Source organism: Myroides odoratimimus (genome assembly GCF_030326305.1).
In the GTDB taxonomy this organism is placed as follows: Bacteria; Bacteroidota; Bacteroidia; order Flavobacteriales; family Flavobacteriaceae; genus Flavobacterium; species Flavobacterium odoratimimum_A.
The window spans coordinates 1-49973 of the sequence record NZ_JACAKB010000008.1; the positions used below are offsets into that span (position 1 = coordinate 1).

Consider the following 49973-nt stretch of genomic DNA (forward strand, 5'->3'; position numbering starts at 1 on the left):
ACTGCTAACCAGTGGGAGAGTATGTCGCCGCCTTTCTTTATAGAATCCCCAATCTCATTAGAGGTTGGGGATTTTTTTTGTATAGGGTAGATGTTAAATGTTTAAAAGAAAGAAGTATCAATTGTTTGTAGTAATTTTGAAACGTCTTATAAGGCTATAAAAAAGAGCTTTAATAGGCTCTTATTCTTTTTGAAGATCATTTACTTTATCAAGTATATATTCCATTTCATATCCTTTTCTGTGTAAGTATCCTATTAACTTTTGTGTTTTTTTATTTAAGTCTTTATCTGTTATAGAGTGCCAACGTTGTTCTGCTAGTTTATTTAAAGTTTCGAAATACATTGTGTCTTCTATTTCAGTCATCGCTATTTTTATTAGATTAGCTGATATTTTTTTGAGTTTAAGTTCTCCAATTATTCTGTTTTTTCCCCATCCACTAATACGATGTTTACCTCTTGCAAAACTACGGGCAAAGCGCTCTTCGTTTAGAAATTTATTATTTATTAGATAGACGAGTATTTCATCGTGTAGATCAGAGGAGACCTTTAAATTGTATAGTTTAGATATAACTTCAGCATGACATCTGTCTTGATAAGCACAAAAATGTTCTAATTTATTTTTTGCTTGTTCTAGTGTTAGGTACATGTTTTTATTCTTCTTTAAGTTATTTTATACCTAGTCTTTTATGAGTAGTGATTATAGCTTTTTTGTTTTTGTAATCAATCCAATTTTGTCCTTTTAACTTTCTCATAAAACTATCGAAATATCTCATTATAGTAACATTATAGATCGCTTTTGCTAGGTTACTATATTTAGATGGAAATGCTCTTAGACTCATTGATATACTAGGTGTCAGGTATTTCATATAGTGCCAATAACCCTCAGGCATATAAAGCATTTCTCCATGTTTTAGGTTACAGATATATCCTTCTACATTTTTTAAAGCAGGCCATTTATCAAAATCAGGATTGTCAAAATCAATGTCTTCTCTGGATATTAATGCATGTGGTATTTTATACATGTATTTCGTTTGTTTTGGTGAAAATAGCATACATTGCTTTTCTCCATTAAAATTAAAATGTAATATATTAGAATAATCAATATCAAAATGCATGAAAACCTTTGAATTTGTTCCTCCAAAAAATAACATCGGAAGTTGTTTTACTAAGCGTAATCCTAGTTTAGGCCATCTGAAATCATTTCTAAGACTCGGTACTTCTTTCATGATATTGTAAAGAAATATTCTATAATCAGTAGGTTCCTTTTCAAGTAGATCAATATAATCAGCCATTTTCATTGTTGCATGTGCTTCATTAAATCCATCTTTATGGGAAACAGGTCTGTCATCATAAAGAGGCACTATTTTTTCACCAGCGATTTCTTTTATATAGTTTAAACGCCATTTTTTGTAAGCAGGCCAGTCTTCGGTTAAGTTTTCTATTACAACAGGAATCTGTTTTTTAAAATATTTTTCAATAAAGTCTTTTTCAGATATAGATTTTACTCTTTCTATTTCTTGAAGTTGTAATTTTTTCATGTTATTTTACATTTATACCTCTTTGAACTCTGTAGTATTAAATTTATGTAACCTCAAATTTAATAAATCATTATTGGTTTTTGTTATAAGTTATTCGTAAAATAAGTTTAGTGACCGTAAAAGTTATTGGTCTACATTTTGAGAACTAGTTTAATCTATTTGTAATAGTTGTATCTTTAAAACAAAAACATGAGTATAAGTAATAGTTATTTGTTAGAATTTGGACATGAATTGAATAGTACAAAGAAAATAATTTCTTGTGTGCCTAATGACAGATGGGGTTGGAAACCTCATGAAAAGTCTATGAGCTTAGGAGATTTGGCTAAGCATATTGTAGAATTGACTATTTGGACTGAGAATATCCTAACAAAGGATAGTTTGGATTTTCAAGTAGATTACAAGCCTTTAGAAGCACAAACTACAGAAGAACTATTGGTTCTTTTAGATAAGTATGAAAAGGCTGTTGTATCTGCTTTAAATATGTTTGATGAAGAAAAGTGGATGTCTGAATGGAAATTAAAATCAGGTGATCATATAATTGTTGCTATGTCAAAGGTTGGAGCTAATCGATTTATTGTAAATAATCATATCTACCATCATAGGGGACAGTTATCTGTTTATTTGCGTTTGTTAGATGTGCCTATACCTGGTATGTATGGACCTTCTGCAGATGATGCTAAATAAAAGTATATATATTAAAAAAGCCTAACTCATTGAGTTAGGCTTTTTTGGTGCCCGGAGTGGGGGCACATGGTATGTGTCTTAAACAATTCTTTATTGTTTGTTATTTGCTTTAACTAATTGATTATATGTTAATTGGTTTGTTTTTCATTCTGTCTAAATATTGTATAGTATAGTATGATGTTGTATGTTGTTGTGTGAATCTATACAAATTCTATACATTTGTATAAACTTGTATAGTATGGCAACGATATCTTTTTTATATAGATCAACTAGAGAAAAAGCACCTCTTAAAGTACGTTTTTTTTACATGAACAAAGGTAGGGAATCTTTCATTGAGGTGTCAACTAAAAGTGAAGTTACTAAGGAGTATTGGCAAAAGTATCATAAAGCAAAAAGGATAGCTGATATTTCGATTAAGAATTTTCAAGCTGAGTTGTTGACTGAATTGAATAGTTTAGAGAATCACATTCATGATGCGTCAATGATTGTAGATGTAGATCGTTATAATAAAGAATGGTTGGTTGGTGTTGTGGATGGTTATTATAATCCTGTTGTTGCTACTGATGTTCCAGTATCTTTTTTGGATTGGTGTGATGTGACGGCAGAAGACAAGAAAGCAGATTTGACTTATAATACTAAGAAGAAAAATAAGGTATCGCTTAGAGTTGTGACTGAGTTTATAGTTAGCTCTAAGAAGGAGTGGTTGGTTAAGGATATCGGTATTCAGTTTAAAAGAGAGTTTGAAGCTTATTGTTTGAGTAAGGGATATTCTAATAACACTATCTCTGTGTTTTGCATTTATGTGAAGTCTGTGTGTAATTATGCAGCTATGAATGGAGTGGAGGTTAGTACTACGTTGAATCTAGTTAGAGTAAAAGAAGAGCCTGTTGATAATATTTATCTGACAGAAGAGGAGATTGAGAAAATCAAGAATGTAGAGTTGCCTTCTGATTATTTAGATAACGCTCGTGATTGGTTATTGATATCTTGTTATACAGGGCAAAGGATAGGTGATTTTATGCGATTTGATAAGTCTATGATACGATGTGAGGAAAATAGAAAAGGAGAGCTTAAATCGCTATTAGAATTCGTTCAAGAGAAAACAGGTAAAAGGATGAGTATTCCTTTGTCTAAGAAAGCGCTTGAAGTATTGAGTAAAAGAGATGGTGAGTTTCCTCGTGCCACATCTGATCAGAAGTATAATAAGTATATCAAAGAGGTATGTGAAGCAGCTGAGATAACTGAGATGGTTCCTGGCTCCATTAAGTCTAAGACAAAGAATAATGGATATCGCATGGTGGCGAAAGATTACCCTAAATGTAAGTTAGTGACTTCACATATAGGTAGAAGGAGTTTTGCTACTAATAATTACGGGAAGATACCTACTATGTATTTAAAAGAGATTACAGGGCACAGTACTGAGCAAATGTTCTTAAAGTATATAGGTAAGGGAAGTAAAGATATCGCAATGGAGATGTTTGATTATTTTGATTAAATACGAAAAGCACCTTTAGAGGTGCTTTTACTTTATTTGGTTATTAAAAATATATTCTTTCTTTAAGACAGTTCGTCTATACCTAATTTCGTAAAAGCTCTCATAATTTCCATGTTTATTTAAATTAACTAATGTTTTGATACCACAAATTAATGAAATCTTTTTGGAATAGAAAGCGTTTAGGTAGTTATTTTTTATTTAATTCTTTCAAAACTAAGTCCAAAGCCTTGGTGTGGTAGGATTATGTTGTTTTTTAATACTTTGCAAATGTGATTTTTAAAGTTGTCACCAATTGGTACGAAAGCATCACTTTTTAATCCAATATTAAAGAATGAAACTCTTACGTGTTCAGGGAATTGGATATTTACTATCATATTGCTAGTAATGTAATTCATTCTAAACAATTTATAGTTTTCATTTTTAAGGGGATATGTTCTTTTATATTGTGATTCAATCTCGTATTTCACTCCAGGCGTAGAGTTTTCTAAAGGGATTTTGTATAATGTCTTTTTGTTGTCATCAATAGTAGAAGGATCTTCTTTTAGATCTACATCATCTCCATCTATCTTAAAGTATAGTAATTCATTTGTAATACTTCCTTGAGGGTCATCATCATCACTAATTTGACTAGATACCTCAATTATAGTTTTTTTGCAGTCTATATCCATTATTACTTGATAACTACAAGTTTGTGTGTATGTTATATTAAAGTCTTCATCAATATCGTCTATTAATATTGATACATTATAGTTGTCATAATATATATCTGCATTAATAGGGAGGTATGTGCTTAATATATGTTCTTCTAATGAATTACTGATTTCTGGAAATTTTCTTTTATATAAGCTTTTTGTTATTTCTCTCCATAATAATGGTAAATCGTTTCTGTTATTTAAAAACTCAGAAGTGGTAAGTATGTCTTTTAATTCATTCTTAAAAATACCAGTGAATTGTATTGATTTTAATACTGCTGTAAATACTCCAGAAGATAGTATAGCCGTAGCAACTTGTGTAAGTGTTGAATATATTTCAGGTGAATTTTCTTTAAAGAATCTGTATGAAATAATATATAATAATAAAGAAATTATTACAAGTATTACTGTTAAGTATTTAAATATGTATTCTAAAATTTTTTGTTTATCGCTTTTAGGTGAATTACTAGTGTAATTCATTTCATATTGCTTTAATTGTTTCTTTAGGTTTTTTAATTCTTTTTCTTGTTCTTTGATTTTCTCGTTATTGTGCTGTGCAGTATTTAATGCTTTGGTAATTTTATCATTACTCATGGTTAGTAAGGTGTTATTTTAGTATTCTAAACGATGAATTGTTAGGTTTAAATCAGTATTGTTTTGGTTATAGAAATCACTCATTATTTTGTCTATTAATAAGAATTCTTCTTCTGAATTATTTATTAAGATGCCTTTTATTTCTGTTGATAGCGATATGTTTCCAACTAGAGGTAGGTATGGTATTTCGAATTGTTGTAAGGTGGTATTTTCTTTATTTATAATTGACAGTAAGACAGTATTTGTTCTGTATGGGATTTGTTGTATTCTAAAGTGTTCGTTGTTGATATGAAAATCAAAATTATGTTTATTTCTTACTTCTTTGAAGGCATTTATTAAGATAGAGTAGTCTTCTTTTTTTATTAAAATTTCAGATGAATTATTTTTGATAGAGAAGTAATCTTTATCTAATTCTAGTGTTAATAAATTCTCAAAAATCCCATTTGTGTTTATTGTTAATCTCATGGTTGCATGTTGTAATTTTAGTTGTTATTATAGGTTTTTATAATGATAAGATATTTTTAATAGGGAATCTTTTATTTTTTCATTATATTTAGTGTTGTTACTAACAATATCATTAAGCTGGGTGATCAACAACTCCATGTTTTCATTTGAAATTTCTCCTTTTTTTATATTCTTGATGAAATGATTAGTTGATTTATCAATGAACTCATTGTATTCTTTAATTGAGAATCTACTTTTTGCTTTAGAATTCTTATTTATAAAATCTTGAATGTATGGTTTATCTGTACATGATTCTAATTCTTGAATGTAGCTATTAGCATTTCGAAAAAATTTCACATGTTGAAAAAGTATTTGTACAAAATTCTCATTTGATAATAATATGTTTTTATTACTTGTAGTGATTTCTAAATGATTTGTGTGAAAGATAAATTGTTTGTCTGTTAGAATTTTCTCTTGAAATTCATTGTATCTTTTATTTGAAGCTATGTTTACATCATCTAATTTTTTAGAAGTCCCTTCTATTTTAGCTGTTTCAGCTTTTAAAACTTTAATGTCTTCATCTATTTTTTTGAATGAGATAAATCCTGCTAAAGCAATTATAACAGTGAAAAAGGTAATAATTATAGTTGTAGATGTATTGAAACCGCTTAATACTAAATCATCTTTAAAGTGAGATTCAAAAACTAGTTTATACACATCAGCTAGTTTTTCATCATTTTTTAGTTTTAGATTTTCAATAGAGTTGTTTATGTTATCTATTCTTAGGAATAATTGATATTGGATATAAAAAACAATCCCAAATACTGCTGAAATTAAAAAGTAAAATATGCGTGTTATATTCATTGTTGTATTTCGTTAAGTTTATCAGCCGTCATTTGAAGCGTTTTTTTAACTATTGTTTGCATATGATTGTCAATAGTGTAGTCTGTAAAACTGTTGTTATCGGTAACTCTTATTTTTTTTAGAATCTTATTTTTAAAACTATCTAATTCTTCATTTGACATACTATATCCTACAACTATTGCTGTGTCACAAACAGATTTTGTAATTTGTTTTAATATAGATTTTTGTCCATCTTCAAATAATAAGAATAGTTCTTGTTTATAAAAGCATCTTGGTTTGTTTGATATCATACTAATCATTATTGCAATTTGTGGTGTGCTATCGATTTTTTTCTCAATAGCAAGTCCTAAAAATACTTTATCTCCTTTTTTATCGTCTGAGATATTGTCTTCTAATGAAAGGTCTTTGTTTTTACGTGCCTCAATATTGAATATATGTGTATCTGTAAAATCATCTTTTTTATCAGACGTAATTACTTGTGCAAATGATGCCGATGTGATTAATAAAGTAATGATAAGTATTAGTTTTTTCATAATGAATTATTTCTAGATTTTACTTATAAAAATAAGATGTCTTATTTATACTTGTTTACGGAAAACCGTAAAAGTTATTACCTTCTTCTGTCTCGCATGATTTTAACTACGTTAAAAAGTTTGTCTACACGTGATAAGTTAAGCTTTTTATCATCAAACATTGGATTAAGAGAGTGTATAACAATCTCTCCATTATTAGGGTTGTGATCAATAATTCTTTTAACTATTACACCTTCTTCCTGGTCAACTATTACAAAATCCCATTTATTTATATGTAGTTTACTACTCCAGTAATCTTTATGAACATTACGACAAACTAGGATATCTCCATCAAACAAACTTTCTTCAGGATTTTCTTCTGATATCATACTATCTCCTGATACTTCAAAACAAACGTATTCGCCTTTTGGTTCCTGTTCTTGAGTTAGGATAACTGGTATAGTAGGTAGTGTCTCCATGTAATGTGTATCTGCAAAACCTGCAAGATAACCTGCTTTCGCATATTGAGAAACAAGGGGAATATATTTAACAATTCCAGCTGTAATTGGTTTGGCTTCGTGTTTTGGTTCTTCAGTTTTTATCATTTCACCTTCTCCAGTTAAAAGCCATTTCTCGCTTATGTTAGGATAAGATTTGAGTATTTGCTCTAATTTAGAAGCTCCTATGTCTTTTACTTTATCTAAAAAACCATTTGAAAGACCTGTTTTTCTATAAAATTCACTCTTTGATATTTTATTTAACTCAATGATTTTCAATATTCTATCTATTAACATATATATATTTTTAGATTATTTACTATTTTAATGTTGTTTCTTAGAGTATTTACTCTATATTTGTCATGTCAGGTCACGTTAATGATTTATGATTTTAAACGTAAAACCTTGACATGTCACAAATTGGTCAAAAGTATGAAAAAAGTTATTGAGATACACGCTGCTGATGAAGAAATAGCAATTAGAGCAAAATCTCTAAAAATACTTAGTGATTTTAGAGTATTAGGATTTGTTACTAGAAAATCATTCTTAACAGTAGTAATGGAACATTATCCTGAATTGAATAGTCATGATGGTGGTAATAGGTTGGTTAATTTTTGGGCTGGCCGTGAATTTAGGTTGAATAACCAATTAGAGAATGTATTAGAAAAACTTAAAAACTCTTAGTTATGAGTCTAGAAGGTCAATTAATAGTTAGTGGTATGACAGCGACTGACTTCTTAGAAGCTGTAAAGAACATGGTTCGCGCGGAATTGAGAAACAGCGAACCTGAAGAATTACTTACTCGTGAAGAGGCAGCTGAATTTCTAAAAGCAAATCCTTCTACTGTAACTACCTGGACAAGTCAAGGGAGGTTGACTTGCTATGGTATGGGAGGTAGGAGATACTATAAGAAGTCAGAAATAATGGCGGCCCTTGAAATTTTGAAGGTATGAGGACATTTGAACAAGATTGGAAAAGGTTTAGTGATAAAATAGTTAACTATCTGAATAGTGATGAAACATATAAAAGAGATCCTGCAGGAGATACCAGTGGTGTCAATGCTAAATCAAAACAGTAAAGTAGGTAAAACTACTGTTAATTCTAAGAAGTGTGCAGCTAAGAAGTTCGCTTGTCATCCTCAAGGTTGGTTCGATGGAATTGAAGAGTGTAAAGCTTGTAAGAAAAAGTTTTAATGAAAAGTAACAGAGAGTAAGTCAACTGGGTTGTAAAAGTGTATACAAACAAATAAACACAAAATCTATTAGGCATAAATTTCTTTTCTCCCTAAGGGTTCGAATCCCTTCTCTCTGACAAATCAAAATTTAATAATATGGAGGATCAAAAATTAAAAGTTAAGGCTAAAATCCGCGCTCTTCTGAATAAAACAGTTGAGAATGGGGCCTCTGAACAAGAGGCTATGTTAGCACTGAAGAAGGCTAACGAATTGATGTTAGAGAACTTTATCAGTGAACATGATTTAGAAGGTGTTGCGCCTGAAAAAATTATTGAAGTCAGAGAACCAATTGTGGTTACTAGTTATGATTTTACATGGTTTTATGGTGATCTAGCTAGGTTGTTTGACTGTGAGTGTTTTTGGACAACTGGACGTAAAGGAGATATTGTGTTCTTTGGTTTTGAATCAGATGCTAAGCTAGCAATGTATTTCTATAGATTGATTATGAAGGCAGCTTTTAACTCTATTGAAGAGTATAAGAAAAGCTTTGAGTATATCCATTCTAAAGCGTTTTATGGAATGCATGGTAAGACTTTGGTGTCTTCCTTTGTAAAAGGCTTTACAATAAGATTAGGACAAAGGTTGATGGAAATGTATGAACAAAGAAAGGCTTCTATTCCTTATGGAATGGGGTTAATGGTTATTCAAAAGGATGAACAAGTTAAAACTGAGTTCGATAAACAGAATCCAAACCTTAAGTCTCATAAAGTAAACTTAGATAATTTGGAATTTACAGCTTTTGAAGCAGGTAAGATAGATGGAGATAAGATTGATTTAGTACAGCCATTGAATGGTGGTGTGAAAGATAATGTGGCTCAGTTAACTATGTAGAGAGATGATGGAAAAGCAATTTGTTACTAAGCAATTTGAATTGATAGAAGAACTTGTGATGGTTGATGGTAAAAAGGTAGGGTATCAGTATACTCTAAAGATTATAGGTCCTAATATGAATATAGAGAACTATACGTTGGATGCTTTAATTAAGCAAAAATGTTGTAGTGATAAAAGAAAATTAAATGATATATCATTACCAGTATTACTGTTAATGATAGGTTATCTTTTATTGCTCATCATAGCTATAATACCTAGTATAATCGTAACTATTGAGCCTAGTGCAATAATTAGTCGCTCGATGGATGTGAGTTTTGGTATTATACGCATTATTCTAGCAGGGTACTTAGTTTGGTTTTCTTTGTTTTTTAAGTCAGTTGCGTAATCTGATGATTTACTATTGATCATTTGGTCAATGGCTTGTTGGTTAACAATAGAAACTTGATAGTTTTCTATATGTACTATTTGTTTGTTTTTGAGTTCTAATATGAATTCATAAACATCATCTTCTATATCCTTAGTAAATGGGTAGAAGTTGTCTGATTTAAGTTCTTTTAGGAACTGTAATTTACTATTTGAAAGCATAATAAGGTATTTATATGCAATGTACTTAAAAAAGTTAATAAAATGAATGAAGGTTTTTGGTCTATCCTTACTGCAGAGGTAAGATATGATAAGCGATTAAAGCCTAATGCTAAGCTATTGTATAGTGAGATTAGTGCTTTAACTAGTCGTGATGGTTATTGCTGGGCTAAGAATGAATACTTCGCAGAGTTGTATGATGTGAGTCCTGAAACTATTTCAAGGTGGATTTCGCAATTAAAAAAATATGGCTATTTGTTAGTTGAAATAGAAAATAAATCAGGTGGCTTTGAGCGTAAAATCCGCCTTGACATTTCAGGCAAAGCGCCTTGTCATTTTGAGCAATCCGCCTTGACAAAAAAGACAAACCGCCTTGACGAAAATGTCAATATAATAATACATACTAATAATACAATTAATAAGAAAGGGGCTCTCGAATTTTTAAAAGAAAATAGTTTTAGTCTTTATGAAAGTTTTGAGATGAGATTTAAAAAACAAATCTCTGATTTTGATAAGTTCTGTGAGTTGTTTGATTTGAAGTTTGATGAAGAAGATTTAGAGTACGCAGTTAAAAAAATAAATAGTCGTTTGACAAGATTTGCGATTAACTATTGCGAGAATGAAAGAAAGGGATATGGAGGAAGTCAGCAACAAGTAATGCAGCCAGTTGTTCAATCATATTCAAAAAATACATTTTAAGTATTGTTTGGGCTGTTTTTTATTGTTTTACTAGGGTTTGTTTATTTAGTGTTAGTAAATGTTTTAAAATGGCTTTAAAATAGATTTAGTTATGAAACAAGAAATTAAAGGATTGGTTCCTCCTCATTCAAAAGATATCGAAGAAGCTGTATTAGGTTCGATGATCAACGATAAGAAGTCTTTAGATGAAGCAATGCAAGTGATTAAAGACTCTTCAGTATTTTATGTGCAGGATAATGTAGAAGTGTTCGAAGCTATACAGACGTTATATGCAAATAGTCTTCCTGTTGATTTACTAAGTGTGTGTCAGCAGCTAAGATCTAATGGAAAGAATCATGACGCATTCGTGGTTGGTTTGGCTCAACAGTATGTAAGTTCTGCGCACATTGATTACCACTGTAGATTATTGTTGCAAAAGAAGCTTAGACGAATGATTGTGTCTTTCAATTCAAGAATGAATGCCGCTGCTATGGATGAGACAAATGATGTTTTTGATTTGTTATCTAGGTGGAATAAAGAGTTTGATACAGTTACTGAGCTTATTACTGCAGGTAAATCTAGTGTGACTCTAGCTGAATCTCTTCAAGACTTAAGTAAGCGCTTAGAGTTTATTTCTAAGAGTACAGGTGAAAGTAAGATTACTGGAGTTCTTACAGGGTTTAAGCGTATTGATGCTTATACAAGTGGGTATCAAGAAGGAGATCTAGTAATATTAGCTGCACGCCCTGGTATGGGTAAGACAGCTAAGGCATTAAAGACTGTTGTGGAGAATGCAAGGGCAGGTAATGCAGTAGGAGTTATAAGTCTTGAGATGCCTATACAGCAACTTGCTTCTAGGATTGTGTCTATTGATACTAACTTTCACTTAGGACAGTTAATGAAGACAGGGTTTGATAAGCCTGAGTATTGGGATACTTTTAATTATCACGTTGGTAGAATGGAGAAGTATCCAGTGTTTATGAAAGATTCGGGTGTTAATGATATATCTGATATAGTGATTGAAGCTAGAAGTTGGAAACGTAAGCATGATATAAAATTATTAGTAGTTGATTACTTGCAATTGGTTAGTGATAGGACTAAAGGGAATAATCGTGAACAAGAGATTAGTTCTGTTAGTAGAAGGATGAAGCTTTTAGCAAAAGAGTTAGGTATACCAATTATACTTCTTTCGCAGTTATCTCGTAAGGTGGAAGATAGAGGAGGATTGAAACGTCCATTGCTTTCTGACTTAAGAGAATCAGGAAGTATAGAACAAGATGCTGATATCGTTGAGTTTATTTATCGTCCAGAGTATTATAACATTGATTTAAGTAATCCTGAGTTTGAGAAGATGACAGAGCAAGGTGGTGATACAGAGATAATCTTTGCTAAGTATAGAGCAGGTTCTATTGGAACTACCTTCTTAAAATGGATTGGAGATAAAACAAAGTTTGTTGACCCTACTGATTCGAATGAGAGTGTTGCTAAGTTACCTGAGGTGAGTGTATTTAATAATCCTAATCAGTTGGTAGGTAATTTGCCTAATGCATCTGATGTGTTTGGAGATGATAATCCTTTTTAAAAACAAAAAAGCTACCATTAAGTATGGTAGCTAAAAAAATATTGTTGTTGAGAGTTTTATTAGCAATCTCCTATTACATAAAATGATACATCATCTTGATTGTATTTTCCGCCAAATTCTTGAATTCTATCATGAATCGTTTCAAATGTATAACACCCTGTTTCTTGATGTATTATAGCTCCTGTAGTACCAGAGTAAACAGTAATCTCCCATTTTTGATAAGTATCTACAGTAGTAGTTTCGGCGGTCTTATCTATAGTGTTTGCGCTAATTGAGCTAGCTCCTAAAACAAACAGAGAAGCAAATAATAATAAACTTTTTTTCATAATTAAAATTGATTTTGGTTATGAAATAAAAATAGTAAATAAAAATTAAGTAAAAAATAAAACTTCCCACTTGAATTTGTAAGTGGTTAATGTTATGACAGTGCAAGAGTTAATTAATGAGTTAGAGAGAATGCCTAGAGATATGCCTGTGTGTTTATTCGATTGGCGTAAGAATTTAGGGTTAGGATTTGGTGATAATAGTTCTGAAGGAGTCTATGATAAGTATGATGTCTCTATTCAAGAGATTGCTACTGAGGATGAAATGAATTACTATGTCGAGCAATATGGGGAAGAGTTTAAGCCTTGGGTGTCTATTACTTTTGAGAATAGTGATTATAATGATGATGGTGAATTAATTGAATTATTAGAGTGATATGGCTAAGAGAATAGATAGTGTTAAGAGGCCTTGGGTGCAGGAGCGTAAGGCATTTGAAAGGAATGTACATGATAACAGTAAGTTCTACAATAGTAGGACATGGAGGAAGTTTAGACGTGCTTTCTTGGATAAGAATCCTTTGTGCGTTATGTGTGAATCTATAGGTGAAGTAGTTGTTGCAACTGTAGCGGATCATATCATACCAATCAATAAAGGTGGTGCGGAGTTAGATGAATCTAATCTGCAAGGCTTGTGTGCTTCTCACCACAACGCTAAGTCTGCTAAGGATAAATAAAATTTATTGAAATTTTGTGAAAAAATAGATTTTTTCTATTTTTTTAGGGGGTATGGGGGTAAAAAAGTTTTGGTTAAGACCTAGTGTACATCGCATGATAGTCAGAATTTTACTCGGAGTGAATTTTAGGTAGGGGGGGTCTAAATGTTTAATGTTTAGAAATGTAGGATAAAAAAGAAGGATAAATGAAAGAGGATAACAAAGTTGTTAATATGGCAGGGGAGATCCTTTCTTGGGATGATGCAGGAGGGGGAAAAAAGAATAAGAATTTATATGATGTGCTGGATAAGTTGCCTGCTCCATTGGCGAAATTTAATTTATCTAAGGATCAGAAATATTGGTACAAGTATTTCGGGGAGCAGTTGGTTAGTAGTGGTCGATTAACTAAACCTGATTTAGTTCACTTGCATAGGCTAGCGACTACAATAGATTATTACATTCAAGCAGAAGCTGAGATTAATAGTCGTGGTTTTCAAGGTGGGTTAATTCAAACTTTCAAAGGTGGAGCGACTAATGTCAGTGGGTATGTAACTGTGCGAGAAAAGATGATTAAAGATTTAGATGATTTGTCTAAGCACTTTGGGTTCTCGTTTAAAGATAGAAGTAAGTTAACAGAAGTGAGAACTTCTGATCCAGGACAAGGAGATTTGTTCTCAGGATTCCTGAATCAGAAGTATTCTAATGGTTAATTTTTTTCATCATCATCTTTTGGGTTGTCAACAGGGTCTTTGTCTTTATCGCTCCAATGTGTATCATCATATCCCCAAGTGTCTCTATAAAAGATTTCAAGGGAAAAATTTGGGTTTTGTAATTTCATATTATAATACTTATTAAGTGTGATATAAAAATAATGATAATTATGTCTTTAACAAAAGAAATGCTTTCTTCTCCGGCGTTTGAGTATGCGGAGGCTGTCCGAAATGGGACAATAAAAACAGGTAAGCGGATAAAGCTTGCAGTGGATAGGTTCTATAAGTTTATTGAGGAGGCGGATGACAAGGGGTTTTATATTGATCATGATAAAGGGATGCGTGCAGTTAACTTCTTTCCTAATTTTTTAAATCATACAACGGGTAAGATGGCAGGGCAAAGGTTTTATTTAGCTCCTTTTCAAGCGTTCACGATCTATAATATTTTCGGTTGGATGGATTCGGATGGTAAACGAAGATTTAATACTGTGTATGATAAGCGTGCTAAGAAGAATGGTAAGACCGCTGAGATGGCAGGACTTGCATTGTATTGCATGAGTTTTGATTTAGAGATGGGAGCACAGGTATATGTTGGAGCGACTAAAGAGGACCAGGCAAAATTATGCTGGAGTCAGGCGGTACAGTTTATAGAGTCTCCTGTATCTAATCCTAATCTTAGAACTATGGGGTTTAAGTGTTATCAGAGGGAGGTTAAGTTTAGTCGCACACAAAGTAAGATGATGCCTTTAGGTGGAGATAGTAAGACTCAGGATGGTATTAACTCTCATGTCAGTATAATTGATGAGTATCACGCACACAAGGATGATACAGTCAAGGAAAACTTAGAGAGTAGTTCTGTTAGTAGAAGACAACCAATCACTTACCATATTACTACAGCAGGTACCAACTTACAGAGTGTATGTAAGAATTATGAAGCAGCAGTAATCGAAGTATTAGAAGGGAGGAATGAAGATGATCACCTTTGGATCATGATACATGACTTAGACGAGGGGGATGATTGGGAAGATGAAGAGAACTGGATTAAGGCTAATCCGTTGGTAGGATATGGACTTGATTTGGATAATATCAGAAAGGAATATATCAAGGCAAAAAACCAACCAAGTAAGATTCCAAACTTTAAAACAAAGCACTTAAATATGTGGGTGGATGCTCCTACGATATGGATACCGAATGAGGTATGGATGAAGAATAAAGTGGATGAGATACCGATGTACAAGTTTGAGCAGTTTGGAGCTTATGGAGCGTTAGACTTATCTACTACAACAGATATAACAGCCTTTATTGCTTTGAGTGAACCTGATGAGATCGGGGATAGATATATAAAGCCTTACTTCTTTTGTCCAGCGGATACTATAGAGCATAGAAGTAAAGAGGATAGGGTACCATATAAGTATTGGGTTGATGCAGGATGGTTGATAGCTACTCCTGGTAATGTGGTCGATTATGAGTATGTGAAGGATACTATACGTTCGAATTACAAGCCTTTGAATTTAGAACGTATCGAAGCGGATAAATGGAACTGTGAACAAATGGCTCAGGAACTTATAGAGGAGGGAATGGAGGTGTCTTACTTTAGTCAGGCAATAGGAGTGATATCATTTCCTACTAAGCAGTTTGAGAAGTTGGCGTATGAAGGAAAAATGAAACACGATGGTAATCCTATACTGCAATGGATGCTTAGTGGGTGTATTATCTATCGAGATGCAAATGATAATATAAAGGTCCACAAAGGGCAGTCTAATAAAGGAGGTAAGCGTATTGATGGGATTATAGGAATAATAATGGCATTGGGTGGCAGTATGTCTGTAGAGGAAGATACAGGAGGGAAATATAGTAAGCCAATGAGTGAGGATGATATTTATATATAGTTATGGGTAAGAATAAAATAGCTAAGGTTATTACTAGTTGTAATGACTGTGAGTACAAAATGAATTTAGTAGAGCAAAATAGTAATATGTATTATGCTGTTATTTGTGCTTTTGCTAGGAGTGAGCAAAATCAATCTAAAAATGTAGAGCCTTTTATTCTTGAGTTTATGAGTGATAATCCTAAGCATTATTCAATAGATATACCTGATAATTGTCCATTAGAAGATTATAATGATAATATGTAATTATGGCAAAAAAGAAAGTAGATATATTATTGCCTGATCATGTGATTATAGAGGTAGTAATGAAAAAGGAAATGACTGTGGGTGCGTATCGAAAGTTATTAGATAATGATAAGGGGAAAGGATGGAGGATGCAGGCATATCAATTAGGAGTGTATTCTCCAGGATTAAGAGAAGAAGTTAAGTAATCAAAAAAGTAAGTTATGACAATATCACAACATCATATAGCAGTTCAGGTAGAGAATGAAAGATTGCGCAAAGAGAATGAATTAATGAGACAGATAGCTAGTACTGATGGATTCTATGAGTACTACTTTAAACAGATTACTAAGTATCCATCGAGGATAGACGCTTTTAATCATGTGAATGAGTTGTATGAGAAGTATTTCGGGAGTAAAAGGTATAAGAATTACTGGAGTTTTAAGAATGTGGTAAATAGAAAATTTTCAGAATAATGAGAAGGTTTATTGAGTTTGTGTTGTTGGTTGTTGTGGGATTGAGTGTAATGATGTTTACTACTTTGTTTTTGGAATTGGATTTTGTACAGCGATTTGTAATAAGGCAGTTGTTAGTGTATTTGCTTATAATATTTGAGAGTATTGTAATTGTGAAAATATTTATAATTAAATACTGTAATTAGGAAAAAATGAATAAGTTTGTACTTAACTAATCGCTTAAGTTTTCTAATGTGGTAACAAAGATTTATGAATGTGATACATATAGGTTTAGGGTTTTTATAGATTTTGGAGATAAAAGTGTCTCTGAAGGTTATCATCAATTATCTAAAAACACAATAAAATTTAAAAAATTTTGGGTTGTTGTTGTGGCAGTTAAAGAAGGTTCAAGTACTAAAGAGCAATTTAATTATGAAGGTAATTGTGATGGAGGGAAAATTTTTGCTATAAAGGTTAATCAGGATAGATTTTATGGTGTAATGTCTTCGCATGATAATTATAGAGTTTTTGTAATAAGTAAGTTTCTTAAAAAAGAAACTCAAAAAAACGATAAAAAGATAAAACAAGTTTTAACCACAATATCTCTTCCAGAGTTTGAATGAATGAACGAATTATGAAAAAAGTTAAAGAAAGTGAAGGAAACATGATGTTTGATAAACATATGAAGTGTGTATCTGATTTTTTAAATGATAATAAAAAAGATATTGAAGAGTCAGTAGTTAGTTTGAGATTTATGAAACAAATAGAGTCTTTTTTGGAAGAAAATAAATGTACCAAAAGAGATTTAGCAAGAGAATTATCTTATTCAGAGTCTTATATTAGTCAGTTAATGACTGGCTCTAAAAAGATTAATATTTCATTTATTAATAAATTTGAAAAGCACTATGATGTTAAGTTTAAATTAGGGATTAAAAATTGTAAAGAAATGTTGAATATAGAAACTATTGATTATAAAGATGTTATTACATATGTTTATGAAGAGCATCAAATTGTAACATTTGTTTCTAATCAGAATTTGACATCAAATGTTTTTAGATCAGGAGATGTTTATAGATTTAACAATTTAAAAAAGATAGGTAATGAAGAGTAAAGAAGAAATAAAAATCAATGCTAAAATAATAAGAATAAAAAGTCTTAATTTTACTCAAAATGATATCCAAGATGATCAATATATTGAAAATAATATATTTAAGTTAGATTTTAATACAAAATTACAGTTTGGGTATAATAAAGAAGCAAATGAATTTATTATTTTTGTAGATGTTGTATCTTATGTTAAAGAATTAGATTTAGAATTTTCTAAAATTAAAGTTGAAAATGCATTTGAAATAAATTCTTTTGGAATTGATTTAGATTTTGAAAATATAAGTGAAGAAGGTGTGAACATTCCAGACTTTGTTATAAATAGTTTAGTAGAGGCTTCAATAAGTAATGTTAGAGGTATGTTGGTAGAGAGATTTAGAGGTACTATATTTCAAAATGAAATTTTGCCTTTAATTAGTTTTTCTAATTTTAAAGAATCTTAAATTTATAATAAGTATTTATAGTATTAAAAAGGGACTGAATTTCAGTCCCTTTTTTTATGACTAATGTTTTTTAAAACTTCGACAACAATGTTGTCACCTTGTCAAGGTTTTAGTGAATAAGTTTGTCCTGTGATCAAATGATAAGATAGGATGAGCGGATTGTTAGACAAGGTATTTAGGCCATTAGGAAGTTCGAGTTCTTCGGGCTTTATGGATTTCTTTACAGGTTTTGGTGGTGGGAGTAAATCGATAGTTACTCCTAAAAGAGCTTTGACTATTCCAGCATTTTATAATGCGGTGGATCAGTTGAGTAATGATATTGCAAAGTTGCCTAAGGCAGTGCATATCAAAGAAGGTGTCAATCGTCGTAAGTACGTTGAACATCCACTTAACTATCTTATCAGTACACAACCTAACCCGATGATGACAGCGTTTGATTTTTGGAAGTTGGTAGTTGTGTTGGTCATATTGAGAGGGAATTGCTATGTATTAGTTAATCGTAGTAATAATGGTGTGGAAGAAAGCTTGGTTATTCAGGATAGTGATGATGTAGAGGTGTTGAAGGATAAAGTGAATAACCAGCTTTTTTATAAGATTAAAGACAAGGCGTACAGCAGCTCTGATGTACTTCATTTTAAAGGCTTTTCACTTGATGGAGTAGTAGGGATAGGAGTTATAAAATGGGCAGCTCATAATCTTGGAGTTAACTTAGATGCACAGGAATATCAAAGGGATATTTATTCTGATAGAGGTTTAGGGTATGGGGTTATCGAAAGTGAAAAAGATATTACTAAAGAGAATAAGAAGATTATATCTGAAGGCTTTACAAAGAAACTTAATGAACGAAATAAGTTTAAAGTGCCTGTGCTGGATGAAGGGTTGAAATATAAGCCTATTACGATAACTCCTGCTGAAGCACAGTTCTTAGAAACGAACAAGAATAGTGTTATTGAGATTGCAAGATGGTTAAATATTGCTCCTCATAAAATAAAGGATTTGAGCCGTGGTACATATTCTAACATAGAAGTCCAAAATATAGAACATGTTCAAGATTCATTAATTCCTTGGATTAGTAGAATAGAGCAGGAATTAGATAGAAAGCTTTTTTTTGTTAACGATGGTTCAGAAGAAAAACAATATGTGAAGTTCAATGAAAAGGTTCTACTACGTGGTGATATGAAAGCTAGAGGAGAGTTTTTGACTAGGATGATTTATGCAGGTGTAATGACAAGAAATGAAGCGAGGGCCTTAGAAGATATGGATCCATTAGAAGGATTAGACGAACCGCTTACTCCTGTTAATATGGAAATGATGTCGTATTTGTTAGATAAGAATAAAAAGGAGTTGGAAGATGAGTAAGGTAGTAAGGAGCGCTTTTGTTAGGGCATTAACAGAGGAACAGGTACAAAATAGACAAGCTGACTTTGTGATAAGTACAGAAGCTGAGGATACGTATAGAACGATATTTGAAATAGCAGGGTGGAACTTGGAAAGATATAATAGAAATCCTGTTGTGATCTATGTCCATGATACAATGTCGAGTGATCCTGACTTAGTGATAGGTACTTCAGTAGTAAGGATAGAGGGTAATGAGTTGGTGGCGACAGTAACCTTCGAAGATGCAGAGAATAATCCATTAGCAGAAAAGGTATTCAGAAAAGTACAGGCTGGTATTCTTAGGATGGCAAGTATAGGGGCTGATATCCATGAAGCAAGATGGGGAGATTTTGACAAAGGAGAGGATCCTGATGTGTTGAGATTTACAAAAATGGACCTTTTGGAATGGAGTATTGTACCTGTAGGTAGTAATCCTGAGGCTTTGAAAAGAAGTGCAGATGGATTAGAAGATATTAAGAGGAGATTTCCTAAGTCTGAAACAAGAAATGTAGAAGATGAGGAGGTAGAAGATAAGGCAGCGTATTATGATGCAGTTAATAGATTGGCGCTGATTAGTTTAGAAATTAAAATGAATAAGTAAGATGAAGAAGTCGGTTATTTTAAGACAACAGCGTGATGCTAAGTTGCAAGCCCAAAAGGCAATTTATGAGTTAGCTACGCAAGAAAAAAGAGGTGTGACTGCTGATGAAGAACAGCAGTTAAATGATCTTGATGTTGAAGTGGATGCTTTGGCTGTTGAGATTGATAAAGCTGAAAAACATGAAGAAAGACAAGCGAGAATTGCTGCTCAAACTTTACCTATAGTTACAGGTTCTGATGGAGGAGATTCAGAAGAAAGAGAAATGGGTAAGATGGCTAAACGATTTTCGTTTTTAGCAGCCACTCGTGGTGTTACTGGTAATGGAAAATTAGAAGGAGTTGAAAAGGAGTTGAATGATGAAGCTGTACGTGAAGCACAGGCTTTGAATTTGAAATTCGATACTTCAGAAAGAGCATTCTCTATTCCTGCTAAGATGGTAAGAGCTGCAGGGCATACTGTTACAGAAGATAATGGGAATTTTGGAGGAAAGTTAGTTCCTACAGATATCAGTGTTGTAGAAGGGTTTATTCCACGTTTGTTTTTAGAAGAGGCAGGAGCTTCAGTATTAACAGGATTGGTTGGGAATTTATCATTGCCTAAGTTTTCTGATTATGATTATAAATGGTTAGCTGAACGTGAGGCCATTAAGTTAGAAGCGGAGGATATTGATGGTCCAGTGTTAAAGCCTCGTAGAGCAGGAGCAGGAGTATCTATCTCTAGTCAATTGATTGCTCAGACGTCTGTAGGTGTTGAAAACATCTTATACAATAAGCTAAGAGAAGCTGCAGCAAGAGCGTTGAATAAGGCTGCATTGAATGGAGATGGTGTTAAAGCTCCATTAGGTATTTTAAATATGACTGGTGTTCAGTTAGCAAAAGCTACATCAGAACAAGTCGTTAGTCATGAGGCTATCGTAGAGTTATGGGGGTTAATCTCTGGAGTGAATGCGGATACAGGCAATGAGTGTTTTATTCTTAACTCAAAGTTAGCGGCTGCTTTAAAAACAACTAAAAAGGATGCAGGAAGTGGGCGCTTCTTAATGGAGAATGGGGTAATAGATGGAGAAAAAACAATCATTACTAATCTTGTTGAAGAATTAGCAGGGTTGCAAACTTTAATCTATGGTAACTTCTCTGAGTTATATATTGGGCAATGGGGAGGTGTGAACTTCGTAGCTGATTCTATTACAGGAGCAGGAAGTGGAGAAGTTAAGATTTTCTCGAATCTGTATGCGGATATTCAGTCTGCTAATCAAGAAGCATTTGCAGTAAATAAATTCTTAAAAGCTTAACAAGATGGCTAAAGCAGATAACAATAAAGAAATAGGAGTTGAAAAAACTCCTGTTCTTACAGAGGATAAGGGTGCAGATAATAAATCTGAGAAAGAAGTTACAAACAAAATTACTCCTGCAGAGATTGCTGAATTGAAAGATGCGGTTGAAGAATATAAAAAGTTGGATGTACTTAAGTCTGAAAAGATTGGAATATTACTAAAAGAGAATGCTGAGCTAGAAGATAGTATTAAAGAAAAGGATGATATTATCGAAGATCAAAAAAATAAGATTGATCAGCTGAATAAAAGTATAGTTGATTTTGGTGTTCTTTATTCTAAAGGCAAAGAAGTGGAACTTCCAAAAGAAGGAGAAGTGTTGATTCGTTTTTTACTTTCTCCAGCGGGGCGATTTAAACTCCCTTATAATGTAGGGCAGGAGGTTGCTTTACATAAAGAAGTGGCAGCAGAGATTGTTGAGTCAGCATATGCAGAGTATGTTGTTGAAGTAGAATAATTCCTTATATATATTAATTTTTTTGATTATGAATGCAGATGTTATTGTTAATAGTGAAGTTGAGTTGGTTGGTTTGAATTTAGCTAAAAAGCATTTAAAGCTTGAGGTTGAAAATGATGAAGAGAATGAGTTGATTGAAGTGGCAATAGCATCTGCTATTTCTAGTGTAGAGAATTATACAGGAAGAATTATAAGAGAAGGGTATTTTAAAATAGATGTTAAAGGCACAGAATCGTTCATTGTTGAGAGGTTGTCTTTGAATGACTCGATTAAGGAGATACAGATTGTTGAGAAAGGAAGGGGAATTTCTTTACTTCCTTTATCTTCAGGTATCCAAAGTAAACGTGGTTTAGAGCATTATGAAATATCTTTCAAAGATGTTGTGTTGTCCCCAAAACAAAGTCTTAGAGTCACTATTGATATTGGTTTTAATAGTAAAACTCTTCCTGCTTCGATTAAAAGCGCTATGCTCCTATTGATAGGAGAAGCTTATGAGAAACGAGAAGATAGGATTCAGGGGGGGAATACAGCAGTTAATAATCTTTTAAGACCTTATAGAAAATGGATTTAGTACGTAAACCGTATATCGGACAAATGGACTCTAGAATTTCAGTTTATGAAGTAAGTAAGAGACAAAATAATATTGGTGAAGAGAAAGAGAGTAAAGAACTTGTTACTAAATGTTGGGCTAAGATTGATCAAGATATAGGATCAGAAGATGTAAAGGGAAATGTAAGGCATCTTATGAATAAGAAATTTACAATTCGATGGAATAGAAAGATTTTAGAGAAAAGTAATCAATTGATTGTAGAGTATTCTGGAATAGAGTATTCTGTTACACATGTATCTGAAATAGGTAGAAAATCCCATCTACAGTTAATATGTTTTAGTTATGTATAAGGTAATTGTAACAACTAAAAGTAATATACGTCAGTTAGCAGAAGGAGCTAAAGAGAAAGGACGTTATCGTAAAATACTGTATGACGTTGCAGGAGGTTTGTCTTCCTCTATCAAGTCTAATACACCTGTTAAAAAGAAGAACTTTAGTTCTGGTAGGAAAAATGGCGTAACACGCATTAAGCAAGCGTCAGGTAATTTAAAGAAATCTATTGGGGTGTTTGATTCAGATTCTAAAAACTATGTTCGTGTGTGGGTTGGTGCTCGTGTAAAAGGACCGTATGATGGCTGGTATGCACAAATAGTTCACGATGGTCATAAGATTTATAGGAACACAAATAGTGTTAAAAGAAATCCTTTAAAAAGATGGAGAAATAGAAGGATTGTTGAAAAAACACAGGGCTACATAAAAGCTAATCCTTTTATTTCCAACGTTTATAATTCACAGAGGAGAGGATTAGAGTCTAGTCTAAAGGTAAAAGTGGGTGTTGATTTAGAGACTTTAATAAAACAGAATAATAATGCTTAAGGTTAGTAAAGAGCTTTTTGAATTACTATCAACTTCAGAAGTTTTTTCTTCTGTAGTTGGTAAGAGAATATATCCTGTAGTAGCAGGTGAGGGTGTAGATTATCCTTTTTCTATTTACACTTTAAGTAGAGGTCTAGGAACGTATGATGGGGATGAATATAATGTTTATTTACATACTTATTTTTCACCTAATAAAATAGCGGAAGCTATGACTTTTGCAGATAATGTAAAAGAGTTGATTTGTGGTAAATTTCAATGGGAAGGAGATGATATTGATTTTATAGATAAAGATCAAAGTATAGTAGTTTCAATTTTTTTTAAAACAATAGGATAAAATGGCGAAGGGAAAAATTTATCAAGGGCGCAATGTTAGATTGCGTTTAGGAGGAAAAACAATCTTTCATGCTACTTCAGCTAAGATTTCAGTTAATGCAGACTTAGAAGAGATAGCAACTAAAGATACTAAAGGAAAGCAAAATGTTTTTTCTGGATATAGTTGGAGTATTTCTGCGGAAAGTTTGGTTGCGGATAAGCCAGAACAAAGTACTCAATTGGATGCGGATGACATGCTTGAATATCTAACTAATGGGCAGGAAATAAAGGTTGATTTTACCACTGCGGAGGTAGGAGATTTTATTTGGAGCGGCAGTGCTTTGATAAGTCAGTGGGATGTTGATGCAAGCGTTAGTGGGGCTGTTAAAGGGTCTTTTGGTTTTGCAGGGCAAGGTGATTTAGAAAGAGGAAAAGTTGAGGCATAATGGTTCAAGAAGAAGTTATTAAAATCGGAGGTGTAGAAGTTGTCTTGCACTTCCGTTTTTCTACATTATATGAATTAGGTAGAAAATGGGGACTGAAATCAGTTAATGCTATTCTTGAAAAGATAGTTAGTATTTCTTTTGAGAATGGAGATAATGATATAAGCCTTGATGTTGTTGATATTTATTCAGATATAGTGATTATTTGCTCTGACAAAGAATTAGACAGAAAAGAGGTTATGGATTATTTATTTAATAACCCTGGCATTGTAGCAACTATTGCTGAGTTGATAATTGAATCAATACAAGGAGATAAAAAAGAGGATCAGGCTGAAGAAAAAAAAGCTGAAGATTCGGGAAAGTGATAGATCTCTCTTGGGATGATTATGAATCAATAGCTTGTGGTGAAATAGGTTTAAATATTGATTACTTCTATAGATTAACATTTAGGCAGTTTATGAATATTTGTAATGGATATTATAAAAAGCAGAAGTTTAAAAACATTAATTACTTGATAGGTGTTCGGAAATTAATGTGGGCTTGTTTGTTGCCTTATCAAAAAAAAGGATTTGAAGAACGAGATGTTTTTTGTTTTGATTTCGAAGATGATAAAATTGAAGGTGTTGATTTACTGAGAGAGATAGAAGAGGTTGAAAAACAAAAGAAGTATTGGGAAGAGATAGATAGTAAATCTATCGTTATGAAAAAGGTTGAAAGTTTTTAAAATGAAGTAGGTATGGCTGTGTCTCAGATAAATGTAGGGTTTCAGGTAAATGTAAAAGAATTGGCTGAAAAACTTAATCAAGCTGCAATTGAGCTTGAAAAACATAAGAAAAAGTTTACAGAAGTAGGTAATTCGATTGGTCAAGCAGGACAATATATCGGGCGTTATGTAGATCAAATGGCCGGAACGGTTGTTACAACTATTGGTGGTGTTGTAGCTTTTGTACCTGAGATTATTTCAGGCTTTAGTAAGCTTAATGCTTTTTTGATTGCTAATCCTTGGGTTGCTGCTGCTACTGCGATAGCAGCAGCAGGTGCTGCATTGTATTTATACACAAAGAGAGGTACTGAAGCTGCGCAGATTCAAAGAATGTTGAATGATGTAAATAATGAAGCGTTAAAAAACACAGCTAAAGAACGTGCTGAATTAGAGTCTTTAATTCAAGTAGCTAAAGATGATAATAATCTAAGAAAAGATCGTTTAGATGCTATTAAGAAGCTGAATGAGATATCCCCTAAGTATTTAGGGAATATTACTCTGGAAACAATTAATACAAAGAAAGCGAAGGATGCTATAGATGATTACGTATCAGCTTTAAATTCTAAAGCTCGTGAGCAAGCATTAGCTTCGAAAAGAACTGAACTCTATCAGAAACAGATAGAAGATGAATCTAAGGTGATACAACATTTTCAACCAGTAGCTGATGGTTTAGCAAGAGTTTTTAAAGGACAGGAAGGAGTTGTTATTAGTACTAGGGAAGAGTTAGAGGATTATATTAAAACATTAAAAATAACGGAAGTACAAGCTAACCAGTTTAGATCAGCTTATGAGAGACAATTGAGGGTTCTTGAAGAAGGTAGGGCTAAGTTTCAAAATAAAGTTAATATTTTAGATAATTACGCTAAAGCTCAACGTGGTGCTACAGATGCTGAAAGGGACGCGAGTAAAGAAACTATTTCTTACTATGAAGAACAGATTAAGCATTTTCAAAAACTACAAAAGGAAACAGCTAAAACACCTGAGCAGTTTAAAGCTTATCAAACAGAGATAGATAAGTACAAATCTAAAATTGCAGAGATAGATGGGGGTGGAAAAACTAAGGTTAACTCGCGAAATTTAGAAAATATTAAATTAGAAACTATCAAGTTTTATGAATCTCAGATTTCAGCATTAAAAAAGTACCAGGAAGAAGAAGTAACTACTGCTGAAGATTTTGCTAAGGTAGCAGAAAAAATTAAAGAAATTCAACAAAAAATAGACTCTATTACAGGGAAGAGAAATAGGGATGTATCTATATCTATTGAGGATTATTCTCCAGCAATAGAAGGAAGTACCGTTGCGTTAGAGCGACAGTTGCAAGTAAAAAGAGCTTCTTTAGAGCTCGATAGATTACGATTTGGAGAAGGTTCTGCACAGTATAAGGCTCTAGAAAGAGAAATAAAGGACTTAGAGTTTACTATTACAGCTAATGTTGATTCTTCGGGGTTTAATACAGCAGTATTTGAGAAATCTTTGCAATCTTATAAAGCTGGTATTGATGGATTAAGCAAAGCTAGTGAACAAATAGCAACTCAAGAAAAAGAAAGGGCTCAAGAATATGCGCAAGTAGTAGGAGATGTTTTTGGCGCGATGGGAAGTTCGGTTTCTAGTGCAATGGGACAGTCTGAAGATGCTTTAACTCAGTTTGGGGGAAAGTTAGTGGAAATAGGATTAAAGTCTATGGCTATCGCGATGTCTCAATCAGCTGCTGATAGTGTTGTGGTTGCTACCCAGGCTTCTAAGGGAATGGGGGTTGTTGGTCTTTATGCTTTACCTGCTTTGATATCAGCTGCTATGGGGTTTGTAATGAGTGCTCACTCTAAGGTTCCAAAGTTTGCAGACGGAGGTGTTGTGTTTGGTCCAGTACTTGGTTTAATGGGAGAATATGCAGGAGCTAGCAGTAATCCAGAGGTGATTGCGCCCTTGAATAAGTTAAGGGAAATGATAGAACCTGCTGGTGGAGGTATAACTCAGATAACATTAGGAGGAGGGTTTACTTTAAGAGGTAATGATTTACAATTAGTGTTAGATAGAAATAAAACAAGAAGTAAGAGGATAGGTTGATGAAGCAGATTATAGTTAAGATTATAGATACACATACAAATACATTAGTAGAGGGGTATTCTTCTGCTGATGTATTTGAGACAGAAGAGAATCAAGCTGCAAAGGCGTCTATTTTGCTTAATTATGAAGGAGCAGATGATAAGTATGGTGCGCTTATGACAAGTACATTAACATTTGACTTGCTTGTTGCTGATGCTCAAGATGGAAAATTCTATCATCTGTTTACAGGTAGTGAGACACAATTCAAAGTTGAGTTGTGGACAAATGAAAACGAATTGCTTTGGCAAGGATTTCTTCTTCCTGATCAGTATTCAGAGCCTTATAAGAATGGTTGTTTTTTTGTATCTATGACAGCAACTGATGGTATAGGGTTGTTAAGAGGAAAAGATTTAGGGTATGAATCTAATTACTATGAGGAAGATAAAAGTGTAATAGATTTTTTAACTGCTTGTTTAAAGAGTACAGGGTTGAAGCAAGATCTTTATTTGTCTCCTTCGATAGTTTCTACAAATGGTTTCCGCTGGGATGAGATATATGTAGATGGTAAGATATATAGAGAAGAAGATAAAGAGAGTAAGGTTGAAAAAAATCCTCAACCAGATCTAAACTCTTGTTTTGAGATATTGGAGAGCATTGTTCATGATTTAGGTTGTAAACTCTATTCTTATAATGGTGTGTGGTATATGGTTGGGTGGAATCAACAACATAAAGATGTTTTAGAATTCTATCATTATGATGTAAATGGTAATTATAAGGGGATTCTAAAGCAGGAAGTAGAGAACCAGGAAGTTGTTTTTTATATGAATCCTAATATTACTGTTGTGTCACCATGGAAGGAGGTTGAAGTAACTGCGGAACTGGATTCTAAAGATGAGTATGTTGGAAAAGATTATTACGTGGAAGAAGGTTCTATTGATAAGTGGGTTTATTTAGATTCTCAGGTGCATTTAGTTCCTGTTGAAGGTAGGTATTCTAATGTATGGACTCGTCCTGATCAGATGGGCCCTGAAATAACAGAACAAGGTAAAATGCATTTAGCTGTATGGGCTAATAATTTTGGAGAGCCTTCTTATTTCTATATGGAGTTAAAGAAGCCACTGTGGATAGAAAAGCCGACTAACAATGATGAGCTGAAAACATTAGAATTGAATCTTGAAATATGCTCCTATTACAATGTTAATGATGATGGTAATTCTATGGATACTTTGCTTAAGCGTTATTATGATCAAGGATTGTATAGTAGTATTTTTAGGTATGAAGTGCTTTTGGGAGATGAAGTTATATGGAAGTCTAAAGAGAGCAATGCTAGTAATGAAGGTGTTTTTGAAAATAGATATTCAACTGGTAATATAGATTATAAGGATTCTGCTTTTGGTAAAAAGAACTACATCTCTACAGGGAATCGTATTGGAGGTAAAATAAAAGAGCTTGCTTATAATGTAGAGAAATCGGGTTGGCTTCAAATACGTATATATGCTCCATGGTATCCTAATACTTCTGTAGCTCTTTTTAAGTATAGTTGTATTGCTGATTTGAAGTTGAAATTAATTGAGAAAAAGAAGTTTGTAAGTAAACGTAAAAGAAATATTGACTTCTCAACTAAGAAGAAGATTGAGTTATTTCATATTGATAATTCTCAGGATAATACGTTGAAATACTTCAAGTTTAAAAGAGAAGGTGTAGAAGAGAATAGGTCTTGGAGACAAAGTTGGAAGCGAGCTGGAGTGAATGAAAGTAAGCGATTTGGAGATTCTTATGCTTGTATGATACATTCACTGCAACCAGGAGCTCATATTAAAGTAGATGGTGATGCAATGGGGGTTTTACCTCCAACAAGGTTATATGATTTTTTCTGGATGGAACAAAAGAGATTTATACCTGTTCGATTAGAGATTAATTTTAGTGAGGCAAAAACTAGCCTTACTATGATAGAAAATGTATATGAGGAACTATTTGTTAAGTGATGAGTATTTAGTTAGACACATCATTTTTGTACGTGTTCCTGAAGAACCGTTTGGTCCTATTACTAGGGATCGAGTGTATTGTGAAGATGAATATGTAAGTGAGGATTATGTCGAGTAAGAAGATAACGTATAGAAAAGAGAAAGGGAGTCGATTGACTTCTAATGAGGTGGATCAAAACTTTAGCTACTTAGATGAGCGTATTGATAAGGTTTCGCAAAAAGATTATATAATATATAATGCTGGATATACCTATAATAGCACAGCTGTGACTGCATCTAGTGGTAGTGTATGGTTGTTGGATGGTGAACAGTATACTAATATGATGGATTTTGCTTTTTCTGTTAAACCTACATCAAAAGATAGGTATAGGGTAGATGTTATCTATATGGATAAGGCAGGTGTAATCGATATTAAGACCGGAATTGAAAGCACTGAAGGATATATTAAAGATAGGATAGATGTTCTTGAGTACTTATTAGTCTATGTGAATGAATTAGGTGTTCAAAGTGTAAGTGCTAGCATTGATGGAGACTATATAAGTAAGTTGTCATTGGGATGGGTAGATGTAGATCATAAAAAACCTGTTCTAGAAGCTACAGAACAACGTTCACATATTAATATTGTTGGCGGTAATGTTATTATCGATACGATTGCAAATGGAATATTTGAGATATCTGTACCTGTTGATTTTCATGATGGATATGAAGTGGCTATTCGTAATCTACGTACTAGTTATTTGACGTTAGTTAATAGTTCTAAACTGCGCATCTATACAGGTCAAGATTATACTCTTCGTCCAGGGGAAATAATCACGTTTAAATACGATAAAAGAGAACAATGTTTTGTTGTATCAGGAGCGTTAGATATCCGTTTGGATTGGCAAAATGTAGATGAGATTATCGGTGTAGATAGTATGCGAATGGTTGTTGATTCTAGTGCAGGTGATGCGCTTAATCCTAATGATCTAAATACTAAACTTGCACCTACTATTCTACGATATTTCAAAGACTACACAAGTGATGCAGTGGGGTGGCAATGGAGTCGCTTTAGTGGAGATGAGACAGCAGATAAAGCATGGTCTAAAGGCAAGACTAAGCGAGTTCTAGAGCTTACACCTGTAGACTTTACAGATGCTATTAATAAAGGCAACGTATCGTTTATGTGTGAGGCTGTAGTTAATAATGCTACAGTTGCAGGTGTGTGGGTAGGTAAGTTAGTTGATACAGTTAAGACTATTCGTATTCAGTCTACAGGTACGCAGTTTAAGGGTAAGAGCCCTGAGTATATTTTACTTCGTGCTATCGCTAATAATATACAGGTTAAGAAAACTGAGTGGTTTAAAGATGATGTGCTGACTAATATTAACGAGTCAGTAATGGTGTATAATAACCAGGTGTCTTCTTTCGTGGTTATGAAGCTTCGTGTGACTGCTGTTGATGGTGTGGTGTATGAGGATAGTGTTACGTTATCTAAAGTTGTGGATGGTACAAATGGAAAAGATGGAGTTAATGGAAAAGATGGTAAGCAGGGAGCTGCTGTTGTTTGGACAGAATGGATGACAGGAGCGAAGCATTATAATAACGAAAAGGAAATCTATTACATCTACCATCGTCCGACTCAAACTGTATGGAAGCTTAAGGATGGGTATAATGATATCGTAGCTCCTGCGAATCCTGATAGTAGATATGTGCAGCAACCGCATTTAGAGCAGGTAGTAACTAAGGTACTCGTAGCTGAAGGTGCTAATATTGCAGGATTTATTTTTAAGAATGGTAAAATGGTAAGTCAATATCCTAGTCCTAATAACCCTGATTTGATCTTAGATGGTGTTAAGGGAGAGATTATAGCTAAGAAGCTTACTATAGTGCCTAATAGTCCAGCTGATAAGTTTATTGATGAGAAGGTTAAAGATGGTTTTGGTTCGATTCAGGTTGGAGGTAGGAATTTGATTCAAAACAGTGGAAATTTTAAAACTACAGAACATTGGAAGTCTAATGGTGGAGGTATTTCTTTAGGACAGGGAACAGGAGAAAGTTATCTAAAAACTAATCTACCTGGAGGTTTAATAGGTGCTGGTAAAAATGCAACAATTCCTGTAGAAAAAAACGGTATTTATACCTATAGTGCATATATATATTCAACAGAAGAACTTAAGATTACTAATGTAACACCACTTCATTTTTGGGTTCAAGGTCAGGGATCTAATACTACTCAATATACTGTATTAAAAAATACAGGTGGTGTAGTGCCAGCAGGTGTATGGACAAGAATTGTAACTGTTTTTAAAGTGAATGGTGTTGATGGTTTAAATTTTACGCCTATTATATATCAAAGCCCAATTATTCAAGAAGTATATGTAAAGAATTTTCAGTTAGAGAAAGGTAATATAGTTACAGCATGGAATCCATCTATCGAAGACACTGAAATTAAGATAATGGATCAAGAAGTTTATTATGAATACAGTCAAGATGGTCAAGCTTGGCATATTCCGCCTCTTCAAAGTACTGATAATTATCAAAGAATTAAAAAAGGTACTGGTTTATGGTCTATTCCTGTACGAATAACTGGAGTGCCAGGAGAGAAAGGAAAAGATGGTGTTCAATTGTATACATGGATTAGGTATGCAGATAGTCCTACTTCAGGTATTAGTGCTTCTCCAGTAAATAAAAACTATGTAGGATATGCTTACAACAAGATAAGTATAAATCCAAGTAACAATTATTCAGACTATGACTGGCAACTAACCAAAGGGAATACAGGTGAACAAGGAGTACCAGGAGCAAAAGGTCAGGATGGTATTCAATTGTATAATTGGATACGTTATGCAGATAGTCCTACTTCAGGTATTAGTGCTTCTCCAGTAGGAAAATCTTATATGGGAATAGCTGTTAATAAAACAAGTATAACTCCTAGTAATAATTATTCAGACTATGATTGGCAACTAACCAAAGGGAATACAGGTGAACAAGGAGTACCTGGTAAGGCTGGTCAAGATGGAAGAACTCCTTTTACACATACTGCTTATGCAAATAGTATCGATGGAAAAAAAGACTTTCACTTATCTAATTCAATTAATCGCAGTTATTGGGGTACTTACACTGATTACACAATACAAGATTCAACAGATCCGACTAAATACAAATGGATTCAGGTTAGAGGAGATGCAATAACTTCTAAGATAGAGCCTGTAAATAAGTATGAAGGAATGTTATGGATAGATAGTTCTAAGTCTCCATTTGAGCAAAAAGTATGGAATGGAAATAGGTGGGAGGTTGTTGGTCTTACTATTAATGACTTTGAGGTTGGAGGTAGGAATTTGATTCAAAACAGTGGAAATTTTAAAACTACAGAACATTGGAAGTCTAATGGTGGAGGTATTTCTTTAGGACAGGGAACAGGAGAAAGTTATCTAAAAACTAATCTACCTGGAGGTTTAATAGGTGCTGGTAAAAATGCAACAATTCCTGTAGAAAAAAACGGTATTTATACCTATAGTGCATATATATATTCAACAGAAGAACTTAAGATTACTAATGTAACACCACTTCATTTTTGGGTTCAAGGTCAGGGATCTAATACTACTCAATATACTGTATTAAAAAATACAGGTGGTGTAGTGCCAGCAGGTGTATGGACAAGAATTGTAACTGTTTTTAAAGTGAATGGTGTTGATGGTTTAAATTTTACGCCTATTATATATCAAAGCCCAATTATTCAAGAAGTATATGTAAAGAATTTTCAATTAGAGAAAGGTAATATAGTTACAGCATGGAATCCATCTATCGAAGATACTGAAGCAGATCTAGAAGCTATACGTGAGAAGAATAGGCAGCAAGAAAGAGATATTAATAATTTGAATACCACGACTAATCTTTTGAATCAAAAGACTAATTATCTAACAACAACTACTCAGGGTAATGTGATAACTACAGGTACTACAGAAGTAGGAGATGCAAATGGAAATGCTAAGGCTGGGATGACAGGTGTAGCGAGTCCTAATCCATCGAATATTAGTCAAAATAGGCGTGTGGTTTTTTATGCAGGTACAGGATTCGCTAATCGAGAGAATGCAAAAATACAGATATGGGATGATGGAAAATTTGTAGCTACTGATGTGCTGTTAACAGGTATTATTAATGCTATTGGAGGGACTTTTAAAAATGTTACAGCAGAGAACTTGACTGTTACTAGTGGTACGTTTACAGGTACTATGAATGCTAAGGCTGGGTACTTTGGTAATTTAGTTGTTACAGGTAAGTCTATTACTAATCAACCTCAAGGAGTACAGGAGGTAAATAATATGTTGTTATGGGTTAGGAATAGAGTAGGTAATAACAGGTTTAAAAATGTGCTTATTGGTGGTTATTCAGAAGAGAGTCCAGATAATATCAGGCAAGATGTAGGTGCGTTGCAAGTATATTCTCAAGCAGATGAGTGGAATCAGGATCATATAGGTTCTAGTTTTGAAGTGGTAGGAGGCAAACCTGATAGAAGGATGGCTATCAAAGTGAAAGGCGGTGGTATAGGTAATTTAGGAGGTACTGCAGTAGCTATACAAATAAGTTCGTTTTTAGTGACACATGAATCAACTATAATTTATACTGGTACGGGTACCTTAGAACTTAATCTTCCTTTTTCAGATATGGATAGATATGATGGAAGGCAAGTAACAGTAAGAAATAAGTATAGAAATACGTATATAAGAGTGTTAGGAAGGGATGCAGGTATTTGGTTTTTTGATACTCAAAACGCTTCTGCTTGGGGGGCAGTAACTATTGGTCCTAAGACTACCACAGTTACTTTTACTTATGTAGATGGGGATTGGTACGTCACTAATTTATATGGATGGAATTAAAAAATACAATCATAATTAAATAAAAAAGAGTAAGAAGATGAGTAAAATGAAAGTGAAAACAAAAGAAGTCAGAACGGTTGTGGAAGGTGAAGTGACTGGAGGAGTGGTAACATTAGATTATAGTCAAGTGAGTAATGCTGCACCTGAGAATATTGGGATTAATGCTGTGTGTGGAGAGAGTAATTTGTATGGGAGTTTTCACGCACCTAACAAGAGTTTTAATATTAGTGTGAATGGGTATGATAATGCTACATCTACAGTGATAGATGAGATTTTTAAAATGTGTGTTGATGTAGCTGAAGGAAAAGCTGTGATTAGTGAGAAGTAATTAAATAAGGCTACTTCGGTAGCCTTTAATTTAAATGAAGATGAAGCAGGTGATCGAATTACAGGAGTATTTAATGTGTGCTTTAGGGCAGTTAAGGATAAGTATGAAGTTGAGTGGAGTTGTAGGATTCTTAGGAGTGGTGATGGTTAATGTATTCGATGCTGTGCATAAATGGTTAGATGTAAATTTTGATTATGTCAGTATCGCTTTATTTTTAGTATCTGTGAATCACTTATTAGGTAGTGCGGTACATAAATGGATTCTTAAGGATTGGGATTGGCAAAAGAATAAAGTAGGGATATTGATTAATATATGTGTGGTTATTATAGGAGGTTTAGTATTCGAAGCTTTGACTCATATTACTAAAGAGCAAGACTTTGTATATAGCTACCTAAAGATGACAACTAGGTTGATAGTGTGTATTCATCCAGGACTAAACATAATGAAGAATTTGCATATTCTTACGACAGGTAAGTTTCCGCCTAAAGCTATTATGGATTTGTTCGGAGGGTTTCAAAAGGATTTGAGTTGGAATAGGTTTAAAAGTAAAAAAGAAGAGGAATAATGGGATATGTAACTTTTGATGAGTTATCAGCTTATGAAGATAACGCAAGTAAATATTTGAATGATAGATTAGCAGATGCTAAAACAATTCAAGATATGTATGGTATGGATTATAGGATACCATTAACGGTTTCAGCAGTTGAAACTGGTTGGGGAAAACATGTGAAAGGATTTAGTTATTTTGGAATTAAGTATGGGGCTAATGACAAGCAGTTGATAACAACTACTGAATATAGTGCTTATAATAATTTGAAGTTTCCTGAGATTATAAGTATTAGTCCTGTGGTAATTAATGGGAAGAATATGTATAAGTACGTAGTGAAGGATTGGTTTGTTGTTTATAAAACCCCTTATGATAGTTTTAAGGGATATTATAAGTTCTTAGAGGATAATCCAAGATATAAAACTGCACTTCAGTTTAAAGATCAACCTTTGAGGTTTTTTGAAGAAGTTGCTAAAGCTGGGTATGCTACAGCGCCAAACTATGCAGATACGTTAAAACAAGTTTATGCAAGTGTGGTTAAGAGGCTGTAGCTTGATCTTATGTGTTTTGTTTTTTGGCTGTGGTAGTCGGAAGGTAAATAAGAGTGAATTTATCCAGGTGATAGAACAGCAAAGTGTGAAGGAGGTTAAAAGTGATTTGAAGCTATCTGTAAAGGATAGTTTCGTTAGTCAGTTTGTAAATAAGAATAGTCGTTTTAAGGCAACTGAAATAAAGATAGATAAAGATGGGGGTGTTGTTATTAGTAATCCAATTGTTGAAGTTGTAGAGGAGTCAGGTAGTACGGCTGGTGTCTATGATAGTATTGTTAAGGATAAAGGATTAAGTAAGGTTGCTGAATCTGTTAAGACTTCTAGTAATAATAAAGATAAGAATGTGGATCAGGAACAATATAGTTGGTGGGGTTGGTTGGTTCCGCTGGGGGTGCTGGTTGGGGTAGGTTGGTTGGTATTAAAGAAAACCCGAGTGATTTAGTCGCTCGGGTTTTTTTATTAGGAATAAAGTTTATAATTTTTATCGAAAAAAACATCAAATTCTTTTAGTAATAGAATGTAATCTTTTTGTAGTTCATTTCTTAAGTGTGACTCATTAATTAAATTGTCTGTATTTTCGTTGTATTTGGTATTAATTGATATACTTGTCATATAAATTTTTTTAACTATTTGTATGTATTTGTCTATTTCTTCTTTCGAATATTTTGATAAATACAATTTTAATGTTTCTAATTCAGTGACTAATTCAAAATGAGAATTTGATATTTTACTTGTTGTTATTGTAAATCCTGCAGAAAGTTGACAACCATTAGTCATTAGGTTGATTAAATGATTTATAGGTTTTGAAAAATCAATTAAAGCTTTATTTATTTTTTCTATTTGGTTGAATTTTCTTTCATAAAAAACAGTAGTTCTAATTTCAATCTGTTTTGATTTTCTATCAAATATAGTCTTTAAAAGAAATCCAATGGCTCCAATTACAACAGTAACTTGAGACCAATTATCTAATATTATCTTTATGAGTTCTTCTGTTTTCATATATAGTGGTTAGTGTATATTCAAATGTATGAAAAAGAATTAATAGAGAAGTTTTGAATGTATAAAATATAAAGCTATACAAATACTGTACAATTAGAAGAATAAAAAAACGCAACACTCTGTTTTATAAGGGTGTTGCGTTTTTTGCAGTGCCCGGAGTGGGAATCGAACCCACACTCCGAAGAACACGAGTTTGAGTCGTGCGCGTCTACCAATTCCGCCATCCGGGCTGATGACTTATTGTTTGTGAGTGCAAATGTAGATAAAAAAAATTAGGTACAAAGAAAAAATATAAAAAAAATCGTTTTCTCAATTTATATTTTATAAATTTGCACCGCTTAATAAATATAGTTAAGCTCTAACTCGCAACATAACAACTAATTATATAATGTCATATTTCGAACCAGACGCTAAGATTTTTGCATGTGCTCAGAGCGTTGAGCTTGCTGAGAAAATTGCAAAAGCATACGGAGTAGAACTAGGAAAAGTAACTCTATCACATTACAGTGATGGGGAGTTTCAACCTTCTTTTGAAGAATCAATTAGAGGACGAAGAGTTTTCTTAGTATGTTCTACATTTCCGTCATCAGATAACCTGATGGAATTGTTACTAATGTGTGATGCTGCTAAACGTGCATCAGCAAGACATATTACGGCTGTAATTCCTTATTTTGGATGGGCTAGACAGGATAGAAAGGACAAACCAAGGGTTCCAATTGGAGCGAAGTTAGTTGCTAAATTGCTTGAGTCAGCAGGGGCAACTCGTATCATGACTATGGATTTACATGCAGATCAAATCCAAGGATTTTTTGAAAAACCAGTAGATCATTTATATGCATCTACAATCTTTTTACCTTATGTAAAAAGCTTAAAACTTGACAATTTAACAATTGCATCTCCTGATATGGGAGGATCTAAGAGAGCTTATGCTTACTCTAAGTTTTTAGAATCAGATGTTGTAATTTGTTATAAACAACGTAAACAAGCTAATGTTATTGATAAAATGGAGTTAATAGGAGATGTTACAGGACGTAATGTAATCTTAGTTGACGATATGATTGATACAGGAGGTACTTTAGCTAAAGCAGCTGATATGATGATGGAGCGTGGAGCATTAAGCGTTAGAGCTATATGTACACATGCTATTTTATCAGGAAGTGCTTATGAGAAAATAGAACAATCAGCTATTCAAGAATTAATCGTTACAGATTCAATTCCATTGAAGAAGCCTTGTGATAAAATAAGAGTATTAAGTTGTGCTCCATTATTCGCAGAAGTAATGCACAATGTACATGCTAATGAGTCTATTAGTAAGACTTTTGTAGTTTAGAATTTATTAATTTTTTAAATATATTTAAATGAAATCAATTACGATTAAAGGATCTGAAAGAGAAAGCGTAGGTAAAGTATCAACTAAAGCCTTACGTAATGCTGGAATGGTACCTTGCGTGTTATACGGAGGAACTGAAGCAGCTGTGCATTTTTCTGCTGAAGAAAAAGCATTCAAAAATTTAGTTTATACTCCAAACGTACACACAGTGGTAATTGAGTTGGAAGGTGGAAAAACATTCAACGCTATCTTACAAGATATCCAGTTCCACCCAGTAAGCGATAAAATCTTACATATCGATTTCTATCAATTACATGACGATAAAGAAATTACATTAGAAGTACCAGTTAAAATTACTGGAAACTCTAAAGGAGTAATGGCTGGAGGGGTATTGAACCTAAACTTACGTAAATTGAAAGTTAAGGCTTTACCAGCTAACTTACCTGACTTCGTAGAAGTAAACATTTCTAACTTAGAAATGGGGAACAAATTATATGTTACTGATGTACCTGTTAACAATTACAAATTGTTACACACTGATAACACTGTAATCTGTCAAGTAAGAATTTCTCGTGCAGCTATGAAAGCAGCTCAAGAAGCAGCGAAAGCAGCAAAAGCTACTCCAAAGAAAAAATAATTCTTTTGAGAAGATATTTATTAAGAGCACCTGTGTTTACACAGGTGCTTTTTTTATGTCTTAAAATAAGGTTACTTCTTTGCTTTAATGTACTTTTGTAACACAATTAATTATGTCATTAATAGAAGGATGAAGAAGTTTTTAATTATAGGATTAGGAAATATCGGTGCTGAGTATATCAACACACGTCATAATATCGGTTTTAAAGTAGTAGACGAAATAGCTAATGAGCTTGGGGGAGATTGGCAAACTGTAAAACTTGGAAGCTTAGCAGAAGTAAAGATAAAAGGTAGAACACTTTTATTACTAAAGCCTAATACATATATGAATCTAAGCGGTAAGGCTGTTCAGTATTGGATGGAGAAAGAAAAGATTCCAGTAGAGAATATTTTAGTGATTACAGATGATTTAAATCTAGCTTTCGGAACCATTAGAATAAAGCCAAAAGGATCTGATGGAGGTCACAATGGATTAAAAAGTATTCAAGGTACTTTAAACTCTGCTGCATATCCTCGTTTTAGATTTGGTATCAGTGATGAATTTAAGAAAGGACAGCAAGTTGACTATGTTTTAGGGGTATGGGATGAGAAAGAGAAAGAACAGTTACCAGAACGTCTTAAAATGGCTTCTAAGGCAGTGCAAGAGTTTGCTTTAGGAGGATTAAATAATGCTATGAATACTTATAATGGAAAATAGATTAAGTAAAGCTTATAAAGTAAAAAAGGAGTTACTCAATGAGTAACTCCTTTTTTTATCATTATACCTGTGGTTTTACCACATTGATATGTAATTCTTCTAATTGTTCTGGGGTGATAGTTGACGGAGCGTCAATCATTACATCTCTACCAGAGTTGTTTTTAGGGAATGCGATGAAGTCTCTAATTGTTTCTTGCCCTCCTAAGATAGCCACTAATCTATCTAGACCAAAAGCTAAACCTCCATGAGGTGGTGCTCCATATTGGAACGCATTCATTAAGAAACCAAATTGTTTTTCAGCTTCTTCTTTACTAAATCCAAGGTGTTTAAACATTAACTCTTGAGTAGCCTTATCGTGGATACGAATAGAACCTCCTCCAATTTCGTTACCGTTTAATACCATATCATAAGCATTAGCACGTACTTTACCTGGGGCTGTATCTAATAATGGAATATCTTCTACTTTAGGTGAAGTAAATGGGTGGTGCATAGCGAAGTAACGTCCAGCTTCTTCGTCATACTCGAATAGAGGGAAGTCGATAACCCACAATGGTGCGAACTCATCAGACTTTCTTAATCCCATACGATTACCTAATTCCATACGTAGAGCACTTAATTGAGCTCTTGTTTTATTTGCAGGACCAGAAAGCACTAAGATTAAGTCTCCAGCTTTAGCACCAGTCACCTCAGCCCATTGCTTAAGATCTTCTTGGTCATAGAACTTATCTACAGAAGACTTAAATGATCCATCAGCTTCACATTTACAGTACACCATACCAGAAGCACCTACTTGTGGGCGTTTTACCCAATCAATAAGAGCATCTATCTCTTTACGAGTGTATGAAACAGCACCTGGTACAGCTATACCTACTACTAACTCTGCACTATTAAATACACCGAATTCTTTATGTTGAGCTACAGCATTTAACTCACCGAACTCCATCCCAAAACGGATATCTGGTTTGTCATTACCATATTTGCGCATTGCTTCTTCAAAAGTCATACGAGGGAACTTATCAACTTCAATTCCATGAACTGATTTAAGTAAATGTCTAGTCATTCCTTCGAATGTATCCATAACATCTTCTTGGTTTACGAATGCCATTTCACAGTCTATCTGAGTAAACTCAGGCTGTCTATCAGCACGTAAATCCTCGTCACGGAAACATTTTACTATTTGGAAGTATCTATCCATACCACCTACCATTAACAACTGCTTGAATGTTTGTGGTGATTGTGGTAAAGCGTAGAATTCTCCAGCATTCATACGAGAAGGCACTACGAAGTCACGTGCTCCTTCAGGAGTAGAACTAATTAAGTAAGGAGTTTCTACCTCACAGAAATCTTGAGCAGAAAGATAATTTCTTACCTCTTGAGCTACCTTGTGTCTAAACAATAAATTGTTCTTCACTGGATTTCTACGGATATCTAAGTAACGGTATTTCATACGGATATCTTCTCCACCATCAGTCTCATCTTCGATAGTAAATGGAGGAACAGCAGATTCGTTTAACACTGTTAGCGTATCTACTAAAATCTCAATATCTCCTGTAGGGATATTTGGGTTTTTAGAAGCGCGTTCGATTACTTGTCCTTTTACTTGAATTACAAACTCTCGTCCAAGGTTTTTAGCTGCTTCGAATACTGCTTTATCAGTTCTCTCTGCATCAAAGATTAATTGTGTAATCCCGTAACGGTCACGTAAATCAACCCAAATCATAAAACCTTTATCGCGATGCTTGCTTACCCATCCTGATAGGGTAACTTCTGTATTTATATCCGAAGCTCTTAAGGCTCCGCAATTATGCGTTCTGTACATTGCTAAAAATTATTTCCTACAAATTTATAAACTTATTATGAATGATAGAATAAAAGCCAAAACAATATGCTTTAGATTTTATAAATATCTATTTTTAAGCTGTTTCTGTTTTTTTCATTCTGATAAATACATATGCTAGTAACGCTCCACATAACGCTAATCCAGCTCCTACCCATTCCGGTGAGTTGTATCCTAATCCCAAAGTGATAGGTAGTCCTCCTAATGAGGCCCCTAATGCATTACCGATATTGAAGGAAGCTTGTCCAGCTGAAGCAGCTAACATTTCAGAGCCTTTTGCATTGTTGATTAACAACATTTGTAAAGGCGAACCGATCGTGAATGCTACTAATCCTGTGATAAGTGACATTGCATAAGCCATCCATTGGATATGGACAGTGTAATATACGATAATTAAACAAGTAGCCATAGCACAGAAAGAGAAAATAACTGCTTTAGCAGGAGGGAAGGTATCAGCTAGTTTTCCTCCTACGAAGTTTCCTAAGAACATACCTAGCCCTACTAAGGTCATGACTAAAGGTATCTTAGCTTCTGATATTAAAGCAATATTAGTCATCATCGGTGCGATATAACTAATCCAAGCAAATAATCCTCCTGTACCAATAGAGATTAACGCTACTAATACCCAGGCTATAGGTGTTTTAAAGAAGGCGGTTTGTTTCTTTAGATTTGTTTCTTTATCTGCTTCTAATTTTGGTACCCAAAATGCAATAGTGATAGCAGATACAATTCCAAGAGAGGCGATTAGCATATACGCTGTTCTCCATGAATATTCTTGTCCGATGTATGTACTCAATGGTACTCCTACTAGATTAGCAGTAGTAAGCCCTGCGAACATTATGGCTACTGCTTGTGCCTCTTTTCCTTTTTGAGCTAATCGCGTTGCTACCACAGATCCTACCCCAAAGAATGCTCCATGAGGAAGACCTGACATAAAACGCGAGATAATTAACGTTGTATAACTAGGTGACAATACGAATAGTAAGTGAAAGAATGAGAACATCACCATTAACGCCATCAATACTTTGTGAGGAGCGTATTTATTAGAAGACATTACTAGTAATGGAGCTCCTACTACTACCCCTAAGGCATAAGTAGAGATGAAGTTACCCGCTTTAGGTATGCTTATTTGTAAGTCTTTAGCGATGTCAGGTAGTAGTCCCATCATTGAGAATTCTGTCATTCCGATGGCTAGCCCACCTACAGCTAATGCTATTAAACTTTTGTTCATTGTTGTTTTACTGAGTTTGATTTTATGTAATATTATATTGTTTCTTTTCCTCTTTCGTATTGATTTGCCCATGCTAAACTCACACCAAGTTCATTAGCTGCTCTCATGACGAAGTGAGGATCTCTTAGAAATTCTCTACCGAGTAAGATACAGTCTGCTTGATTAGCCATTAGTATATCTTCTGCCTGTTGCCCTGTCTTGATTAGGCCTACGGTACCTACAAGTATATTGGTCTGTTGTTTGATTGCTTCAGCAAAAGGAACTTGATAATTAACCTCAACTTTTATTTGTTGATGTCTTACTAGCCCTCCTGTACTTACATCTATAAGTTCTACTCCTTTTTCATATACTATCTTAGCTAGCTTTATGCTCTCCTCTAAAGTCCAACCTCCATCAGCCCAGTCAGTAGCTGATATTCTTAACCACAGACTTTGAGTAGTCAAGACAGATTTAACGGCCTCTATGACTTCTAAGACTAGTCTAATCCTATTCTCAAAAGTACCTCCATACTCATCTGTACGCAGATTGGTTAATGGAGATAAGAACTGATGTAGTAGGTAACCATGAGCGCCGTGTAGCTCTATGATTTCATAGCCTGCTTTTACAGCGCGTTCAGCCCCTTGTCTAAAAGCTTCTACTATTCTTTTAATCTCTACTTTATCCATTGCTATCGGAAGGTTTTCTCCTTCGTTGAAGGCAATAGCAGAAGGAGCTATAGTTTGCCATCCGTTCTCACTATTAGGAGCTATCTGCGCTCTATTGATCCAAGGTTTTTCACAACTTGCCTTTCGTCCTGCATGGGCTAATTGTATACCAGGTACAGAACCTTGACTTTTTATAAAGTCAGTTATCTGCTTTAGTTTGGTTATATGTTCATCTGACCATATTCCTAAATCAGCATAGGTTATTCTTCCTTCTGGACTTATGGCTGTCGCTTCTTGTACAATGGCAGCAGCTTTTCCTATCGCAAATTGCCCATAGTGTACAAGGTGCCAATCACTCGCAAAACCATCTTTTGCAGAATATTGACACATAGGTGAAACAATGATTTTATTGTGTAAAGTATTGTCCCTTAGTTTTAAAGGAGAAAATAGAGTTTTCATAATTTGTGTGTTGTTTGGTGATGCAAAATTATTAATTCCAAAATAGAATAGAAGGTCTTTTGTCCTAAAAGATATTTTTAGCAATAAAAGTTACAATAATTTGAGGAGTTCTTCTCAAGTAACCTTATATTTGTTATTTATAATTAATTTAAATAAAGACATAATGAGAATGACTTCTAAGGTTATTACTAGTACAGTACTAGCAGCCATGCTTTTTGTAGGTTGTAAAAAAGAAAACACTAAAGCTTCTTCTGAAGAGACGATTACGATAGAGAACATGGGTAGATCAGTTAGTTTTAATAAAAAACTAGAGAATGTAGTAGTGTTCGACGTGGGAGCGATGGAGAATATGGCAGAGTTAGGTATACCATTTAAGGGAATGGCTAAGGTGTACAGTCCTAATTTCCTTTCTAAATATGCAGATGATGAGAGTATCGTGAATGTAGGATCTTTTATGCAGCCTAATTATGAGCTAGTAAGTTCAGTAGATCCAGATCTAATCATTATGAGTAACTGGTTTGATAAAGATTACCCAGAGTTTTCTAAGATTGCACCTACAATCTCTTTAGGAATATCAGGAAGTAATTATTTAGCAAGTACAAAGGATAATCTGAAAACAATTGGGTCTGTTTTTCAAGTAGAAGATAAGGCAGATAAATTGATCGAGAATATCGATACTAAAGTAGCTGAGATGAAAGAAGTGATTAATAAGAGCGATGCTAAAGCTTTATTAATCTTATATAACAATAAGAGTTATAGTGCCTTCGGAGAGGACTCTCGTTATGGATATATATTTAATGATTTAGGTGTGAAGTCTGCAGCAGCAGGTCTGATGGGCGGAAGTGATCACGGTAATGTAGTATCTAGTGAGTTTGTGCTAGAACACAATCCTGACATTATCTTTATCATCGATAGAGGTGCTGTAATGGAGAATGTAAATGCGGATAAGAAAGAAGTTGAGAATCCATTGATTCAAAAGACCAATGCGTATAAGAATGGAAAGATTGTTTACCTAGATCCTAATGCATGGTATCTTGCAGGAGGAGGATATATCTCTCTAAATATCATGTTAGATGAAGTAATGAAAGCGTACAAATAATAAAGTAAAAAGCTTCTCGAAAGAGAAGCTTTTTTTATGTCTATTGTTTTTTAACGAACAGATTACTTGCTATTTTTTTTGTGATAGTGATCGTATGGTCGTCTACTCTGATGGTGTACGACTGATCAAAAGGCTCTATATCTAATATCTCTAGTTTTGATCCTAGCGATATTTTCTGTTTATCTAAGTATTGTAAGAACTCTGTAGAAGAGTCTTTCACCCCTACACATACCACTTCTTGATTAGCGTCTATTTCGGATAATAATTTTTTATCTATCTGTTTTATTTCTCCTTTTTCGTTAGGAATAGGGTCTCCATGAGGATCTTCTGTTGGGAATCCTAGAAAAGCATCTAATTTATTAATTAACTTTTCTGATTTTATATGTTCTAATTCTTCTGCTACATCGTGAACTTCATCCCAATTAAATCCAAGTTTATCCACTAAGAATACCTCCCATAGTCTGTGTTTTCTCACGATCATCTTAGCAGCCATAACTCCCTTAGGAGTAAGTGTAACTCCTTGATACTTTTGATATTTAATCAGCTCCTTATCATTTAGCTTCTTTATCATATCTGTCACAGATGAGGCTTTGGTTTCTATTTTTGCAGCAATAGCATTTGTCGAAATTCCTTGAGTTTGCCCTAGTGATAAATGGAATATAGTTTTTAAATAATTCTCTTCTGAATAGGTAAGCATGGATTGTTTTTTTGTTTAAATACAAAGTTAGTGTTTTTTTAATTACAAATTAATTTTTAGCTTTGCCTAAATTTAATTAAAAGCCATGTGTAAAAGTATTTTTAAACTTGTAACAATAAATATTTTTCTTTGTCTCTTTTTTGCATTGAATTCCTATGCTCAAAATATCAAAGGAAAAGTTCTTTCTAATGGTACTGCGCTTTCTTATGCTACAGTTACATTAGTAGGAACAGATAAGGGAGTAGTCACTGATGAGCAAGGTAGTTTTACTTTCGAGTCCTTAAAAGAAGGAAGCTATACGGTGAAGGCAGACTTCGTAGGTTTTGCAGCTCAGACTAAAAAGGTAACTGTAAAAGGAACTCAGACCAGTACAGTATCTTTCGACCTAAAAGAAGATGCTAATCTAGATGAGATTGTTATCTCGGGTACACTGAAGCCTGTACTAAAGTCAGAGGCAGTAGTACCTGTAGAGATATATACGCCAGCATTTTTTGAGAAGAATCCTACTGCTAGTTTATTTGACGCTGTACAGATGATTAACGGAGTACAACCTCAGCTAAACTGTAACGTATGTAATACGGGAGACATCCATATCAATGGTATGGAAGGGCCGTATACTATGATCCTGATCGATGGTATGCCTATCGTATCTTCTCTATCGACTGTATACGGGTTATTCGGTATTCCGACGAATATGATCGAGAGAGTAGAAGTAGTTAAGGGGCCAGCCTCTTCACTATACGGAACAGAAGCGATGGGTGGTATTATCAACGTGATTACTAAAGATCCAGAACACGCAGCGAAGTTAAGCGTAGATGCGTTCAGCACGACTTGGTTAGAGAATAATATCGATTTAGGAGCTAGTTATAAACTAGGGAATAAAGTAAAAGGACTTTTCGGAGGGAACTACTTTAAGTTCGGAGAACGAAAAGATAAAAACGGGGATGGTTTTACAGATGTAACACAACAAGACAGAGTATCTCTATTCAATAAAGTATCTCTAAAGAGAAAGGATGATAAAGTAGCTAGTCTTGCACTGCGCTATGTATATGAAGACAGATGGGGAGGAGAGACTAACTGGAAGCGCAAGCAACACCGCGGAGGAGAAGACGTATATGCAGAGAGTATCTTCACTAACCGTTTCGAAGCGATAGGGATGTACCAGCTACCGACTACAGAGAATATCTATACACAGTTCTCTTATATCTATCACAAGCAGAACTCTATGTATGGACCAGAGTCTTATGATGCTAAACAACAGGTAGCTTTCGCTCAAGCTTATTGGGATAAGACCTTAGGAAACCACAGTCTTTTACTAGGTTCGTCATTTAAGTACACTTATTATGATGACAATACTCGTGCTACGGGTATCTATGATGAGAACGGATTAGTAAAGAATCAACCAGAAGAAACACCAATACCAGGTATCTTCATCCAAGATGAATGGACGCTTAATAAAAAGAACAAATTATTATTAGGATACCGTTTTGACTATGATAAGACACATAAGGGGATTCACTCTCCACGTGTAGGATACAAGTACACACCTCATCCACACCATACCTTAAGAGGAAGTTTTGGTACAGGATTCCGCGTAGTGAATGTCTTCACAGAAGATCACAGAGCGTTATCAGGAGCTAGAGAAGTAGTATTCGCTGAGAAACTAGACCCAGAGAAATCATACAATGCTAATATCAACTATACAGTAAAAGTACCTTCTAATTTCGGAGTGTTTAATTTCGATTTGAACGGGTTCTATACTTATTTCACGAATAAGATCGATGCAGATACAGATACAGACCAGACTAAGATTATCTATGCTAACCTAGATGGGCACGCTATCTCTAAAGGAGTATCTCTTAACGTAGATGTGACATTTGACTTCCCACTGAAGTTGATGGCAGGAGCTACTTATATGGATGTATTCAGAAAAGAAGACGGAGTACGAGAACAAATTTATCACTCTCCTAAATGGTCAGGTAACTTTATCGCAAGTTATAACTTCGGTAGTGGATTCACAGCAGATTTGACATCAGACTGGAAAGGACCGATGAGATTGCCACGCGTAGAGAATGACTATAGACCAGAGTACTCACCATGGACAGTATTAGCGAATATCCAAGTGACTAAGAAGTTTAACAACGGATTCGAAGTATACGGAGGAGTGAAGAACTTATTCAACACGCTACCAAAAGAAGACCCGATCTCTAGATGGTGGGATCCATTCGGAGAGCCAGGTAATGGTGTAGCACCACCTCCAGGTAGAAATGATGTAATCTTCGAACCAAACGATTATAGTTATACTCCGTTACAAGGGATAAGAGGATTCTTAGGAGTGAGATATAACATTTTTTAGTTAGCACATAAGCAGAATGACGAGATTTTATTTTTTTTTCATGTTTAGTTATTTCTTTGGGTTAGCGCTCTATGCTCAACCCAAAGAGATAATGTTTTCGGAGTTAGAGCAAGTGATGGCTACTGACCCTAAGCCCGTTGTCGTATTTATGCATACAGACTGGTGTAGCTATTGTGCTCTGATGGAAAAGAAGACATTGAACAATGATAAAGTGATGCAGAAGTTAGATGAAGACTTTTATTTCATCTCTTTTAATGCAGAACAAGAAGAAGCTATAGAGTATAAAGGAAAGCGCTATGAGCTGAGAAAGACTGGTGTTCATGCGAAGCAGCACGAGTTAGCAAAAGAATTGGCTCAGTCGAATGCTTATCCAGCTGTTATATTTCTCAATGAAAAACTAGAAATCATGTATCGACATTTTGCGTATGTACGATCTAATGATATGTATAAGCTACTGAATGCTATAAAACCTTCTTAGCATTTAGAATCATAAGACTAGGTACAGTGCAGAACGTTAAGCGTATATGTATTGGCGATTTAATAGTTGCAGTACTAGTACATTTGTACGTATACATTTGTATTAGATACATAGTTAGTTAGAATTATGTTGCAGGCCTTACACAGTATATCACTGTGTAAGGCCTTTTTTTGTTTAGTAATATTAGATGTGTTGTACATTAAGTATTGCTTCTAATGACCTTACTGTTTTCTTCCATACACCTAGCCTTTTTTAGAGTAGTTAATCCTAGTTTGACCTCGATGAGATAGTGAAGTAGTTTGCCTATTTATGATGTTTTTAAGCTGATAATCAATTTAAAAACATAAAATTTTCTTTTTCTGAATGTCTAGATTATTATAAGATGATAGAGATTGTAGTTTTTTTATTAAAGTTTAAGGCTGTTTATAAGTTCTGAGAAGACTTAGTATACATATAGGTGAATTTGGCTTAAGCTTTCGACCTATAATTTTCTCATATCCTGTGATAGCATATCTTTAGTTTACTACCGATATGGTAGGGGTTTGCTAGCACCTTGCTGGCACCTTTCTTCGACAAAACCATGCTCTAGGCAAGAAAGCTCCGAGGAAAGTGCAAGAAAACCTCAAGGAAGTGCAAGCTAAACGCTATTGTAGAACGTCAGAATATGTTGTAAAAAAGTATTTTATTCTATATCAAAGACACATTGATAACTAGTCAAGTACACGTAGTCTAAATTAAGAAAGGATTTAACGCATCGCTTTATTGATAAGGAATAAAGACTGTTTAGGTATTCAGATTGACTTGTATAGCTTTATTATTTCAATTAAAAACTAAATAATTAGTTTGATAACTAATAAAATAGTTATATGTTTGTGTATATCAAAGTAGGATTATGGAAAAATTGACCAATAAAGAAGAAGAGATTATGTGCATCCTTTGGAAATTAGAAAAGGGATTTGTGAATGATATTCTAGAGCACATGCCAGAGCCTAAGCCACATTATAATACACTCTCTACGCTAGTGCGTATATTAGAAGAAAAAGGGGTAGTGTCTTATAAAGCTTATGGCAAGTCACATCAGTACTATCCTTTAGTGAAGAAAGAAGACTATCGAAAGATGTTTATGGAAGAGACCATGGAGAAGTATTTTGATAATTCGTTTAGTAACCTAGTGAGTTTCTTCGTGAAGGATAAAAAATTATCTAAGACAGAGCTAGAAGAGCTAATGGATATTATAGAAAAGAATAAAAAATAGTTTGATTAACAACCAACCAATCAACTGAATTATGACACCTATTCTTATATATATATTAAAGGTAAATGGACTACTGCTGGTAGTGTATTTATGCTATAAACTGTTTTTACAGAAAGAGAGTACGTCAAGACGAATCGATTGTATTTTATAAGTGGTATTTTTTTGAGTCTAATACTGCCTTTGCTTACTTATACGAAGGTAGAAACGATCAACTTAGCGCCAATGCCTCTCCCGATTATGGATGTAGTGGAGGATGTGGAGATAGTACAAGAGGAGAGTCTATGGACGATGAATGAGGTGTATCAGTACACATCTTATCTTTATTTAACGATCACGCTATTGAGCCTTTTGTGGTTTGGGTATAAACTGATCAAGCTAGTCAGACGTATTAGTAATATGCCTAAGACGGCTATTCATCAGAATATACGAGTAGATAGATCGAGTAGTGATGCTTATTCTTTTCTACACTATATCGTATTGCCAAAGGATTATGAAGAGCTGAGTCAGCTAGAGGTAGTGTTGCTCCACGAGGAAGTACACGTCCAGCAGAAGCACAGCTTAGACCTTATCCTCTTAGAGGGGTTAAAACACGTATTCTGGTTCAATCCGATGATACGATTGCTACAGAAAGAGGTAAACCTAAATCTGGAGTATATCGTAGATCAAGAGATTGCGAAACGAGAGGATAGCTATACGTATCAGCGCGCACTCGTACTGTACGAGTCTAATAAGATAGCGTGTGTACCTGTGGTGAATACTTTTGGCTCTTCAGATCTGAAGAAGCGTATATTAATGCTTAACAACCCAAAATCAACTAATATGAAACGTTTAAAATTATTATTAATCACTCCTGTATTAGCAGGGTTCTTTTTCCTCTTTCAGATAGAGGTAAAAGCGAAATATATAGAAAGTCCAGCTTTTGAAGTAGATCATGTAGAAGATACTTTATTCGATGAGTATACAAGTATGGCTACTGACGCAGAAGAGGGGCAACTAGATCAATCTGGTAAAAAGAAGGCTCCTAATCATGATGATATGGCAGCAATAGCGGAAGAAGCGATAAGAATAGGAGAGGAAGCGTCTAGACTAGTGGATGAAACTGAGCGTATAAGAGAAGAGGCTGAGCGCGTAAGCAAAGAGATACTAGAAGAGAGAAAAGTAATTCTAGCTAAAGCGGAAAAAGTACGAAAAGAAGCTTTAAAAGCACGAAAA

59 protein-coding genes and 1 tRNA gene are annotated in these 49973 nt (G+C 33.9%); 45 read left to right on the forward strand and 15 right to left on the reverse strand.

What is annotated here, in order from left to right; all coding sequences use genetic code 11:
• Positions 1 to 180 precede the first annotated feature (180 nt).
• Positions 181 to 645 (reverse strand): regulatory protein RecX, encoded by a 465-nt coding sequence (locus HX049_RS07860; protein WP_286415235.1) that lies wholly within the window; start codon positions 643 to 645, stop codon positions 181 to 183.
• Positions 646 to 664: 19 nt separating this feature from the next.
• The gene (locus tag HX049_RS07865) at positions 665 to 1537 is read right to left on the reverse strand and encodes a cupin-like domain-containing protein (RefSeq protein ID WP_286415237.1); all 873 of its coding nucleotides are present in this window, start codon (positions 1535 to 1537) and stop codon (positions 665 to 667) included.
• Positions 1538 to 1726: 189 nt separating this feature from the next.
• Here HX049_RS07865 and HX049_RS07870 point away from each other — a divergent pair, with 189 nt between their 5' ends.
• Together HX049_RS07870 and HX049_RS07875 are read left to right on the forward strand one after the other, a co-directional pair.
• Complete coding sequence (locus tag HX049_RS07870) at positions 1727 to 2221, forward strand: DinB family protein (RefSeq protein WP_286415239.1); 495 nt, start codon at positions 1727 to 1729, stop codon at positions 2219 to 2221.
• A 238-nt stretch (positions 2222 to 2459) separates the two neighbouring features.
• On the forward strand, positions 2460 to 3716 hold the full coding sequence (locus tag HX049_RS07875; RefSeq protein ID WP_286415240.1) for a phage integrase SAM-like domain-containing protein: 1257 nt from the start codon (positions 2460 to 2462) through the stop codon (positions 3714 to 3716).
• 194 nt (positions 3717 to 3910) lie between these two features.
• On the opposite strand, the gene HX049_RS07880 is transcribed toward HX049_RS07875, so the two are convergent.
• The 5 genes from HX049_RS07880 to HX049_RS07900 form a co-directional block, all read right to left on the reverse strand.
• The gene (locus HX049_RS07880) at positions 3911 to 5002 is read right to left on the reverse strand and encodes a hypothetical protein (protein WP_286415241.1); all 1092 of its coding nucleotides are present in this window, start codon (positions 5000 to 5002) and stop codon (positions 3911 to 3913) included.
• An 18-nt stretch (positions 5003 to 5020) separates the two neighbouring features.
• Positions 5021 to 5467: a hypothetical protein gene (locus HX049_RS07885; RefSeq protein WP_286415243.1), complete on the reverse strand. Its 447-nt coding sequence runs from the start codon at positions 5465 to 5467 to the stop codon at positions 5021 to 5023.
• A 27-nt stretch (positions 5468 to 5494) separates the two neighbouring features.
• Complete coding sequence (locus HX049_RS07890; RefSeq protein ID WP_286415244.1) at positions 5495 to 6310, reverse strand: hypothetical protein; 816 nt, start codon at positions 6308 to 6310, stop codon at positions 5495 to 5497.
• Positions 6307 to 6843: a hypothetical protein gene (locus HX049_RS07895; RefSeq protein ID WP_286415246.1), complete on the reverse strand. Its 537-nt coding sequence runs from the start codon at positions 6841 to 6843 to the stop codon at positions 6307 to 6309. The genes HX049_RS07890 and HX049_RS07895 overlap by 4 nt, the downstream gene beginning before the upstream one ends.
• A gap of 77 nt (positions 6844 to 6920) precedes the next feature.
• Positions 6921 to 7616 carry a S24 family peptidase gene (locus HX049_RS07900; RefSeq protein WP_286415248.1) on the reverse strand — a complete coding sequence of 232 codons (696 nt, stop codon included), beginning with the start codon at positions 7614 to 7616 and terminating at the stop codon, positions 6921 to 6923.
• A gap of 135 nt (positions 7617 to 7751) precedes the next feature.
• Here HX049_RS07900 and HX049_RS07905 point away from each other — a divergent pair, with 135 nt between their 5' ends.
• The 7 genes from HX049_RS07905 (at position 7752) to HX049_RS07935 (ending at position 12226) form a co-directional block, all read left to right on the forward strand.
• A complete protein-coding gene (locus tag HX049_RS07905; RefSeq protein WP_253112674.1) occupies positions 7752 to 8003 on the forward strand; it encodes a hypothetical protein in 252 nt (83 codons plus the stop codon).
• Between the two features lie 2 nt (positions 8004 to 8005).
• Positions 8006 to 8272: a helix-turn-helix domain-containing protein gene (locus HX049_RS07910; protein WP_286415250.1), complete on the forward strand. Its 267-nt coding sequence runs from the start codon at positions 8006 to 8008 to the stop codon at positions 8270 to 8272.
• Positions 8273 to 8332: 60 nt separating this feature from the next.
• Entirely contained in the window at positions 8333 to 8512 is a 180-nt protein-coding gene (locus HX049_RS07915; protein ID WP_286415251.1) for a hypothetical protein, read from the forward strand.
• Between the two features lie 137 nt (positions 8513 to 8649).
• Entirely contained in the window at positions 8650 to 9384 is a 735-nt protein-coding gene (locus tag HX049_RS07920) for a DUF2786 domain-containing protein (RefSeq protein WP_286415253.1), read from the forward strand.
• Between the two features lie 4 nt (positions 9385 to 9388).
• The gene (locus tag HX049_RS07925; RefSeq protein WP_286415254.1) at positions 9389 to 9769 is read left to right on the forward strand and encodes a hypothetical protein; all 381 of its coding nucleotides are present in this window, start codon (positions 9389 to 9391) and stop codon (positions 9767 to 9769) included.
• A gap of 242 nt (positions 9770 to 10011) precedes the next feature.
• Positions 10012 to 10665, forward strand: a complete 654-nt coding sequence (locus HX049_RS07930) for a helix-turn-helix domain-containing protein (protein ID WP_286415256.1) — start codon at positions 10012 to 10014, stop codon at positions 10663 to 10665.
• 91 nt (positions 10666 to 10756) lie between these two features.
• The gene (locus HX049_RS07935; protein WP_286415258.1) at positions 10757 to 12226 is read left to right on the forward strand and encodes a replicative DNA helicase; all 1470 of its coding nucleotides are present in this window, start codon (positions 10757 to 10759) and stop codon (positions 12224 to 12226) included.
• Between the two features lie 59 nt (positions 12227 to 12285).
• Here HX049_RS07935 and HX049_RS07940 read toward each other — a convergent pair whose 3' ends face one another.
• A complete protein-coding gene (locus tag HX049_RS07940; RefSeq protein ID WP_253112689.1) occupies positions 12286 to 12552 on the reverse strand; it encodes a hypothetical protein in 267 nt (88 codons plus the stop codon).
• Between the two features lie 94 nt (positions 12553 to 12646).
• On the opposite strand from HX049_RS07940, the gene HX049_RS07945 reads away from it, so the two are divergent.
• The 3 genes from HX049_RS07945 (at position 12647) to HX049_RS07955 (ending at position 13912) form a co-directional block, all read left to right on the forward strand.
• Positions 12647 to 12925 carry a hypothetical protein gene (locus HX049_RS07945; RefSeq protein WP_286415260.1) on the forward strand — a complete coding sequence of 93 codons (279 nt, stop codon included), beginning with the start codon at positions 12647 to 12649 and terminating at the stop codon, positions 12923 to 12925.
• 1 nt (position 12926) lies between these two features.
• Positions 12927 to 13223 (forward strand): HNH endonuclease, encoded by a 297-nt coding sequence (locus HX049_RS07950; protein ID WP_286415261.1) that lies wholly within the window; start codon positions 12927 to 12929, stop codon positions 13221 to 13223.
• Positions 13224 to 13408: 185 nt separating this feature from the next.
• Positions 13409 to 13912 carry a P27 family phage terminase small subunit gene (locus HX049_RS07955; protein ID WP_286415262.1) on the forward strand — a complete coding sequence of 168 codons (504 nt, stop codon included), beginning with the start codon at positions 13409 to 13411 and terminating at the stop codon, positions 13910 to 13912.
• On the opposite strand, the gene HX049_RS07960 is transcribed toward HX049_RS07955, so the two are convergent.
• Positions 13909 to 14040: a hypothetical protein gene (locus HX049_RS07960; RefSeq protein ID WP_286415263.1), complete on the reverse strand. Its 132-nt coding sequence runs from the start codon at positions 14038 to 14040 to the stop codon at positions 13909 to 13911. The two genes, HX049_RS07955 and HX049_RS07960, sit on opposite strands and share 4 nt — an antisense overlap.
• Positions 14041 to 14082: 42 nt before the next feature.
• Between HX049_RS07960 and HX049_RS07965 the strand changes: the two genes are divergently transcribed.
• From HX049_RS07965 to HX049_RS08085, 25 genes are all read left to right on the forward strand, one after another.
• Entirely contained in the window at positions 14083 to 15801 is a 1719-nt protein-coding gene (locus HX049_RS07965) for a terminase large subunit (RefSeq protein ID WP_286415264.1), read from the forward strand.
• A 2-nt stretch (positions 15802 to 15803) separates the two neighbouring features.
• Entirely contained in the window at positions 15804 to 16046 is a 243-nt protein-coding gene (locus HX049_RS07970; RefSeq protein ID WP_286415265.1) for a hypothetical protein, read from the forward strand.
• Between the two features lie 2 nt (positions 16047 to 16048).
• A complete protein-coding gene (locus HX049_RS07975; protein WP_286415267.1) occupies positions 16049 to 16231 on the forward strand; it encodes a hypothetical protein in 183 nt (60 codons plus the stop codon).
• 15 nt (positions 16232 to 16246) lie between these two features.
• Positions 16247 to 16498 carry a hypothetical protein gene (locus HX049_RS07980; RefSeq protein ID WP_286415269.1) on the forward strand — a complete coding sequence of 84 codons (252 nt, stop codon included), beginning with the start codon at positions 16247 to 16249 and terminating at the stop codon, positions 16496 to 16498.
• Positions 16499 to 16731: 233 nt separating this feature from the next.
• Entirely contained in the window at positions 16732 to 17100 is a 369-nt protein-coding gene (locus HX049_RS07985) for a hypothetical protein (RefSeq protein WP_286415270.1), read from the forward strand.
• A gap of 11 nt (positions 17101 to 17111) precedes the next feature.
• On the forward strand, positions 17112 to 17588 hold the full coding sequence (locus tag HX049_RS07990) for a helix-turn-helix domain-containing protein (protein ID WP_286415271.1): 477 nt from the start codon (positions 17112 to 17114) through the stop codon (positions 17586 to 17588).
• Positions 17578 to 18024 carry a hypothetical protein gene (locus HX049_RS07995; RefSeq protein WP_286415272.1) on the forward strand — a complete coding sequence of 149 codons (447 nt, stop codon included), beginning with the start codon at positions 17578 to 17580 and terminating at the stop codon, positions 18022 to 18024. Before HX049_RS07990 ends, HX049_RS07995 begins: the two co-directional genes overlap by 11 nt.
• Before the next feature lie 150 nt (positions 18025 to 18174).
• Positions 18175 to 19383 (forward strand): phage portal protein, encoded by a 1209-nt coding sequence (locus HX049_RS08000; RefSeq protein WP_286415274.1) that lies wholly within the window; start codon positions 18175 to 18177, stop codon positions 19381 to 19383.
• Positions 19376 to 20002: an HK97 family phage prohead protease gene (locus HX049_RS08005; protein WP_286415276.1), complete on the forward strand. Its 627-nt coding sequence runs from the start codon at positions 19376 to 19378 to the stop codon at positions 20000 to 20002. Before HX049_RS08000 ends, HX049_RS08005 begins: the two co-directional genes overlap by 8 nt.
• A gap of 1 nt (position 20003) precedes the next feature.
• Entirely contained in the window at positions 20004 to 21293 is a 1290-nt protein-coding gene (locus HX049_RS08010) for a phage major capsid protein (protein WP_286415278.1), read from the forward strand.
• 4 nt (positions 21294 to 21297) lie between these two features.
• Entirely contained in the window at positions 21298 to 21789 is a 492-nt protein-coding gene (locus HX049_RS08015; RefSeq protein ID WP_286415280.1) for a hypothetical protein, read from the forward strand.
• 28 nt (positions 21790 to 21817) lie between these two features.
• A complete protein-coding gene (locus tag HX049_RS08020) occupies positions 21818 to 22360 on the forward strand; it encodes a head-tail connector protein (protein WP_286415282.1) in 543 nt (180 codons plus the stop codon).
• A complete protein-coding gene (locus HX049_RS08025; RefSeq protein ID WP_286415285.1) occupies positions 22351 to 22689 on the forward strand; it encodes a phage head completion protein in 339 nt (112 codons plus the stop codon). Before HX049_RS08020 ends, HX049_RS08025 begins: the two co-directional genes overlap by 10 nt.
• Positions 22682 to 23215 (forward strand): hypothetical protein, encoded by a 534-nt coding sequence (locus HX049_RS08030; protein WP_286415288.1) that lies wholly within the window; start codon positions 22682 to 22684, stop codon positions 23213 to 23215. Before HX049_RS08025 ends, HX049_RS08030 begins: the two co-directional genes overlap by 8 nt.
• Positions 23208 to 23549, forward strand: coding sequence for a hypothetical protein (locus HX049_RS08035; protein WP_286415289.1), 342 nt, complete (start codon positions 23208 to 23210; stop codon positions 23547 to 23549). Before HX049_RS08030 ends, HX049_RS08035 begins: the two co-directional genes overlap by 8 nt.
• Position 23550: 1 nt before the next feature.
• A complete protein-coding gene (locus HX049_RS08040) occupies positions 23551 to 23973 on the forward strand; it encodes a phage tail tube protein (protein WP_286415290.1) in 423 nt (140 codons plus the stop codon).
• The gene (locus tag HX049_RS08045) at positions 23973 to 24335 is read left to right on the forward strand and encodes a hypothetical protein (protein WP_286415292.1); all 363 of its coding nucleotides are present in this window, start codon (positions 23973 to 23975) and stop codon (positions 24333 to 24335) included. Before HX049_RS08040 ends, HX049_RS08045 begins: the two co-directional genes overlap by 1 nt.
• Positions 24332 to 24694, forward strand: coding sequence for a hypothetical protein (locus tag HX049_RS08050; protein ID WP_286415294.1), 363 nt, complete (start codon positions 24332 to 24334; stop codon positions 24692 to 24694). Before HX049_RS08045 ends, HX049_RS08050 begins: the two co-directional genes overlap by 4 nt.
• A 12-nt stretch (positions 24695 to 24706) precedes the next feature.
• Positions 24707 to 26797: a hypothetical protein gene (locus HX049_RS08055; RefSeq protein WP_286415296.1), complete on the forward strand. Its 2091-nt coding sequence runs from the start codon at positions 24707 to 24709 to the stop codon at positions 26795 to 26797.
• Entirely contained in the window at positions 26797 to 28761 is a 1965-nt protein-coding gene (locus HX049_RS08060) for a hypothetical protein (protein WP_286415297.1), read from the forward strand. The genes HX049_RS08055 and HX049_RS08060 overlap by 1 nt, the downstream gene beginning before the upstream one ends.
• A 107-nt stretch (positions 28762 to 28868) precedes the next feature.
• Positions 28869 to 33617 (forward strand): hypothetical protein, encoded by a 4749-nt coding sequence (locus HX049_RS08065; protein WP_286415299.1) that lies wholly within the window; start codon positions 28869 to 28871, stop codon positions 33615 to 33617.
• A gap of 37 nt (positions 33618 to 33654) precedes the next feature.
• Positions 33655 to 33945, forward strand: a complete 291-nt coding sequence (locus tag HX049_RS08070; RefSeq protein WP_286415301.1) for a hypothetical protein — start codon at positions 33655 to 33657, stop codon at positions 33943 to 33945.
• A gap of 40 nt (positions 33946 to 33985) precedes the next feature.
• A complete protein-coding gene (locus HX049_RS08075) occupies positions 33986 to 34510 on the forward strand; it encodes a hypothetical protein (RefSeq protein WP_286415303.1) in 525 nt (174 codons plus the stop codon).
• Positions 34510 to 35043, forward strand: a complete 534-nt coding sequence (locus HX049_RS08080) for a glycoside hydrolase family 73 protein (RefSeq protein WP_286415305.1) — start codon at positions 34510 to 34512, stop codon at positions 35041 to 35043. Before HX049_RS08075 ends, HX049_RS08080 begins: the two co-directional genes overlap by 1 nt.
• Positions 35018 to 35485, forward strand: coding sequence for a hypothetical protein (locus tag HX049_RS08085; RefSeq protein ID WP_286415306.1), 468 nt, complete (start codon positions 35018 to 35020; stop codon positions 35483 to 35485). The genes HX049_RS08080 and HX049_RS08085 overlap by 26 nt, the downstream gene beginning before the upstream one ends.
• Positions 35486 to 35502: 17 nt before the next feature.
• Here the strand turns inward: HX049_RS08085 and HX049_RS08090 are convergent, their stop codons facing one another.
• Complete coding sequence (locus tag HX049_RS08090; protein ID WP_286415307.1) at positions 35503 to 36042, reverse strand: hypothetical protein; 540 nt, start codon at positions 36040 to 36042, stop codon at positions 35503 to 35505.
• Between the two features lie 150 nt (positions 36043 to 36192).
• Positions 36193 to 36272, reverse strand: a tRNA-Leu gene (locus tag HX049_RS08095).
• 158 nt (positions 36273 to 36430) lie between these two features.
• On the opposite strand from HX049_RS08095, the gene HX049_RS08100 reads away from it, so the two are divergent.
• The 3 genes from HX049_RS08100 (at position 36431) to pth (ending at position 38705) form a co-directional block, all read left to right on the forward strand.
• Positions 36431 to 37372: a ribose-phosphate pyrophosphokinase gene (locus HX049_RS08100; protein WP_006259932.1), complete on the forward strand. Its 942-nt coding sequence runs from the start codon at positions 36431 to 36433 to the stop codon at positions 37370 to 37372.
• 28 nt (positions 37373 to 37400) lie between these two features.
• Positions 37401 to 38009, forward strand: a complete 609-nt coding sequence (locus tag HX049_RS08105; protein ID WP_286415309.1) for a 50S ribosomal protein L25/general stress protein Ctc — start codon at positions 37401 to 37403, stop codon at positions 38007 to 38009.
• Positions 38010 to 38138: 129 nt separating this feature from the next.
• The gene (gene pth, locus HX049_RS08110) at positions 38139 to 38705 is read left to right on the forward strand and encodes an aminoacyl-tRNA hydrolase (RefSeq protein WP_006259930.1); all 567 of its coding nucleotides are present in this window, start codon (positions 38139 to 38141) and stop codon (positions 38703 to 38705) included.
• Positions 38706 to 38766: 61 nt separating this feature from the next.
• Here pth and aspS read toward each other — a convergent pair whose 3' ends face one another.
• The 3 genes from aspS to HX049_RS08125 all read right to left on the reverse strand — a co-directional run bounded on the left by aspS (position 38767) and on the right by HX049_RS08125 (position 42876).
• Complete coding sequence (aspS, locus tag HX049_RS08115; protein ID WP_286415310.1) at positions 38767 to 40524, reverse strand: aspartate--tRNA ligase; 1758 nt, start codon at positions 40522 to 40524, stop codon at positions 38767 to 38769.
• Positions 40525 to 40618: 94 nt separating this feature from the next.
• Positions 40619 to 41773, reverse strand: coding sequence for an MFS transporter (locus HX049_RS08120; protein WP_286415313.1), 1155 nt, complete (start codon positions 41771 to 41773; stop codon positions 40619 to 40621).
• 32 nt (positions 41774 to 41805) lie between these two features.
• Positions 41806 to 42876, reverse strand: a complete 1071-nt coding sequence (locus tag HX049_RS08125) for an NADH:flavin oxidoreductase/NADH oxidase (protein WP_286415315.1) — start codon at positions 42874 to 42876, stop codon at positions 41806 to 41808.
• A gap of 169 nt (positions 42877 to 43045) precedes the next feature.
• On the opposite strand from HX049_RS08125, the gene HX049_RS08130 reads away from it, so the two are divergent.
• A complete protein-coding gene (locus HX049_RS08130) occupies positions 43046 to 43975 on the forward strand; it encodes a siderophore ABC transporter substrate-binding protein (protein ID WP_225600455.1) in 930 nt (309 codons plus the stop codon).
• A 40-nt stretch (positions 43976 to 44015) separates the two neighbouring features.
• Here HX049_RS08130 and HX049_RS08135 read toward each other — a convergent pair whose 3' ends face one another.
• Positions 44016 to 44672: a metal-dependent transcriptional regulator gene (locus HX049_RS08135; protein ID WP_286415316.1), complete on the reverse strand. Its 657-nt coding sequence runs from the start codon at positions 44670 to 44672 to the stop codon at positions 44016 to 44018.
• An 85-nt stretch (positions 44673 to 44757) separates the two neighbouring features.
• On the opposite strand from HX049_RS08135, the gene HX049_RS08140 reads away from it, so the two are divergent.
• The 4 genes from HX049_RS08140 to HX049_RS08155 all read left to right on the forward strand — a co-directional run.
• Positions 44758 to 47028: a TonB-dependent receptor gene (locus HX049_RS08140; protein WP_286415317.1), complete on the forward strand. Its 2271-nt coding sequence runs from the start codon at positions 44758 to 44760 to the stop codon at positions 47026 to 47028.
• Between the two features lie 16 nt (positions 47029 to 47044).
• Complete coding sequence (locus HX049_RS08145) at positions 47045 to 47506, forward strand: thioredoxin family protein (protein ID WP_286415319.1); 462 nt, start codon at positions 47045 to 47047, stop codon at positions 47504 to 47506.
• Between the two features lie 892 nt (positions 47507 to 48398).
• Complete coding sequence (locus HX049_RS08150; protein ID WP_006259921.1) at positions 48399 to 48761, forward strand: BlaI/MecI/CopY family transcriptional regulator; 363 nt, start codon at positions 48399 to 48401, stop codon at positions 48759 to 48761.
• A gap of 162 nt (positions 48762 to 48923) precedes the next feature.
• On the forward strand, positions 48924 to 49973 hold a 1050-nt coding region (locus tag HX049_RS08155), incomplete at its 3' end, for a M56 family metallopeptidase (RefSeq protein ID WP_286415320.1).

Excerpts from the sequence above, each read along its gene's own strand:
- HX049_RS07860 (WP_286415235.1), bottom strand. The coding sequence starts at position 645 with ATGTACCTAACACTAGAACAAGCAAAAAATAAATTAGAACATTTTTGT.
- HX049_RS07865 (WP_286415237.1), bottom strand. The coding sequence starts at position 1,537 with ATGAAAAAATTACAACTTCAAGAAATAGAAAGAGTAAAATCTATATCT.
- HX049_RS07870 (WP_286415239.1), top strand. The coding sequence starts at position 1,727 with ATGAGTATAAGTAATAGTTATTTGTTAGAATTTGGACATGAATTGAAT.
- HX049_RS07875 (WP_286415240.1), top strand. The coding sequence starts at position 2,460 with ATGGCAACGATATCTTTTTTATATAGATCAACTAGAGAAAAAGCACCT.
- HX049_RS07880 (WP_286415241.1), bottom strand. The coding sequence starts at position 5,002 with ATGAGTAATGATAAAATTACCAAAGCATTAAATACTGCACAGCACAAT.
- HX049_RS07885 (WP_286415243.1), bottom strand. The coding sequence starts at position 5,467 with ATGAGATTAACAATAAACACAAATGGGATTTTTGAGAATTTATTAACA.
- HX049_RS07890 (WP_286415244.1), bottom strand. The coding sequence starts at position 6,310 with ATGAATATAACACGCATATTTTACTTTTTAATTTCAGCAGTATTTGGG.
- HX049_RS07895 (WP_286415246.1), bottom strand. The coding sequence starts at position 6,843 with ATGAAAAAACTAATACTTATCATTACTTTATTAATCACATCGGCATCA.
- HX049_RS07900 (WP_286415248.1), bottom strand. The coding sequence starts at position 7,616 with ATGTTAATAGATAGAATATTGAAAATCATTGAGTTAAATAAAATATCA.
- HX049_RS07905 (WP_253112674.1), top strand. The coding sequence starts at position 7,752 with ATGAAAAAAGTTATTGAGATACACGCTGCTGATGAAGAAATAGCAATT.
- HX049_RS07910 (WP_286415250.1), top strand. The coding sequence starts at position 8,006 with ATGAGTCTAGAAGGTCAATTAATAGTTAGTGGTATGACAGCGACTGAC.
- HX049_RS07915 (WP_286415251.1), top strand. The coding sequence starts at position 8,333 with ATGAAACATATAAAAGAGATCCTGCAGGAGATACCAGTGGTGTCAATG.
- HX049_RS07920 (WP_286415253.1), top strand. The coding sequence starts at position 8,650 with ATGGAGGATCAAAAATTAAAAGTTAAGGCTAAAATCCGCGCTCTTCTG.
- HX049_RS07925 (WP_286415254.1), top strand. The coding sequence starts at position 9,389 with ATGATGGAAAAGCAATTTGTTACTAAGCAATTTGAATTGATAGAAGAA.
- HX049_RS07930 (WP_286415256.1), top strand. The coding sequence starts at position 10,012 with ATGAATGAAGGTTTTTGGTCTATCCTTACTGCAGAGGTAAGATATGAT.
- HX049_RS07935 (WP_286415258.1), top strand. The coding sequence starts at position 10,757 with ATGAAACAAGAAATTAAAGGATTGGTTCCTCCTCATTCAAAAGATATC.
- HX049_RS07940 (WP_253112689.1), bottom strand. The coding sequence starts at position 12,552 with ATGAAAAAAAGTTTATTATTATTTGCTTCTCTGTTTGTTTTAGGAGCT.
- HX049_RS07945 (WP_286415260.1), top strand. The coding sequence starts at position 12,647 with ATGACAGTGCAAGAGTTAATTAATGAGTTAGAGAGAATGCCTAGAGAT.
- HX049_RS07950 (WP_286415261.1), top strand. The coding sequence starts at position 12,927 with ATGGCTAAGAGAATAGATAGTGTTAAGAGGCCTTGGGTGCAGGAGCGT.
- HX049_RS07955 (WP_286415262.1), top strand. The coding sequence starts at position 13,409 with ATGAAAGAGGATAACAAAGTTGTTAATATGGCAGGGGAGATCCTTTCT.
- HX049_RS07960 (WP_286415263.1), bottom strand. The coding sequence starts at position 14,040 with ATGAAATTACAAAACCCAAATTTTTCCCTTGAAATCTTTTATAGAGAC.
- HX049_RS07965 (WP_286415264.1), top strand. The coding sequence starts at position 14,083 with ATGTCTTTAACAAAAGAAATGCTTTCTTCTCCGGCGTTTGAGTATGCG.
- HX049_RS07970 (WP_286415265.1), top strand. The coding sequence starts at position 15,804 with ATGGGTAAGAATAAAATAGCTAAGGTTATTACTAGTTGTAATGACTGT.
- HX049_RS07975 (WP_286415267.1), top strand. The coding sequence starts at position 16,049 with ATGGCAAAAAAGAAAGTAGATATATTATTGCCTGATCATGTGATTATA.
- HX049_RS07980 (WP_286415269.1), top strand. The coding sequence starts at position 16,247 with ATGACAATATCACAACATCATATAGCAGTTCAGGTAGAGAATGAAAGA.
- HX049_RS07990 (WP_286415271.1), top strand. The coding sequence starts at position 17,112 with ATGAAAAAAGTTAAAGAAAGTGAAGGAAACATGATGTTTGATAAACAT.
- HX049_RS07995 (WP_286415272.1), top strand. The coding sequence starts at position 17,578 with ATGAAGAGTAAAGAAGAAATAAAAATCAATGCTAAAATAATAAGAATA.
- HX049_RS08000 (WP_286415274.1), top strand. The coding sequence starts at position 18,175 with ATGAGCGGATTGTTAGACAAGGTATTTAGGCCATTAGGAAGTTCGAGT.
- HX049_RS08005 (WP_286415276.1), top strand. The coding sequence starts at position 19,376 with ATGAGTAAGGTAGTAAGGAGCGCTTTTGTTAGGGCATTAACAGAGGAA.
- HX049_RS08010 (WP_286415278.1), top strand. The coding sequence starts at position 20,004 with ATGAAGAAGTCGGTTATTTTAAGACAACAGCGTGATGCTAAGTTGCAA.
- HX049_RS08015 (WP_286415280.1), top strand. The coding sequence starts at position 21,298 with ATGGCTAAAGCAGATAACAATAAAGAAATAGGAGTTGAAAAAACTCCT.
- HX049_RS08020 (WP_286415282.1), top strand. The coding sequence starts at position 21,818 with ATGAATGCAGATGTTATTGTTAATAGTGAAGTTGAGTTGGTTGGTTTG.
- HX049_RS08025 (WP_286415285.1), top strand. The coding sequence starts at position 22,351 with ATGGATTTAGTACGTAAACCGTATATCGGACAAATGGACTCTAGAATT.
- HX049_RS08030 (WP_286415288.1), top strand. The coding sequence starts at position 22,682 with ATGTATAAGGTAATTGTAACAACTAAAAGTAATATACGTCAGTTAGCA.
- HX049_RS08035 (WP_286415289.1), top strand. The coding sequence starts at position 23,208 with ATGCTTAAGGTTAGTAAAGAGCTTTTTGAATTACTATCAACTTCAGAA.
- HX049_RS08040 (WP_286415290.1), top strand. The coding sequence starts at position 23,551 with ATGGCGAAGGGAAAAATTTATCAAGGGCGCAATGTTAGATTGCGTTTA.
- HX049_RS08045 (WP_286415292.1), top strand. The coding sequence starts at position 23,973 with ATGGTTCAAGAAGAAGTTATTAAAATCGGAGGTGTAGAAGTTGTCTTG.
- HX049_RS08055 (WP_286415296.1), top strand. The coding sequence starts at position 24,707 with ATGGCTGTGTCTCAGATAAATGTAGGGTTTCAGGTAAATGTAAAAGAA.
- HX049_RS08060 (WP_286415297.1), top strand. The coding sequence starts at position 26,797 with ATGAAGCAGATTATAGTTAAGATTATAGATACACATACAAATACATTA.
- HX049_RS08065 (WP_286415299.1), top strand. The coding sequence starts at position 28,869 with ATGTCGAGTAAGAAGATAACGTATAGAAAAGAGAAAGGGAGTCGATTG.
- HX049_RS08070 (WP_286415301.1), top strand. The coding sequence starts at position 33,655 with ATGAGTAAAATGAAAGTGAAAACAAAAGAAGTCAGAACGGTTGTGGAA.
- HX049_RS08075 (WP_286415303.1), top strand. The coding sequence starts at position 33,986 with ATGAAGCAGGTGATCGAATTACAGGAGTATTTAATGTGTGCTTTAGGG.
- HX049_RS08080 (WP_286415305.1), top strand. The coding sequence starts at position 34,510 with ATGGGATATGTAACTTTTGATGAGTTATCAGCTTATGAAGATAACGCA.
- HX049_RS08085 (WP_286415306.1), top strand. The coding sequence starts at position 35,018 with ATGCAAGTGTGGTTAAGAGGCTGTAGCTTGATCTTATGTGTTTTGTTT.
- HX049_RS08090 (WP_286415307.1), bottom strand. The coding sequence starts at position 36,042 with ATGAAAACAGAAGAACTCATAAAGATAATATTAGATAATTGGTCTCAA.
- HX049_RS08100 (WP_006259932.1), top strand. The coding sequence starts at position 36,431 with ATGTCATATTTCGAACCAGACGCTAAGATTTTTGCATGTGCTCAGAGC.
- HX049_RS08105 (WP_286415309.1), top strand. The coding sequence starts at position 37,401 with ATGAAATCAATTACGATTAAAGGATCTGAAAGAGAAAGCGTAGGTAAA.
- pth (WP_006259930.1), top strand. The coding sequence starts at position 38,139 with ATGAAGAAGTTTTTAATTATAGGATTAGGAAATATCGGTGCTGAGTAT.
- aspS (WP_286415310.1), bottom strand. The coding sequence starts at position 40,524 with ATGTACAGAACGCATAATTGCGGAGCCTTAAGAGCTTCGGATATAAAT.
- HX049_RS08120 (WP_286415313.1), bottom strand. The coding sequence starts at position 41,773 with ATGAACAAAAGTTTAATAGCATTAGCTGTAGGTGGGCTAGCCATCGGA.
- HX049_RS08125 (WP_286415315.1), bottom strand. The coding sequence starts at position 42,876 with ATGAAAACTCTATTTTCTCCTTTAAAACTAAGGGACAATACTTTACAC.
- HX049_RS08130 (WP_225600455.1), top strand. The coding sequence starts at position 43,046 with ATGACTTCTAAGGTTATTACTAGTACAGTACTAGCAGCCATGCTTTTT.
- HX049_RS08135 (WP_286415316.1), bottom strand. The coding sequence starts at position 44,672 with ATGCTTACCTATTCAGAAGAGAATTATTTAAAAACTATATTCCATTTA.
- HX049_RS08140 (WP_286415317.1), top strand. The coding sequence starts at position 44,758 with ATGTGTAAAAGTATTTTTAAACTTGTAACAATAAATATTTTTCTTTGT.
- HX049_RS08145 (WP_286415319.1), top strand. The coding sequence starts at position 47,045 with ATGACGAGATTTTATTTTTTTTTCATGTTTAGTTATTTCTTTGGGTTA.
- HX049_RS08150 (WP_006259921.1), top strand. The coding sequence starts at position 48,399 with ATGGAAAAATTGACCAATAAAGAAGAAGAGATTATGTGCATCCTTTGG.